The organism is Rhodococcus sp. P4_F3_2 (genome assembly GCF_056401335.1).
In genome coordinates this window covers 57,357-114,762 of sequence record NZ_JBFUJN010000008.1, presented here as the reverse complement: position 1 = coordinate 114,762, position 57,406 = coordinate 57,357, and the positions used below count along the sequence as shown (strand labels likewise).

At 62.1% G+C, this 57,406-nt stretch carries 52 protein-coding genes and 1 pseudogene (2 of these 53 only partly in view); 33 read left to right on the top strand and 20 right to left on the bottom strand.

Annotated features, from left to right (window positions below):
* Nucleotides 1-608, top strand: partial view of an HNH endonuclease signature motif containing protein gene (locus AC1DWA_RS10830; protein ID WP_477846020.1) — the final stretch only. Its footprint begins 631 nt before the window's first position; 608 of the gene's 1,239 nt are visible here — the last part of the coding sequence; its start codon lies off the left edge, out of view; the stop codon is at nt 606-608.
* A 96-nt stretch (nt 609-704) separates the two neighbouring features.
* Here the strand turns inward: AC1DWA_RS10830 and AC1DWA_RS10825 are convergent, their stop codons facing one another.
* On the bottom strand, nt 705-1,592 hold the full coding sequence (locus AC1DWA_RS10825) for an SDR family oxidoreductase (protein WP_019745837.1): 888 nt from the start codon (nt 1,590-1,592) through the stop codon (nt 705-707).
* 232 nt (nt 1,593-1,824) lie between these two features.
* Between AC1DWA_RS10825 and AC1DWA_RS10820 the strand changes: the two genes are divergently transcribed.
* The 4 genes from AC1DWA_RS10820 to AC1DWA_RS10805 all read left to right on the top strand — a co-directional run bounded on the left by AC1DWA_RS10820 (nt 1,825) and on the right by AC1DWA_RS10805 (nt 6,469).
* Nucleotides 1,825-2,832, top strand: a complete 1,008-nt coding sequence (locus AC1DWA_RS10820) for an AurF N-oxygenase family protein (RefSeq protein ID WP_003943163.1) — start codon at nt 1,825-1,827, stop codon at nt 2,830-2,832.
* Between the two features lie 33 nt (nt 2,833-2,865).
* Nucleotides 2,866-4,593: an FAD-dependent oxidoreductase gene (locus tag AC1DWA_RS10815; RefSeq protein WP_019745838.1), complete on the top strand. Its 1,728-nt coding sequence runs from the start codon at nt 2,866-2,868 to the stop codon at nt 4,591-4,593.
* 212 nt (nt 4,594-4,805) lie between these two features.
* A complete protein-coding gene (locus AC1DWA_RS10810; protein WP_477846019.1) occupies nt 4,806-5,282 on the top strand; it encodes a Zn-ribbon domain-containing OB-fold protein in 477 nt (158 codons plus the stop codon).
* Nucleotides 5,279-6,469 carry a lipid-transfer protein gene (locus tag AC1DWA_RS10805; protein WP_020909545.1) on the top strand — a complete coding sequence of 397 codons (1,191 nt, stop codon included), beginning with the start codon at nt 5,279-5,281 and terminating at the stop codon, nt 6,467-6,469. Before AC1DWA_RS10810 ends, AC1DWA_RS10805 begins: the two co-directional genes overlap by 4 nt.
* A gap of 31 nt (nt 6,470-6,500) precedes the next feature.
* Here AC1DWA_RS10805 and AC1DWA_RS10800 read toward each other — a convergent pair whose 3' ends face one another.
* Nucleotides 6,501-7,307 (bottom strand): alpha/beta hydrolase, encoded by an 807-nt coding sequence (locus AC1DWA_RS10800; RefSeq protein WP_070795494.1) that lies wholly within the window; start codon nt 7,305-7,307, stop codon nt 6,501-6,503.
* A 168-nt stretch (nt 7,308-7,475) separates the two neighbouring features.
* Here AC1DWA_RS10800 and AC1DWA_RS10795 point away from each other — a divergent pair, with 168 nt between their 5' ends.
* Complete coding sequence (locus AC1DWA_RS10795) at nt 7,476-8,447, top strand: helix-turn-helix domain-containing protein (protein ID WP_387403472.1); 972 nt, start codon at nt 7,476-7,478, stop codon at nt 8,445-8,447.
* Here AC1DWA_RS10795 and AC1DWA_RS10790 read toward each other — a convergent pair.
* Both AC1DWA_RS10790 and AC1DWA_RS10785 read right to left on the bottom strand, forming a co-directional pair.
* A complete protein-coding gene (locus AC1DWA_RS10790; protein ID WP_477846018.1) occupies nt 8,408-9,169 on the bottom strand; it encodes an ankyrin repeat domain-containing protein in 762 nt (253 codons plus the stop codon). The two genes, AC1DWA_RS10795 and AC1DWA_RS10790, sit on opposite strands and share 40 nt — an antisense overlap.
* Nucleotides 9,166-9,876 carry a FadR/GntR family transcriptional regulator gene (locus AC1DWA_RS10785; RefSeq protein ID WP_021333372.1) on the bottom strand — a complete coding sequence of 237 codons (711 nt, stop codon included), beginning with the start codon at nt 9,874-9,876 and terminating at the stop codon, nt 9,166-9,168. The genes AC1DWA_RS10790 and AC1DWA_RS10785 overlap by 4 nt, the downstream gene beginning before the upstream one ends.
* 216 nt (nt 9,877-10,092) lie before the next feature.
* Here AC1DWA_RS10785 and AC1DWA_RS10780 point away from each other — a divergent pair, with 216 nt between their 5' ends.
* From AC1DWA_RS10780 to AC1DWA_RS10760, 5 genes are all read left to right on the top strand, one after another.
* On the top strand, nt 10,093-11,532 hold the full coding sequence (locus tag AC1DWA_RS10780) for an aspartate ammonia-lyase (protein ID WP_021345919.1): 1,440 nt from the start codon (nt 10,093-10,095) through the stop codon (nt 11,530-11,532).
* A complete protein-coding gene (locus AC1DWA_RS10775; RefSeq protein ID WP_019745846.1) occupies nt 11,532-12,977 on the top strand; it encodes an amino acid permease in 1,446 nt (481 codons plus the stop codon). Before AC1DWA_RS10780 ends, AC1DWA_RS10775 begins: the two co-directional genes overlap by 1 nt.
* Nucleotides 12,978-12,992: 15 nt before the next feature.
* The gene (locus tag AC1DWA_RS10770; protein ID WP_477846017.1) at nt 12,993-13,955 is read left to right on the top strand and encodes an asparaginase; all 963 of its coding nucleotides are present in this window, start codon (nt 12,993-12,995) and stop codon (nt 13,953-13,955) included.
* Between the two features lie 177 nt (nt 13,956-14,132).
* Nucleotides 14,133-16,847: a winged helix-turn-helix domain-containing protein gene (locus AC1DWA_RS10765; RefSeq protein WP_477846016.1), complete on the top strand. Its 2,715-nt coding sequence runs from the start codon at nt 14,133-14,135 to the stop codon at nt 16,845-16,847.
* A gap of 14 nt (nt 16,848-16,861) precedes the next feature.
* A complete protein-coding gene (locus AC1DWA_RS10760) occupies nt 16,862-17,683 on the top strand; it encodes a hypothetical protein (protein ID WP_020909552.1) in 822 nt (273 codons plus the stop codon).
* Here the strand turns inward: AC1DWA_RS10760 and AC1DWA_RS10755 are convergent.
* From AC1DWA_RS10755 to AC1DWA_RS10745, 3 genes are read right to left on the bottom strand one after another with little or no spacing between them, the layout of a single operon-like run.
* Nucleotides 17,675-19,375, bottom strand: coding sequence for a SulP family inorganic anion transporter (locus AC1DWA_RS10755; RefSeq protein ID WP_019745850.1), 1,701 nt, complete (start codon nt 19,373-19,375; stop codon nt 17,675-17,677). The two genes, AC1DWA_RS10760 and AC1DWA_RS10755, sit on opposite strands and share 9 nt — an antisense overlap.
* Nucleotides 19,372-20,085: a GAP family protein gene (locus AC1DWA_RS10750; RefSeq protein WP_019745851.1), complete on the bottom strand. Its 714-nt coding sequence runs from the start codon at nt 20,083-20,085 to the stop codon at nt 19,372-19,374. The genes AC1DWA_RS10755 and AC1DWA_RS10750 overlap by 4 nt, the downstream gene beginning before the upstream one ends.
* A gap of 15 nt (nt 20,086-20,100) precedes the next feature.
* On the bottom strand, nt 20,101-20,760 hold the full coding sequence (locus AC1DWA_RS10745) for a GAP family protein (protein ID WP_020971194.1): 660 nt from the start codon (nt 20,758-20,760) through the stop codon (nt 20,101-20,103).
* Nucleotides 20,761-21,017: 257 nt separating this feature from the next.
* On the opposite strand from AC1DWA_RS10745, the gene AC1DWA_RS10740 reads away from it, so the two are divergent.
* Nucleotides 21,018-21,230 carry a hypothetical protein gene (locus AC1DWA_RS10740; RefSeq protein ID WP_078377385.1) on the top strand — a complete coding sequence of 71 codons (213 nt, stop codon included), beginning with the start codon at nt 21,018-21,020 and terminating at the stop codon, nt 21,228-21,230.
* Nucleotides 21,231-21,356: 126 nt separating this feature from the next.
* On the opposite strand, the gene AC1DWA_RS10735 is transcribed toward AC1DWA_RS10740, so the two are convergent.
* A complete protein-coding gene (locus tag AC1DWA_RS10735; RefSeq protein ID WP_020909554.1) occupies nt 21,357-21,773 on the bottom strand; it encodes a DUF7144 family membrane protein in 417 nt (138 codons plus the stop codon).
* A gap of 145 nt (nt 21,774-21,918) precedes the next feature.
* Here AC1DWA_RS10735 and AC1DWA_RS10730 point away from each other — a divergent pair, with 145 nt between their 5' ends.
* Nucleotides 21,919-22,392, top strand: a complete 474-nt coding sequence (locus AC1DWA_RS10730; RefSeq protein ID WP_279163433.1) for an SRPBCC family protein — start codon at nt 21,919-21,921, stop codon at nt 22,390-22,392.
* Nucleotides 22,393-22,446: 54 nt separating this feature from the next.
* Here AC1DWA_RS10730 and AC1DWA_RS10725 read toward each other — a convergent pair whose 3' ends face one another.
* On the bottom strand, nt 22,447-23,127 hold the full coding sequence (locus tag AC1DWA_RS10725; protein WP_477846015.1) for a cation efflux transmembrane domain-containing protein: 681 nt from the start codon (nt 23,125-23,127) through the stop codon (nt 22,447-22,449).
* A complete protein-coding gene (locus AC1DWA_RS10720; RefSeq protein ID WP_020971196.1) occupies nt 23,118-23,462 on the bottom strand; it encodes an ArsR/SmtB family transcription factor in 345 nt (114 codons plus the stop codon). The genes AC1DWA_RS10725 and AC1DWA_RS10720 overlap by 10 nt, the downstream gene beginning before the upstream one ends.
* 128 nt (nt 23,463-23,590) lie before the next feature.
* On the opposite strand from AC1DWA_RS10720, the gene AC1DWA_RS10715 reads away from it, so the two are divergent.
* Entirely contained in the window at nt 23,591-24,355 is a 765-nt protein-coding gene (locus AC1DWA_RS10715) for an acyl-[acyl-carrier-protein] thioesterase (protein ID WP_042953235.1), read from the top strand.
* Here the strand turns inward: AC1DWA_RS10715 and AC1DWA_RS10710 are convergent.
* On the bottom strand, nt 24,346-24,942 hold the full coding sequence (locus AC1DWA_RS10710) for a CHAP domain-containing protein (protein WP_021345932.1): 597 nt from the start codon (nt 24,940-24,942) through the stop codon (nt 24,346-24,348). The two genes, AC1DWA_RS10715 and AC1DWA_RS10710, sit on opposite strands and share 10 nt — an antisense overlap.
* A 131-nt stretch (nt 24,943-25,073) precedes the next feature.
* On the opposite strand from AC1DWA_RS10710, the gene AC1DWA_RS10705 reads away from it, so the two are divergent.
* From AC1DWA_RS10705 to AC1DWA_RS10690, 4 genes are all read left to right on the top strand, one after another.
* Nucleotides 25,074-25,589 carry a toxin-antitoxin system HicB family antitoxin gene (locus AC1DWA_RS10705; protein WP_020971199.1) on the top strand — a complete coding sequence of 172 codons (516 nt, stop codon included), beginning with the start codon at nt 25,074-25,076 and terminating at the stop codon, nt 25,587-25,589.
* Between the two features lie 65 nt (nt 25,590-25,654).
* The gene (locus AC1DWA_RS10700) at nt 25,655-26,530 is read left to right on the top strand and encodes a DUF4097 family beta strand repeat-containing protein (protein ID WP_477846014.1); all 876 of its coding nucleotides are present in this window, start codon (nt 25,655-25,657) and stop codon (nt 26,528-26,530) included.
* Nucleotides 26,531-26,544: 14 nt separating this feature from the next.
* On the top strand, nt 26,545-27,486 hold the full coding sequence (locus AC1DWA_RS10695; RefSeq protein ID WP_021333361.1) for a daunorubicin resistance protein DrrA family ABC transporter ATP-binding protein: 942 nt from the start codon (nt 26,545-26,547) through the stop codon (nt 27,484-27,486).
* Nucleotides 27,483-28,274, top strand: coding sequence for an ABC transporter permease (locus tag AC1DWA_RS10690; protein WP_080910301.1), 792 nt, complete (start codon nt 27,483-27,485; stop codon nt 28,272-28,274). Before AC1DWA_RS10695 ends, AC1DWA_RS10690 begins: the two co-directional genes overlap by 4 nt.
* Here AC1DWA_RS10690 and AC1DWA_RS10685 read toward each other — a convergent pair.
* Together AC1DWA_RS10685 and AC1DWA_RS10680 are read right to left on the bottom strand one after the other, a co-directional pair.
* A complete protein-coding gene (locus tag AC1DWA_RS10685) occupies nt 28,229-29,023 on the bottom strand; it encodes a 2-phosphosulfolactate phosphatase (protein WP_477846013.1) in 795 nt (264 codons plus the stop codon). The two genes, AC1DWA_RS10690 and AC1DWA_RS10685, sit on opposite strands and share 46 nt — an antisense overlap.
* A gap of 12 nt (nt 29,024-29,035) precedes the next feature.
* A complete protein-coding gene (locus AC1DWA_RS10680; protein ID WP_047888266.1) occupies nt 29,036-29,863 on the bottom strand; it encodes a transglutaminase-like domain-containing protein in 828 nt (275 codons plus the stop codon).
* An 88-nt stretch (nt 29,864-29,951) separates the two neighbouring features.
* Between AC1DWA_RS10680 and AC1DWA_RS10675 the strand changes: the two genes are divergently transcribed.
* On the top strand, nt 29,952-30,965 hold the full coding sequence (locus tag AC1DWA_RS10675) for an ABC transporter substrate-binding protein (RefSeq protein ID WP_225989364.1): 1,014 nt from the start codon (nt 29,952-29,954) through the stop codon (nt 30,963-30,965).
* On the opposite strand, the gene AC1DWA_RS10670 is transcribed toward AC1DWA_RS10675, so the two are convergent.
* Nucleotides 30,940-32,232, bottom strand: a complete 1,293-nt coding sequence (locus tag AC1DWA_RS10670; RefSeq protein ID WP_477846012.1) for an MFS transporter — start codon at nt 32,230-32,232, stop codon at nt 30,940-30,942. The two genes, AC1DWA_RS10675 and AC1DWA_RS10670, sit on opposite strands and share 26 nt — an antisense overlap.
* Nucleotides 32,233-32,364: 132 nt before the next feature.
* On the opposite strand from AC1DWA_RS10670, the gene AC1DWA_RS10665 reads away from it, so the two are divergent.
* Nucleotides 32,365-33,486 carry an endonuclease/exonuclease/phosphatase family protein gene (locus AC1DWA_RS10665; protein WP_113682753.1) on the top strand — a complete coding sequence of 374 codons (1,122 nt, stop codon included), beginning with the start codon at nt 32,365-32,367 and terminating at the stop codon, nt 33,484-33,486.
* On the opposite strand, the gene AC1DWA_RS10660 is transcribed toward AC1DWA_RS10665, so the two are convergent.
* Nucleotides 33,457-34,536 (bottom strand): alpha/beta fold hydrolase, encoded by a 1,080-nt coding sequence (locus tag AC1DWA_RS10660; RefSeq protein ID WP_047888270.1) that lies wholly within the window; start codon nt 34,534-34,536, stop codon nt 33,457-33,459. The genes AC1DWA_RS10665 and AC1DWA_RS10660 overlap by 30 nt on opposite strands.
* A 106-nt stretch (nt 34,537-34,642) precedes the next feature.
* Here AC1DWA_RS10660 and AC1DWA_RS10655 point away from each other — a divergent pair, with 106 nt between their 5' ends.
* On the top strand, nt 34,643-35,245 hold the full coding sequence (locus tag AC1DWA_RS10655) for a TetR/AcrR family transcriptional regulator (RefSeq protein WP_051253138.1): 603 nt from the start codon (nt 34,643-34,645) through the stop codon (nt 35,243-35,245).
* On the opposite strand, the gene pip is transcribed toward AC1DWA_RS10655, so the two are convergent.
* The gene (pip, locus tag AC1DWA_RS10650; RefSeq protein ID WP_477846011.1) at nt 35,233-36,192 is read right to left on the bottom strand and encodes a prolyl aminopeptidase; all 960 of its coding nucleotides are present in this window, start codon (nt 36,190-36,192) and stop codon (nt 35,233-35,235) included. The two genes, AC1DWA_RS10655 and pip, sit on opposite strands and share 13 nt — an antisense overlap.
* A 100-nt stretch (nt 36,193-36,292) precedes the next feature.
* On the opposite strand from pip, the gene AC1DWA_RS10645 reads away from it, so the two are divergent.
* The 10 genes and pseudogenes from AC1DWA_RS10645 (at nt 36,293) to AC1DWA_RS10600 (ending at nt 51,758) form a co-directional block, all read left to right on the top strand.
* Nucleotides 36,293-36,751, top strand: a complete 459-nt coding sequence (locus AC1DWA_RS10645) for a hypothetical protein (RefSeq protein ID WP_019745870.1) — start codon at nt 36,293-36,295, stop codon at nt 36,749-36,751.
* A 4-nt stretch (nt 36,752-36,755) separates the two neighbouring features.
* Nucleotides 36,756-37,352 (top strand): hypothetical protein, encoded by a 597-nt coding sequence (locus AC1DWA_RS10640; protein ID WP_020909569.1) that lies wholly within the window; start codon nt 36,756-36,758, stop codon nt 37,350-37,352.
* Between the two features lie 84 nt (nt 37,353-37,436).
* Nucleotides 37,437-38,057, top strand: a complete 621-nt coding sequence (locus AC1DWA_RS10635) for a TetR/AcrR family transcriptional regulator (RefSeq protein ID WP_021333352.1) — start codon at nt 37,437-37,439, stop codon at nt 38,055-38,057.
* A 9-nt stretch (nt 38,058-38,066) separates the two neighbouring features.
* A pseudogene (locus tag AC1DWA_RS10630) lies at nt 38,067-38,900 on the top strand (3-hydroxyacyl-CoA dehydrogenase); the annotation flags it as partial.
* 108 nt (nt 38,901-39,008) lie between these two features.
* Nucleotides 39,009-40,052, top strand: coding sequence for a ParB-like protein (locus AC1DWA_RS10625; protein ID WP_477846040.1), 1,044 nt, complete (start codon nt 39,009-39,011; stop codon nt 40,050-40,052).
* Nucleotides 40,053-40,234: 182 nt separating this feature from the next.
* Nucleotides 40,235-45,703, top strand: coding sequence for a glutamate synthase-related protein (locus AC1DWA_RS10620; RefSeq protein WP_477846010.1), 5,469 nt, complete (start codon nt 40,235-40,237; stop codon nt 45,701-45,703).
* Between the two features lie 31 nt (nt 45,704-45,734).
* Nucleotides 45,735-47,507: a sulfite reductase subunit alpha gene (locus AC1DWA_RS10615; RefSeq protein ID WP_438472592.1), complete on the top strand. Its 1,773-nt coding sequence runs from the start codon at nt 45,735-45,737 to the stop codon at nt 47,505-47,507.
* 46 nt (nt 47,508-47,553) lie between these two features.
* Nucleotides 47,554-48,447: a ChuX/HutX family heme-like substrate-binding protein gene (locus AC1DWA_RS10610; RefSeq protein WP_264613519.1), complete on the top strand. Its 894-nt coding sequence runs from the start codon at nt 47,554-47,556 to the stop codon at nt 48,445-48,447.
* 132 nt (nt 48,448-48,579) lie between these two features.
* The gene (locus AC1DWA_RS10605) at nt 48,580-50,211 is read left to right on the top strand and encodes an ATP-binding cassette domain-containing protein (RefSeq protein WP_477846009.1); all 1,632 of its coding nucleotides are present in this window, start codon (nt 48,580-48,582) and stop codon (nt 50,209-50,211) included.
* Nucleotides 50,211-51,758 (top strand): ATP-binding cassette domain-containing protein, encoded by a 1,548-nt coding sequence (locus AC1DWA_RS10600; protein WP_021333345.1) that lies wholly within the window; start codon nt 50,211-50,213, stop codon nt 51,756-51,758. Before AC1DWA_RS10605 ends, AC1DWA_RS10600 begins: the two co-directional genes overlap by 1 nt.
* A gap of 11 nt (nt 51,759-51,769) precedes the next feature.
* Here AC1DWA_RS10600 and AC1DWA_RS10595 read toward each other — a convergent pair whose 3' ends face one another.
* From AC1DWA_RS10595 to AC1DWA_RS10585, 3 genes are all read right to left on the bottom strand, one after another.
* On the bottom strand, nt 51,770-52,357 hold the full coding sequence (locus AC1DWA_RS10595) for a sugar O-acetyltransferase (RefSeq protein WP_037137108.1): 588 nt from the start codon (nt 52,355-52,357) through the stop codon (nt 51,770-51,772).
* A gap of 258 nt (nt 52,358-52,615) precedes the next feature.
* Nucleotides 52,616-53,701: an ABC transporter substrate-binding protein gene (locus tag AC1DWA_RS10590; RefSeq protein WP_020971218.1), complete on the bottom strand. Its 1,086-nt coding sequence runs from the start codon at nt 53,699-53,701 to the stop codon at nt 52,616-52,618.
* A 74-nt stretch (nt 53,702-53,775) separates the two neighbouring features.
* Entirely contained in the window at nt 53,776-54,606 is an 831-nt protein-coding gene (locus AC1DWA_RS10585) for a siderophore-interacting protein (RefSeq protein WP_020971219.1), read from the bottom strand.
* Between the two features lie 171 nt (nt 54,607-54,777).
* Here AC1DWA_RS10585 and AC1DWA_RS10580 point away from each other — a divergent pair, with 171 nt between their 5' ends.
* Nucleotides 54,778-56,364, top strand: a complete 1,587-nt coding sequence (locus AC1DWA_RS10580) for a helix-turn-helix domain-containing protein (protein ID WP_477846008.1) — start codon at nt 54,778-54,780, stop codon at nt 56,362-56,364.
* 30 nt (nt 56,365-56,394) lie between these two features.
* Here AC1DWA_RS10580 and AC1DWA_RS10575 read toward each other — a convergent pair whose 3' ends face one another.
* The gene (locus AC1DWA_RS10575; protein WP_042953267.1) at nt 56,395-56,709 is read right to left on the bottom strand and encodes a hypothetical protein; all 315 of its coding nucleotides are present in this window, start codon (nt 56,707-56,709) and stop codon (nt 56,395-56,397) included.
* A 174-nt stretch (nt 56,710-56,883) separates the two neighbouring features.
* On the opposite strand from AC1DWA_RS10575, the gene AC1DWA_RS10570 reads away from it, so the two are divergent.
* Nucleotides 56,884-57,406: the 5' portion of an agmatine deiminase family protein gene (locus AC1DWA_RS10570; protein ID WP_182261577.1), read on the top strand. Its footprint extends 593 nt past the window's final position; only the first 523 of its 1,116 coding nucleotides appear in the window; the start codon lies at nt 56,884-56,886; the stop codon falls past the right edge of the window.

Below are 57,406 nucleotides of genomic sequence, written 5' to 3'. Positions count from 1 at the left end.
CGCGTACTCCGGCATTACGGCGTGCGGACGGGTTTTGCGAGTTGTTGCGCCGGTACGAGCGGGCGGGGTTGGGTCCGATCGAAGGCGGCGTGAAACCACACATCACGGTGACCGCGTCCGCGAAAGACATGACGGACCTGCAGGCGTTGAAAGACCTCCTGCCGTCCACGGAGGAACTCGGGTTCGCGTGGACGGATTGGGAGGGCCCGATCAGTATCGACACTGCGCGGATGTTGGCGTGCGACTGCACCGTCACCCGGATCTTGTTGGATGAGAACGGTGTTCCGCTCGACTGCGGTAAGGAAGCGAGAACGGCGACGGTGCCGCAGCGGCGGGCGTTGGCGGTTCGGGATGGTGGGTGTGCGTTCCCGGGGTGTGGGACGCCGTCGGGGTGGTGCGATGCTCATCATATTGTTCACTGGAACGATGGTGGCCCAACAGATCTCGACAATCTGATCTTGTTGTGCGGTCATCATCATCGGACGATGCACCACACGGAATGGCGGGTGGAGATCGGCCCGGATCGGAAGACGGTGTTCTATCCGCCGATGTCGATCGATCCGTATCAACAGCCGATCGGCGGGAACAGCCCACCCACAGCGGCGTGAATCGCGACAATCGAATACATCAGCACCGGGGACGAACCATGCCCCGGTGCTGGTGCACGTTTCTGGTCAGATCCCAACCCCTCAGATCCCAACCCCTCAGATCCCTGCCCTTCGCACGAGAGCGTCAGTGGCAGAAGGGGATACAACGTCAATCGCTCGTAACAGCCCCGCGTACCGCGGATACAGCTCGACGGGACGCGTATTGATCGCCCGCAAGATCCACGATGCAGCTTGATCGGCCGTCAGCGCCGGCTGGCTCACGTAATCCGCCGTCGGCGCGATCATCGGTGTTCGTATGAGTGGGAATTGCACTGTGGTGACATCGACACCGGTGCCGTGACATTCCGCGCCGAGGCTTCGGCCGAAGGCACTGAGAGCAGACTTCGACGCGTGGTAGGCACTGAACCTCGGCATCACGCCGGCAGTGACTCCCCAGGTTCCGACGTTGATGATGTGTCCGGACTTCGCCTCGAGCATCGCGGGCAGCAGACGCAACGTCAGTCGTGTAGGTCCGAAGTAGTTGAGTGCCATGGTGCGCTCGTAGTCGTGGAATCGGTCGACCGAATCCAACGCGGTACGCCGGATCGAGCGACCCGCATTGTTGACGAGGATGTCGACCGACCCGAATCGATCCGCGATCGTCTCCGCGAGTTCGTCGACGGCTTCACCGCGGGAGAGGTCCGCCGGCACGATGTGCGCCCACCCTCCCCTGCGGTGGATCTCGTCCCGTACGTGTTCGAGGTTTTCCTCACCGCGCGCGACCAGGATCATCTCGGCTCCCCGACGAGCCAAGAGATGAGCAGTGGCCTCGCCGATCCCCGAGGAAGCTCCTGTCAGAACGATCGTCTTGTCGGAGAGCGTGACGCCGCGTGACGGAACAAGGGAGCGCAGACGCGTCGGCGGACTCAAGGCAATATTGCTGAGCAGCGTTCTGATCACATCGGCCTCGGTTCGATCTTCGCGTGCGTTTCGGTGCGAACCCATCCCTGAACAGCCAACTTCGAGCGCACCGCGGAAATTACTCAAAAGTAAGTTATGGCGCCGTTTCGACCGTGTCAAGAATTCGTCGAGATCCAGGAGTATCTGCCACTAGCTTTTCCTGATACCTCGGGTTACATTAAACCCAGACCGAGTGCCAGCGATCACACAACCGGCCCTCGATTCCACCGAACACCGCGAGAAATACCAGCGGTGACCGAAACGAAGAGGAGACGCCATGACGCTCACATCGCCGCTCGACAAGCGCGGAGAAGCATCCGACGACTCGTACAACGAGACGCTTCGACTCCTGTCCGAGGGCTCGGTGCACAAGCACTTCGACCCGTACCTCGACATCGACTGGGACTCCCCCGAGTTTGCCGTCGTCCCGAACGATCGCCGCTGGATCCTCCCGGCCGAGACAGACCCGCTGGGTGCTCACCCCTGGTACCAGTCGCAGTCCGAGGCCAGGCAGATCGAAATCGGCATGTGGCGCCAGGCCAATGTCGCGAAGGTCGGTCTCCAGTTCGAGAACATTCTGATCCGCGGCATGATGCAGTACGTCTTCTCGCTGCCCAACGATTCGGCCGAGGCGCGCTACTGCACGCACGAGTCGGTCGAAGAGTGCAACCACACGATGATGTTCCAGGAGATGGTCAACCGCATCGGTGCCGACGCTCCCGGCATGAGCCGTCCGATGAAGATGCTTGCACCCTTCATCCCCCTCGCTGCGGGTCCGTTCCCCGAACTGTTCTTCGTCGGTGTCCTCGCCGGTGAAGAGCCGATCGACCACATTCAGAAGAGCATCCTGCGCGCCGGCGGCCAGATCCACCCGATCATGCAGTCGGTCATGGCCATCCACGTAGCCGAGGAAGCGCGTCACATCTCGTTCGCGCACAAGCTTCTGAGCCGTCGCATCCCGCTGATGTCACGCCCGAACCGGTTCGTCCTCTCGCTGCTGTTCCCGATCGTCATGCGCATTCTCTGTGACGCCATCGTCATCCCGCCGAAGTCCTTCTGGAAGCAGTTCGACATCCCGAAGTCCGTGAAGAAGGACCTGTTCTGGGATCTGCCCGAGTCGCGCCAGACCCTGCGCAACTACTTCGGTGACGTCCGCATGCTGGCCACCGACACCGGCCTGATGAACCGTGCCTCGCGCCTGGTGTGGAAGGCCTGCAAGATGGACGGCCGCGCATCACGTTTCCGTAGCGAACCTCACCGCAGCTCGCACAACGCCGCCGCGTAGCTCCCGGACAGTCGAGATCGGACTCATAGCGCCATGCCACACGTAGTCACGCAGTCCTGTTGCAGCGACGCCTCGTGCGTCTACGCCTGCCCGGTCAACTGCATCCATCCGACGCCGGACGAGCCGGACTTCCTCACCGCCGAGATGCTGCACATCGATCCGCAGGCCTGCGTCGACTGCGGCGCATGCGTCTCGGCCTGCCCGGTCGACGCCATCGTCCCCGAGTCGAAGCTGACCGACCCGCAGCGAGTCTTCCTGTCCATCAACGCGGACTTCTACAAGGAAGAGCGGCCCAGGCCGCTTCTCGCCAAGGTCATCCCGGCAGCCCACGTCGACAAGGGCCGACCGCCGTTGCGCGTTGCGATCGTCGGTTCCGGACCGTCGGCGATGTACGCCGCGGACGAGTTACTGACCCAGCCTGACGTGCAGGTCAACGTCTTCGATCGCCTTCCTGTGCCTTACGGCTTGGTTCGCGCCGGCGTTGCTCCGGACCATCAGAAGACCAAGCAGGTCACTCGCTTGTTCGACAAGATCGCCGCACAAAAGGGTTTCGAGTTCTACCTCAACGTCGAGATCGGCAAGCACATCTCGCACAGCGAACTGCTCGAAAATCACCATGCGGTGCTCTACGCAGTCGGCGCTTCGTCCGACCGTGGTCTCGGCATTCCGGGTGCTGATCTGCCTGGCACGGCATCGGCCACCGACTTCGTGGCCTGGTACAACGGCCACCCCGATCACGCCGACGACGTCTTCGATCTCTCGCATCGCCGCGCGGTCATCATCGGAAACGGAAACGTCGCGCTCGACGTCGCTCGCATTCTGACGGCCGATCCCGAGAAGTTGGCGGGCACTGACATCTCCGCTCACGCACTCGCCGCTCTGCGGAAGAGTCGCGTCGAAGAAGTTGTCATCGTGGGTCGACGCGGAATCGCGCAGTCCGCGTTCACAGTCCCCGAGTTCACCGGCCTGATGGCACTGCCGGACATCGAACTCTCTGTCGGACCCGACGACATGGTTCTCGACTCGGCCACCGAAGAACTGGCAAAACGCGGCGAGCTTCCGCATGCCGTCGAGCAGAAGTTGCGTCTACTCGAAGCACTGAAGAACCGCGATCACGTCGACGTCGGCAACAAGCGCATCACGTTGCGCTACCTGCTCACGCCGACGTCGATCACCGGCGACGATCAGGTCAGTGGAATCGAGTTCGCTCGCAACGCCCTGGTCGACGCCAACGGAACCGTGCAGATCGAGGCGACCGGCGATACCGAGACCATCGATGCCGGCTTGGTCCTCACCTCGATCGGCTACCGCGGAGTGCCCATCACCGGCGTCCCGTTCGACGAGCGTGCTTCGGTCATTCCGAATGAGAACGGCCGCGTCCTCGAAGCTCCGAACGGCGATCCCGCAACCGGCGTCTACGCGACCGGTTGGATCAAGCGCGGACCGAGTGGGTTCATCGGCACCAACAAGTCCTGCGCGCAGGAAACGATCAGGATGCTCGTCGACGACTTCAACGACGGACGCCTGACCAACCCGGTCGCCGACGACTCCGCAGTCGATCGTCTGGTCCGGGCGCGACAGTCCGACGTAGTCGACCGCGAGGGCTGGCACGCCATCGACAAGGCGGAACTGGAACGCGGCGCTGCGCACGACCGTGTCCGCGAAAAGGTTCTGGATCAGGTCGAGATCACCTCCATCCTCGACGCTGCGGCCCGGGTGAAACCGGCGCGTCGATTCGGTCGACCCGTTCGCGCTCGCTGATCCGCTACAGGTAAACAGCTACTTTCACGCACACGGCCCCGCCTGCAGACTCGTCTGCCCGGCGGGGCCGTCTGCGTTCCGGCAGCGTCCCACTCAGCGAAAATTTTTGCCCGTCAGCGGCCGAAATCGTGTAATACTGCAACCTGTTCCAGTAAGCGGCACAGCGGGCCCACGATCCCCCGGATCAGGCTCGCCAACCAGATGAGGATTGCATGAGCGAGACTGCAACGCCGGCGCCGAACGGGAGTGTGACACCTGCAGTAGAGGGTTGGTTCACCACCGGCGACGAACCTGCTCTGATCGGCACGAAGTGCCAATCCTGCGGCACCATTTCCTTCCCTCGTGAGGCGACGTTCTGCAAGAGCCCGAGCTGCTTCAGCGAGGAGTTCGACGACGTGGAACTCTCCCGCCGCGGCACTGTCTGGTCGTACACCGACGCGCAGTACCAGCCCCCGCCGCCGTACATCCCGCGCTCGGATCCGTACGAGCCTTTTGCTCTCGCAGCAGTCGAGTTGCCCGAGGGGATCGTCATCCTCGGCCAGGTGGCCGACGGATTCGGCGTCGACGATCTCAAGGTCGGCAATACCGTCGAATTGGTTGTCGAGCCGCTGTACACCGACGAAACCGGAGTACGTACGACGTGGCGCTGGAAGCCTGTCGCCGCAGCTGATCAGGAGTCGCAGTCATGAGCAAGGACGTCGCAGTACTCGGTGTCGGAATGCACCCCTGGGGCAAGTGGGGGCAGTCGTTCGTGAAATACGGCGTTGCCGCCGCTCGCGCCGCGCTCGCCGATTCGGGTGTGAATTGGCAGGACGTCGACTTCATCGTCGGCGGCGAAACTGTCCGCAACGGTTACGGCGGATACGTCGCCGGAGCCACGTTCGCTCAGGCCCTCGGCTGGAACGGCGCTCGCGTCGCCACGTCGTACGCAGCGTGCGCGACGGGAGCCCAGGCACTCGACACCGCTCGCGCACGAATCCTGGCCGGCCTCAGCGAAGTTGCCCTGGTCGTCGGCGCGGACACCACCCCCAAGGGTTTCCTCGCTCCCGTCGCCGGTGAGCGTTGGGACGACCCGGACTGGCTGCGCTTCCGCCTCATGGGTATGACCAACCCGGCGTACTTCGCGCTCAACGCGCGTCGTCGCATCGACCTCTACGGCGCCACCGCGGAGGACTTCGCCAACGTGAAGGTCAAGAACGCCAAGCACGGGCTCAATAATCCGAATGCGCGCTACCGCAAGGAAGTCACCGTCGAGAACGTGTTGGCATCCCCCGTGGTGTCCAATCCCCTGCATTTGCTCGACATCTGCGCGACGTCCGACGGCGGCGCCGCAATCTTGCTGACGTCGATGGAATACGCCCGCAAGATGGGCATCGCGGAACCTGTTCGCATCAAGGCTATTTCGACGGTCACGCCGACGTTCCCGCAGACGATCATGGATATGCCGAACTTCTCCACCGATTCCAGCTCCGCCGTCCCGGCTCCGGAGCGCACGTTCAAGGAATCCATCGGCTACGCCGCGTACGAGGAAGCCGGAATCTCTCCCGAAGACGTCGACGTCGCCGAGGTCTACGACCTCGCTACCTCGGTGGAACTGGACTGGATCGAAGACCTCGCGCTGTGCAAGCGGGGCGAGGCCGAGCACCTTCTACGTGCGGGTGACACCAGTATCGGAGGCCGCATCCCGGTCAATCCGTCCGGCGGTCTCGCGTGCTTCGGCGAAGCCGTTCCCGCACAGGCACTTGCGCAGGTGTGCGAGCTCACCTGGCAGCTGCGCGGACAAGCCGAAGGCCGTCAGGTCGAAGGCGCCCGCATCGGTATCACCGCCAACCAAGGCCTGTTCGGACACGGCTCCTCGGTGATCGTTTCCGCCTGACCCTGTTTCTACTTTCGTGGCGGTCGCACACTCACCCGTGAGCGGCCGCCACGATCACGTCTGCCACTGCCCCTGGCTGTGAGACCAGCGAGGCATGGGAGGTCGGGAGTTCGCTGGTGTTCGCGCCCATCCGGTTTGCCATGAACCGCTGCGCCGAAGCTGGGATCACGCGATCCTCACCGGCGACCAGATACCAGCTCGGTGTGTTCGCCCACGACGGTGGCCCGCCGAGTTCGAGGTTCGCCCACAAAGCGGCGGACTTCTGGTGAGCCAACATCGTTGCCGCCGTCTCGTCGGAAACGTCTTGAGCGAAGACGGAATGGAAATACTCGTCCGTGACGTAGCCGTCGACGTTCTTCCCGCCGATCGCGTGAGGATCGTCGACGATCCTCAATCCCAGAGCGGGAGGAAGCAATTGGCTGCCAGGGAATCGAATCGGGTCGATCGTGATCTGTACCGGCTCACCCTCCACCGGACCGAACGCCGCGATGTAGACCAGCGACTGGACCTTCGGATCGTGGACATTGGTGATCACCGCGCCGCCGTACGAGTGCCCGACGAGAACGACGGGGCCGTCGATGTCCGCAACCGTCTTCTCGATCACGGACGCGTCGTAAGCCGGCCCGCGCAGAGGATTGTCCGGCGTCACGACGCGATAGCCACGCGAGCGTAGGTCGGCGGCAACTCCGTCCCAACTGGTGGCGTCGGCAAAGGCTCCGTGAACCAGAACGACAGTTGGCTTGGGGCCTGCCACCGCAGCACCGGAACCGAAGATCAGTCCGGCCGCGACTGTCATGAGCATTGCCAGAACTGCTGTGAATACACGTGAGATCTTCATGCGTTTCCTTCACTCTCGTAGGCAAGCGAGAAACTGCGGTAGGCCGGGACACGCCCGTTTCGATCCTAGAAATACCTGCTGCGACGGACGTGACTGTCCGTGCAGACTTCTGGGCTCACGGTGCACAAATTCTGGTTGAGCGTCCACATCCCGGGGTATCAAGGCTGCATGGCTTTGCTCCTGGATACTTCCGTGCTGGAGCCTGACCAACGCACGGACGCCTTCGTCGACGCGATGGGACGCGCATCGGTTCCCTGTGCGATCCACTTGGAGGATCCGGCGGGCGTGAGCGCCCGGATGAACGTGTGGAATCTGGGCGCAGCATCACTGTTCCGCTCCGAGTCGACGGGGATGCGATTGACCAGAACACCGCGGCACGTGCGATCAGCGTCGATGCCGGTTCTCGCGATTGCCCTGCAGGAGAGCGGAATCGGCCATCTAGATCAGCACGATGAGCAACGCAGAGTCCCGGCCGGTGAACTACTCATGACGGACCTGACGTCGACCTACGATTTCTCCTGGACGGGAACGGGCGCTTCCCAGTGCCTCTACGTTCCGATGGATCGGCTGGGACTACCGATCGACACCGTGCGAGACGCTGCCACGCGACCTCACCACAGCAACCTGTACCCCTTGATGATCGCGCACGTTCGTGAATTGTTCCGCAGCGCCGATCAGTTGGAGACCGATCCTGCCGCCGAACAATTGGGCGAGGCCTCGATCGAACTGGCGCGCGCTTTGGTCGCATCGATCACGCATGCAAATCCCGACGCCTCCGCTCCGAGATCGGCACTCACGTTGACATCGGTCCGCGGATACATCCGCGAACACCTTCACGATCCGGCGCTGCATCCTGCACGAATTGCCCATGCCCACAGCATCTCACTGCGTCAGCTGTACAAGATCTGTTCGGACAACGAATTCCGGCTCGAGCAGTGGATCATCACCCAGCGCTTGCAGAAAGCTCGGGCCGAACTCGCTCGACCCGCTACCGTCGACCTGCCGATCGCCACCATTGCGCGCCGTGCGGGATTTGTCGACGCCGGACACTTCAGCCGACGGTTTCGGCAGGCCTACGGAGTCAGCCCGACTCGTTGGCGTCAGCTCCGCGATTGCAGCAGCGCCACAACGTCTGACTGACCACGGCTTTCGGCATTGTCCAATGCGGTCTTTCCCGACGCATCCCGGATAGAGGGATCTGCCCCGGCGTCGAGAAGCTGAGTGATCACGTCGACGTAGCGCGCCGAGCCGTCGCCGTACACAACGGCCTCGAGAAGCGCCGTCCACCCCGGATCATTGACGTGATTGACCGGTACCCCGGCAGCAATCAGCATCCGGACGGTCTCGACATGCGCGTGTTCACTCGCGGGAATCAGAGCCGTACCGCCGTAACGGTTCACGCTGTCGACATCCGCGCCATGGCTGAGCGTCAGTGCCAGAATCTCGTTCAATCCCTCGGCTCCGGAATACAGGAAGGCCGAATCCTGCATGGAATCCTTCGCGTTCACGTCAGCTCCGGCAAGAATCAACGTAGAAGCCGCAGCGACGGCGTTGTTCTTGGTGGCCTGGACGAGTGGAGTCCGTTCGCCCTCGCCGCGCGCTTCGATGTTCGCGCCGGCAGTCAGGGCAGCGGTAACAGCTGCGGGATCATTGCGGTCCACAGCATCGAAGAGCGCGCGTTCGGATTCCGGCGTCGATGCTGGCTTTACACCCGTAGGCGGTACAGCTGCCGTTGTTGTCGCTGACGCCGCGGTTGTCGGCGTCAGCGCGGTGTCGGACGAACTGCAACCCGCCAACGCTCCGGTCACTGATACCGCGAAGATTGCCCAGGCGAGGACAGACCTGCGCGGCCGCGCCGTCACAGCGAATCACTTTCTTGGACAAGTGTTTCGAGCGTCATCCTGACGGCGTCCAGGTGTTCGGCCATCGCCCTGGAGGCGTGGTCGTAACTCCCGGATGCAATTCCTTCGACTATTCGTTCGTGTTCCTCGTTCGACTTTTCCTGGCGACCGGCAACAAGATTGAGTGTCTCGGATTGCCTTGTCAGCGCTTCACGGATATCGACGATTACCGACTCGAAGACACGATTCCTACTGGCTTTTGCAATCAGTCCGTGAAATTGGGCGTCGAGTGCAACCCATACGAGCGGATCGTCCTCGTCACGCATCTGCTGTACCAGTCCGCGGAGGGCTGCCAGTTCCTCCGCTGTGTGCCGTTGCGCAGCCCATCCTGCGGCCGGAATTTCGACATGAGGCCGTGCTTCGACCAATTCGTTGGCCGCGTAACTGCCGAAATCGAGGTCTCGCGCTATCGAATCACTGACGACGAAGGTGCCGAGCCCGGATTTTGTCTCGGTGAGCCCGAGTGCGTGGCACGAGCGCAGGGCTTCACGGATGACCGATCGACTGACCCCGTGCCTTTCGGCCAGGGACGCTTCGGACGGGAGACGCTCTCCGACTGCCAGATCGCCGGAGGCTATTGCGGCACGAAGGTCTGCGAGGACTGCCTCGGCAGCACTCACCCGCGCGGCGACTGGTCGCCTGGTGGCCCAGCTGTCTGACAGGTTCATGCCGTCATTGTTGCGACTGCCGAAGTCCCGCGTCAAACATCGCACCTGGTGACGGGTTGACGTGCAGGAGTGAGCGAGGTAACAATTAGACCTGTCAGACAGCCTGATAGCCCGATAGCTGGGCGGGTCTACTACTTGTCCGTCAGCGCTGCGATCCCGAAATACACCCACCGCGCAGAGTGATGCTCGCGCGAAGAGACACGAGGAATTGATCAAGTGCTCGAAACGCGAACAGAACACGATCTGCTCGGCGATCGCGAAGTTCCAGCCGATTCGTACTGGGGAATCCACACCTTGCGCGCGATGGAGAACTTCCCGATCACTGGTCGAACAATTTCCACGAACCCGCATCTGATCCGCGGCATCGCTTACGTCAAATGGGCCGCAGCCAGCGCAAACGAGAAGCTGGGCATCCTCGACGGCCCGCGAGCCGAGGCCATCTCACAGGCATGCAAGGAAATCGTGGACGGCCGGTGGCACGAACAGTTCGTGGTGGACGTCATCCAGGGTGGTGCCGGAACGTCGACGAACATGAATGCCAACGAGGTAATCGCCAATCGCGCATTGGAAATCCTCGGCCACCAGCGCGGCGACTACGAACGACTTCACCCCAATGAGCACGTGAACCTGAGCCAATCGACCAACGACGTCTACCCCACGGCCGTCAACATCTCGACGATCTTCGCGATCGAGGACCTGCTGGATGCACTTCGTGTACTCCAGAATGCGTTCACGACCAAATCTCTCGAGTTCGCCGACACAGTGAAGATGGGACGCACCCAACTGCAGGACGCCGTGCCGATGACTCTGGGTCAGGAGTTCGGCACCTACGCGGTCATGATCGAGGAGGATCGAGCGCGCCTGGCTGAGGCTGCTCTTCTCGTTCACGAGATCAACCTCGGCGCCACTGCTATCGGCACCGGTCTCAACGCACCTGCCGGCTACGCCGAGGTGGCCTGTTCCGACCTGGGCGCACTAACCGGGCTGCCGCTGGTGTTGGCAACGGATCTGGTCGAAGCGACCCAAGACGTGGGCCAGTTCGTCCACCTCTCCGGCGTACTCAAGCGGGTCGCTGTGAAGTTGTCCAAGGTGTGCAACGATCTTCGGCTGCTCTCTTCTGGTCCGCGAGCCGGATTGAACGAGATCAATCTGCCTCCGGTGCAGGCAGGTTCGTCGATCATGCCGGGCAAGGTCAATCCGGTAATTCCCGAGGTACTCAATCAGGTCGCGTACGAAGTCATCGGCAATGACGTGACGATTACGATGGCTGCGGAATCCGGGCAACTCCAACTCAACGCTTTCGAGCCGATCATCGTGCACTCACTGTCCGAAGGAATGCGACACCTCGGTGCGGCTTGCCGCATTCTGGCGGACCGGTGCGTACTCGGTATCACGGCCAACACCGAACTGTTGCGCGCGCGAGTCGAAGACTCCATCGGCCTCGTCACTGCGCTCAATCCCTACATCGGATATACCGCGTCCACACGGATTGCCCAGGAGGCGTTGATTTCCGGGCGTCGCGTCGCCGATCTCGTGATCGAAGCGGGCCTGCTCGACCGCGAGGAACTCGATCGGTTGCTCAGCCCCGAACATCTCGCCAATCTCCGCGTTGCGGGCGAGAAGCCTCATGCTACCGCCGTCGCGGAGGAGGTTTGATGACCGTCGAACGGGAAGAGACACCCCACGCCGAGGTTGCCGCTGAAGAGGATCTCGGATATCAGAAGGCGCTCGGCCCCAGACAGATTCAGATGATCGCGATCGGTGGTGCGATCGGAACAGGCCTTTTCATGGGTGCGGGAGGGCGACTCCAACAGGCGGGCCCGGCCTTGGTTCTCGTGTACGCGTTGTGCGGGTTCTTCGCGTTCCTGATCCTGAGGGCACTCGGCGAACTGGTGATGCACCGCCCGACTTCGGGATCCTTCGTTTCCTACGCACGCGAATTCTTCGGCGAGAAGATGGCTTTCGCCGCGGGTTGGCTGTACTGGATGAACTGGGCAATGACTGCCGTGGTCGATGTCACGGCTGTGGCGTTGTACATGAACTTCTTCAAAAAGTACTGGGCGCCACTGGGGCACATCGATCAGTGGATGTTCGCTCTGATCGCGGTGGTGTTGGTTCTCGGACTGAATCTGGTGTCCGTGAAAGTCTTCGGAGAGCTGGAGTTCTGGTTCGCGTTGATCAAGGTCGTTGCGTTGACCGCGTTCCTCGGGTTCGGTGTCTATTTCGTACTCTTCGGCACGCCCATCGAAGGGCATTCCTCCGGATTCAGCCTGATCACCGACAATGGTGGGCTGTTCCCCAACGGAATACTTCCGGCAGTCGTGGTGATTCAGGGCGTCGTGTTCGCTTACGCCTCAATTGAACTCGTGGGAACCACGGCCGGAGAGACCGAAAATCCCCGGAAGGTGATACCCAAGGCAATCAACACAGTGATCATTCGGATCCTCGTCTTCTACGTGGGATCGGTACTACTGCTCTCGCTGTTGCTCCCGTACACGGAGTACCACGCCGGTGAAAGTCCATTCGTCACATTCTTCGGTTCGATCAACATCCAAGGCGCGGATGCGATCATGAATCTGGTCGTTCTCACTGCAGCCTTGTCTTCCCTCAATGCCGGATTGTATTCGACCGGACGAATACTCCATTCGATGGCGATGGCAGGCTCGGCGCCTGCCTTCGCTGCCAAAATGAACAAAGCCGGAGTGCCGTACGGGGGAATCGCACTCACCGGCGTGGTCATTCTGTTCGGCGTCGGGCTCAATGCTGTTGTCCCAGCGCAAGCCTTCGAAATAGTCCTCAATCTTGCAGCCCTCGGCATCATCAGTGCGTGGGCAGTCATAGTGTTGTGCCAGTTGAAGCTCTGGCAACTTGCGAAACAAGGCAAAGTCACCCGCCCTCCCTTCCGCATATTCGGCGCACCGTACACCGGGATCGCGACACTGGTCTTTCTTGCGGTCGTTATCGTATTGATGGCATTCGACAACCCTGTTGGAACATGGACCGTCGGCTCCATCGCGATCATCGCACCGCTGTTGATGATTGGTTGGTACGGCGCCAGGAATCGCATTCGCGAGTTGGCCATCCATCGCCCCACAGCTTGACGTGAAAGGACCTCAGTGTCGAAAGTCGCAGTCGTCACCACTGGTGGCACCATCGCCAGCACCCGAGATGCGCACGGAATCAGTCGGCCCGCAATCACCGGTGCAGATCTGCTCGGCAATGAGCAGACCGACATCGATCTTCGAGTCGTGGACGTGATGTCGAAGGACAGCTCGAGCATGACCTTCGCGGACATGGATCGTGTTCGCGACGCCGTAGCCGACGAATTGAAGGATCCTGGACTCGACGCGGTGGTCGTGCTTCACGGCACCGACACGATGGAGGAAACTGCGTTCTTGTTGGACCTGCACCACGACGACCGACGTCCGGTGGTCTTCACCGGGGCGCAGCGCACTTTCGACCATCCCGAGTCCGACGCTCGTTCGAATCTGGCCGCGGCGATCGCGGCCGGACTCGACATCTCGTCGCAGGGACGTGGTGTCCTCATCGCCTTCGGCGGTTCGGTCCATCCGGCCGCAGGTACGCGAAAGGCCGACACCACGGCACTTGATGCCTTCCGCTCCTTGCGCATCGATCCGGCCCTGCTGCACACTCCCGAACCATTGCCGTGGCATCCGATTTCGAACACCCGCGTCGACATCATCGCCGTGTATCCCGGGGCAGACCGCGTACAGATCGACGCTTGCGTGAGCGCCGGGGCAAATGGACTCGTTCTCGACGGACTCGGTTCGGGAAATGCCAATCCGACGATCGTCGAGGCCGTCCGAGACTGCATAGGCGCTCACATTCCGGTGGTCGTGACAACTCGTGTGCCCTCGGGGCCAATCTCCCCGGTTTACGGTGGTGGTGGCGGCGGCCACGACTTGATCGCCGCAGGCGCTGTATTTTCCACCGATCTTCGGGCCGGTCAGGCACGTGTACTTCTGGCGGCCTTGTTGTCAGATCCGGATCTCGTGGGCCTGGAAAAGGCATTCGACCGATATTCGAGGTTTGCTCGCACCCCGCCGTTCAGGCGGTAGCACTGGCGACGCCGTTCGTAGTTCGAACGCACCCCTCGCTAAATCAGGGACTTTGGTCCGAATCTTTTGATTTGGACGCTTAACAAGTGTCCGAATTGGGTAGTTTCACATCATCTAACTCGTTACGTATGTCGATCCAGCGGTCACGTCCAGTGCAGCCAGTCGAACAGGAGTCGGATGAGCAGCCCATTTCGTGATGCCGCTGCAGTGACGCTCGACGCGTCTCACCGCGTCGGGCACACTCACGCGTCGGACGTGCCTGTCAGCGGGCGCTTTCACCCGCCCTCTGCAATCAAGGGACTGGTTCCACGTCCCCGGTTGCACCAGAAACTCACCGCGTCCACCACTACCGAGGGCTCGGGACCCGGGTCCGTCGGGCTGCTTTCTGCACCGGCCGGAGCGGGAAAGACCCTGCTGCTGGCGAATTGGGCTCGTGAGTATTCGCGGGCGTCCCCTGACGTGGACCTGGCCTGGCTGACGTTGGCCGAGCGCGACAACAACGTGTCGGTGCTGTGCGAATCCCTCGCCGAGGCCATCTCGACGCCTCTCGACCCGGCCGGTCGCGCGCCCACCGGCCAAGGGTTCCCGGCACAGGCGGGATCGAGACGACCCGTCGAACAGTGGCTCGCGCACTTCGCGGAAACCGTCGAAGCTCACGATCGCCGAACGACGCTGATCCTCGACGACGTTCACACACTTCACGATCCGATGTCGATCGGTCTTCTCGACCAGATACTCACGCACACCCCGGACAATCTGTCGATCATCGTCGCTGCTCGATACGAACCTCCGCTCACCTGGCATCGTCTCGCGCTCGATGGCCGACTCACTCGCTTCGCATCCACCGATCTCGCCTTCGACCGCACCGAGATCACTGCGATGTTCGGCGAATACGACATCACCCTCGGCGACGACGAGCTCGCAATCGTCGAGAACTTCACCAAGGGGTGGGGCGCTGTTGTTCGCCTGACCGCAGCGTTCCTGGCAGGCCGGAGCGACATCGGTGATGCATTGAACGAGTTCACCCATACGCCGCGCCCGATCGCCGACTTCCTCGTCGACGAGGTCCTGACATCCTTGCCCGAGCATGTCACGACATTCATGTTGCGGACATCCGTCGTCGATTCGTTCTCTGCTCAACTCGCAGAAACGTTGACCGATTCGAATGCGCGGTCCGAGATCGACGCTCTGATTCAATACAACTTCCCCGTGACGCGGACCGACTCCGCTGACCACACCACGTGGTTCAGCTACCACCCCCTTCTCCTCGAACACCTCCGCGCAGAGTTCCGTCGGGTCGATCACGAGGAGAGAAATCGCGCGCACCTTCGAGCAGCAACCTGGTTCGAGAGTCATCATTTCGAACTCGAGGCGCTCGAACTCGAGGTGTCGATCGGCGACCCGTGCCGCATCCTCGCTTTTCTCGAGCGCTGCGGACTGGGCCTCGTACTCGACGGGCACAGCGGAGACGTCGTCCGAGTGCTCGAATCCGCACCGACGCAGGTCTCCGAATCTCCGATCACCCGCCTGGTCCTGGCTGCGGCCGCCCTCCATTCCGGTGACATGACCTCTGCGACAACGTGCCTCGATCTCCTCGAGGCAACTCATCCGCCTATTGCGGACGAGCCACTGTTCCTGGCGATGAGTCTGGAAATCTCCTGTGCTTCGCCAACTTCCGACAACAAACCATTGGTTTCGCGCCTGGTGCGGCGCCAGAACAGCACTCACTCGGACGTCGAAGCCTACGCTCACCTCGAGGTAGCGACGGCCCTCCTACTCAAACGCGAGTTCGACAGGGCAACTGTCGAATACACCCAGGCGGTCGCGCTCGGAACACTACGAGGCAGGTCGCGATTCGTACTGAAGGCATTGACCGGGCTAGGATTTGTCGCCTCACTCAGCGGGGACATCGAGGCGATGAGGGCACACTCCACCTACGCCATCGACTACGCGGTCGAACACCGAATCACAACGACGGCGGAGTACGAGTTGTCCGCGTCCGTGGTGGCCTTCGCTGCATATCTCTGCGCCACCAGCGAACTTCCGTACCGCATACCGACTATCGGAAACTACCGGAGCACAGATGTTCTCGGCGCCAGCGTCCCGGCATTCGGGTGGCACACCGTCGTCACATTCGGGCTCCATAGTCTCGGCGACGCGGCCGATCGACGGTCGACCGCTGCCGACGTCCGCGATGCGATGCTCAGCGCGATCGCACTGCGCACCTTCTCATTGGCGACTCTTGCCCTACTCCCACCGGTCGTGAACGCATGCCTGTCGGTCGGCGAAGTGGAATGGGCCGGCCGACTCGTGCGCGATGCGGCTGATCAGTTCGGCGAGACTTCCGAGATACACCTGGCGCGAGCTGCCGTGGCTTTCTCGTCCAACAAGTTCGCAGAAGCACTCGTCGAGGTTTCCGAAGCCCTCGGATCCACCGAAGAGCCTGTGCTCGCCCACACCGTCTACGCCTGGACACTCGAGGCTGGGATCCACGCTGCCACCGGTCACGAGCGCAAGTCGTTTCGTTCGCTGCACAAAGCCCTGCGAGCCGCAGAAACCGGTGGGCTGTTGCGACCTTTCCTCGACTACGGCGCGTCACTGCGTCCGATCTTCGACGAGTTCAGTGGGCACTTCGGCGATCAGGAGGCTTTTGCCGAGCAGGTACGCAACCGCATTCGTCCACAAGAGCTGGTGAGTGCACCGATCCTCACACCGGGCGAATACACCGTGCTGCGCGAACTGGCCTCGGGAGACACCACCGAGTCGATCGCCGACACGCTGTTCCTCTCCGTCAACACGATCAAGACGCATCTACGCGGGATCTATCGGAAGTTGGAAGTAAGTAACCGACGCGACGCACTCAAGGCTGCGCGCCGCGGCGGACTCATCTGAGCAAGACTGCTTCCATGCCCCCGAAGCTGTACTCCGATACGCGCGATCGAATGACCGTCTGGGCGAGACGCACACCAAGCCGACGGTTGGCTACCGACGCGACGATCGACGTCTTCGAAGTCGGACTCGTCGACAGCGCCATGACTTTGGCAGCCCAGGCGTTCACGTCCTTGCTGCCGGTGATGATCGCAGCGTCCACCCTGGAAAAGCTGAAGCCCTTGGCCGATGTCGCCAGAGACGACCTCGGGGTGCAGCTTCCCGACGCCGTGATGACCGACACCTCCACTGCGGCCGCATTCGGCATTGTCGGCTTGCTCATGCTGTTGATCAGTTCCACGTCCTACGCTCGCGCCCTTGGCCGGATGTACGGACGAATCTGGAGTGTGCCGACAGCGACACTTCGCCAGGCATGGCGGTGGATCGCGGTCGTGTTCGTCGTCGCCGCGTCAGTGGTCGGTGCTGCGCTGTGCCGCGAACTGAATGCCGTTCCGAGAGTGGGCAGTCTCCTGGAATTTGTTGCGGTCTACGCAGTGTGGGCACTGGTCTGGACTGCTGTGCCCATGCTGTTGACCGCCAATCGCATGACCACTCGTATGTGTGTCGGGTCCGGCTTGCTCACCGCGACGGGTCTGACCGGACTGCACGTGGCCGGCACTCTTTTCCTGCCGCGGATGACCAAGACGTCTCAGGACGAGTTCGGCCTTCTCGGCGTGATGTTCACCGTGATCGGGTGGCTGTTCATCTTCTCTGCCATCGTGGTGGTCGCGTCGTCGATCGTCGGATCGGTCGCAAAAGATGCGGGGCCACTGGGAATCTGGCTGCGGACGTCACGCTGAAGTGTTGTCCCGGCCCTCGAGTGCCTGCGAGACGGTCGGATAGACGTCGACCTTCAGCGCACCCTCGTCGGCCCCGGACAAGACATCGCGGAACTGACCGATGTCGCGGGCCACCCGGAAGCTCACATTCTTGCGAGCCAACGAATCTCGAAGCTGAGCCAACATCTGGGCCGCGCTGACGTCGATGAACGGTGAAGTCTCGGCGTCGAGGATGACCGTCGTGGTCCCGGTGGTCACCATGCCGGTGATCTGATCACGCACGTGATCGGCATTCGCGAAGAAGAGTCCGGATTCGACCCTGACCACCACGACGCCGTCGAGTGTCCTCAGATCAGGATGGCTGCTCGTGTCGACCCAACGCGTGCCGTCCTTGGCCAGAGCGGCCACGTGCGGTTTGGAGACTCGATACAGGAGCAGCAGCATCGAGACGACGATCCCGATGATCAGACCGGGCAAGGTATCGAACAGGAGAACTCCGAACATCGCCGCGACAGCGGCGGCGAAATCGGCCCGAGCGGCGTGCCCGTAGATGCTGCCCAATCGCTTCGTCCAGACCCGGTACAGCGCTGCGAGAGAAGAGAAATCCACTAGTTCGATCACTGCGGCGATCACCACCGCCGATAGCGTCGCTTCCGGTAGTTTCTCGAACAACCCAGTCAGGAACAGCAGTGTCAGCAGCGTCAATGCGGCGACCACCAACCCGCTGACCTGTGATTTGGCACCCGCTCCCCCGTTGACAGCCGTCTTCGAGAGGCTGCCGTTGACCACCATTCCCGAGCAGATGCCCGATCCGAGATTGGCGGCCCCCAGTCCTACCAGTTCCCGGTTGGCGTCGATCGTGTATCCGGCCTTCGCCGCGTATGTCTTTGCAGCGCCGAGACCTTCGGCGAAACCGATGAGTAGAACACCGACGGCCGGCCCCACGAGGTCGAGGTAGTCCTCGGCTCCTACTCCACTCGGCAGGCCCATAGTCGGCAAGCCCGAATCGATGTGTCCGACGATGTCGATGCCACGGTCGTCGAGTCCGAACAGCGCCACTGCGGTAATCCCCAGTAACACAACCAGAAGCGAACCTGGCACGAGCGGGAGCCATCGCTTGACTCCCAGAACCATTGCCAAGCTGAGTAATCCGATGACCACCGTCGGACCGTCGACCTCGCCAAGTTCCTTGATCACCGTCCACGCCTGGACGAAGAAGTTCCCCTCGCCCTTGTCCACGCCCAGGAGTTTGGGTACTTGACCGATGATGATCGTGAGCGCCAAACCGACTATGAATCCCTTGAGAACCGGCTCGGAGATGAAGGATGCGATGAATCCGAGGCGCATGAATCCTGCGAGCAATCCGACGAGTCCGGTCACGATCGCGAGCCCGACCGACAACGCGACAAATCTGGTGTCGTCTCCCGACGCCAGTGGCGCGATCATCGCCGCGGACAACGCGGCAGTGGCCGACATCGGTCCGACGATCAGATGCCGCGAACTACCAGCTGCTGCATACAGAATCAGTGACGGAACTGCAGCATAGAGCCCGACCACCGGCGGAACTCCGGCGATGGTGGCGTACGCGAGCGCTTCCGGGACAAGGACAGCCCACACCGTGAGGCCGGCGATGATGTCTGGGCGAAGCCAGCCTCGCTGATAGTCGGACAGTGATCCGAAGACCCACCAGGTCCGTGTGTGCGGAGCACTCATAGCCCTTGCACCCCTTTACTGATCTGCATCGCCGCGATCAGGACGAGGAGCCCGACGTTCAGCAAGTGCGTGTTGGTGGCTATCCAGGTGCGGATCTTCTGCAGCGGTTCGGTGGCCTCCTCCTTCTTGATCAGGAGAAGGGCGACCGGCACGGCGACCGAGGTCACGGACACCAGAGAAAAGATCACGGCCGAGACGATCTGCGACGTCGGCGCCACGGTGCTGAGGCGAAAGTTCATGGCAGCGGCAATCGCACAGGACATGTCGATGGGATTGAGAACGAACAGCGCGAACCCGAGCACACCCGATCGCATCGGCTGGAAGTGTTCTACCGACTGGAGCATTTTCGGCAGTTGAGGGGCCGCCGCGACAACATCTCCCGGAGCCACTGCAGCCGCCATCGCCTGTACTCCGCGCCGACTACGCGTGTAGACGAACCAGGCACCCGCGAGCAACGTCACGCCGAGGACGAGGTGGAGGATGGGCACCCACAGGGGTGGGTGTGTTCTCTGATGAACTTGGAGTGCGGTCAAGATGATGTACGACCCGGCCAGGGCGACAACTATTCCGAGATACCACCCGATCAGATACGCGATGCTGTTGAGACGCGCTCGTTCGGAAAAGAGCACGGCGACAACGGCGACAACCGCCAGCGGGCTCATGATGATACCGAGTGCCAGCGGGATCTGTTGCAGTAGCAGCGATCCCATAACTACCTCCCGTTGTCAGAGACCGCCGATGCCCTTACCGATGAGAACAACACCGATAACCAGGATCAACACACTCATCACAGTGGCGTTGTTGTCCTGCAACCACACCTTCAGCTTGGCCAGCGGACCGCGCAGTCGCTCCGCCGCAACGAGGTAACCGATCACGGGCACGCACACTGTCGAGGCAGCGATGACGGTGAAAACCAGGACCGCGACGACTACTTCGCCGGAGCCCAATGACGCAGAGCCGATCGAGATTCCAGCCGCGATACACATCATCAGATTCTTCGGATTGATCGCTGCCAGCGCGAAGCCCAAGCCGATGCCCTTGGCAGCGGTCATGTCGTCGATGGCTTGCATCCACTTCGGGGTTTCATGCTCGCCACCGCGGCCACGCCATTGCTTCACTCCGAACGCAAGCAGCAACACACCCAACGCCAGCTTGATCCACGACACCGTCGCAGAGGGATCACCTTCGGAGTCGCCGAGCTTGCTGGACAGGAGCACGAAGATCACAGTGGCGACAACTATTCCGAGTATCCAGCCCAGGGCGAAGCCGACGCTGGTGCTACCGGCTCGCTTGGACAACAACATCAAGATTGCCGCGATGATCGGGATGGGCGATACCGCAACACCGACTGCTAAGGGTAGAAGATCCCCGATGACAGATCCCATGCCGACCTCTTCTCTCTCCCGGTCGACACTAGGGCTGACGTTCCTTCGCAGCCTCACACAAAAGGGATGAACGTAGCCGCGATGACATTCACCCGTTGGGGATGACGCCTCGGGAGCGTCTGGGAGCAAGACTGGATCTCACGGATACGGAGTCCTGGATCGAGCGGCGACGCCGATTGCCCCTGACGACACGTGATTTCGAGGCTCGACGCGGTACTGACCGAACCTCATGGCCCTACGAAATGGAGCGGACACTGATGAATGCTCCCACTCGGTATCAATTCCTCATCGACGGCGAAGTGTCGGACCGCGTCAAAGCGGCGTTTCCCGAACTCAGCGTTGCCAGTGCCGCCGGCGGATTCACCAGTTTGTACGGGCCCGTCGCGGATCACACTGCTATGCGAAGCATCATGGCTCGCCTCGACTCCCTCGGCTTGACCGTTGCCGAACTGCGAAGGCTCCCAGACTGATCCGAACAGAATGATCCGAACCGACTGATCCGAGCCGGCCATCCGTCGGGTCGTCCCCCGCGCACGAGCGATGGTCCCGACCGAGTCGATTCGGTCGGGACCAACTGCCCTCGAGTTGTTCGGCGCCTAGACTCTGTCTGTGTCCCAGGTCGCGACGGCCCAGATCACAACGACGTCGAGCGCGATGACCAGGATCGACCACAGCGGGTAGTACGGCATCCACAAGAAGTTGGCGATGATCGAGAGCGACGCAATGACTATCGCCGCCGCCCTGGCCCACACTGCACCGGTGAAGAGGCCGAGAGCCACCACGATTCCGATGATGCCCAAGATGATGTGAATCCAGCCCCACGTCGTGATGTCGAACTTGTACGTGTAGTTGATACCCACGACAAACAGATTGTTGTCGGCGACCGCCGCAATGCCCTGAAGCAGAGCGACAATGCCTGCGGTGAGCAGCAGAATTGCTGCTGCAAACGTCGTACCTACCGCGAAACCCTGCCGGACAGGGTGATTCGCGGGTTCCCGCGGTGGAGCAGTCATCAGCGTTCCTTTCGACAGAATGCACTTCCCATACTCAGTCTCGAGGGCCTGGGAAGCGAAAACATCACCCGTCGCGGATGAACCGCAGGTCACCGACCCGTACCCGCTTGCCGGCATCGCAAACCAACATTGGCAGACTGGCACTGTGCAACACACCGTGGTCGTGATCACCGATATCTACGCTCCACCGGCAGTGATCTTCGATCTCGAACTCGACATGGACGAACACTCCGCCTCGCTCCACGCAACAGATGAGGTGGCAGTCACGAGTACGGGTAGATCGACGCTGGGAGAGGGCGACGAGGTGTCGTTCACTGCTCGGCATTTCGGGTGGAGATTCTCGATGACAAGCCGAATCACGCAGTACAACCGTCCGTACTCGTTCACAGACGAGCAGGTCCGCGGCCCGTTTGCCGCAATGCAACACGAGCACGTCTTCGACGATCAGCCGGGTGGGTGGACGCGGATGCATGACCGCTTCACGGTTACGGCCCCTTTCGGCGTGCTCGGACACCTGGCACTGAGGTTGGCTGTCGGCCCGTATCTGCGCCGTCTTCTCGAGCAACGCGCCGCGCACATCAAGACCCGCGCAGAAGGTGGCACCCCTTTCACCGAGTGAGCACCCTCTCCGACGCGCTGCAGACGGTGTTCACTCAGCTGAACCTGTGCTCACTCAGCAGCAGTCGCACTCGTCACCGCGCTCGGGCACCGCCACAACCGGGCAGCACGGATCACCCTTCCACGCGTTGATGCCTTCCTTCACGGCGATGACGGCGATCACCAGTGCCGCAATCGGGTCCGCCCACGACCAGCCGAGCACCGAGTTGAGCAACAAACCGACCAGCAAGACCGCAGAAAGGTAGGTGCAGAGCAGCGTCTGCTTCGAATCCGCGACCGCCGAAAGCGAACCCAACTCCCGACCTGCTCGGCGTTGCGCATAGGACAGAGCCGGCATGATCGCCAAACTCACTGCAGCCAATACTATTCCGACGCTCGTGTGCTGCGCTTCACCCAGACCGAACAGCGACCGAATCGCGTCGAACGAGACGTACGCAGCGAGCCCGAAGAACGAGAATGCGATCACTCGCAGTGCCGTCTTCTCACGGCTCGTCGGATCCGGGGCCGAGAACTGCCAGGCAACCGCTGCCGCCGAGGACACTTCGATCACGGAATCGAGGCCGAAACCGAACAGTGCTGCGGACGACACCCGCGTGCCCTCCGCCAGCGCGATGATCGCTTCGACGACGTTGTAGCTGATGGTGATCGCCACGAAGATGCGAATTCGTCTCGACAAGAGCGCACGCCGGGCAGTCGAGAGGCCGCCACCGTCAACGGGCGCGACCATCAGCAGCATCCTTCTGATTCACTGTCCGGGCAGTACGACGGATCCACCGCGAGTACGACCCCGAGCAGGTCGTCGAGGGCCTGACCGATATGTGCGTCGGCGAGTTCGTATCTGGTCCGGCGCCCTTCCGGGACGGCCACTACCAAGCCACAACCGCGCAGACAAGCCAGATGATTGGACAGCTTCTGCCTGGTCACAGCCAGTGCTTCAGCGAGGTCGGACGGATACCGAGGGGCGGTTTTCAGTTCGAGCAGTATCCGTGTCCGAGTCTCGTCGGACAAGGCATGCCCGAACCTCGCAAGCACCGCCACGTTGGTCACCACATCTACGCCCTCGACATCCATACGTACGATAGTACATCGAAATCTGTATTCAGAAAACAGTGAACTCAGATGGTTCAAGATCTCTCCATCGGGTAACGCAAGCGTGAAGCCACCCGACCGGATAAGCGAACACCGGGAGTCCACATCCGATGAACCGTACAAAAGTCGACGATCACGTAGCGATGGCCGAACTACCGACAACCGGCAGCATCTTCCAGGCCTCCTGGCCGGTGCGTACGGGCGACATCCACACCGACAAGCAACTGCGCCTCGACGCGATCGCGCGCTACCTCCAAGACGCGGGCTTCGACAATCTCGTCGACCGCGGCGCCATGGATACACACCCGCTGTGGATGGTGCGAAGGACGGTGATCGACGTACTCGAACCCGTCATCTGGCCGGATCGAGTTCATCTGCAGCGCTGGTGTTCCGGACTCTCCAGCAAGTGGTGTTCGATGCGGGTTCGGATCAGGTCCGACAGCGGTGGATTGATCGAGACCGAGGCATTCTGGATCAACATCGACCCGAAAACCGGAATGCCGGCAACCATCAGTGAAAAGTTCACCGCTGCCCTGGCATCGACGGCCGTGGACGAGCATCTTCACTGGCGTCGGTGGATCGACCCCGACACCGACAATCAGGCGGATTCTCCATTCCCGTTGCGCTCGAGCGATTTCGACCCTTTCGATCACGTGAACAACGCGATCTATTGGCAACCCGTGGAAGATGCACTGCCCGAAAAACTACGAAGCGAACCCTTTCGCGCGATCCTCGAGTACACCCAGCCCGTCAAGAGAGGTGAGCAGGTGAGCGTGCGAACCGGCACGAACACGCTGCACATCGACGCCGGCGGCGAGGCACGTGCATCCGCTCGATGGTTTGCCCTGACCTCGAACCACAGCGATCAGGGGTGAAGTTTTCCGAACCCCACGACGGCGGAGTCGGATTGCCAGTGAAGATCATGGACCCGCACCTTGCCGAACTCGTTGCCGCCGACCGTGATCGCCGAGTCACCGTCCACTGCCACAACGATGTTGGTGTGCTGACCTACCCATCTCGAACTGTCGTAGATCACCACATCACCCACGCTCGGGGTGTACCCGCTGCCGTTCTCGGCGTACGCGCCGATCCCCTGGTAGTACTCCTGCAAGGTGTACACCCCCGGGATACGCCAGCTTCCGGAGTTCGGGTTCGACAACGGTCTACCCGCTTCCCTCATGATCCAGCTGACAAAATCGGCGCACCATTCTTCGTCGATACCGTCGGAATAGAAAGTGCCCGGACGGTCCCGCTCGTGCTCGGATTGCAGCAGTTCGAGCACTCGAGCCTGGTCCGCAGTCACCGAACTGGCGTCGACCGTCGGGAACTCGGCAGTGTCCCAGGGCAGATACCGCGAAGGCGCGACCGCGACGACAACCGCCCCGACCACGATCACGACGCCGAGCACCCCGGCAATCCAGAGCAAGATACGGCGGCGACGGTTGGGTTCGGCAGGACTCACCCTTACGAGTGTGCCAGCCTGCCGAGAATCGAAGCGCCAACCACCCCGATGACCTGGCACTTCTCATCAAACTCACACGAATGTGCCACCAAACTATTGCTATGGCACCAAAGTGGTGCCATTGTGGTGCCATGGACTTGACACCGTACGTAGACAACCTTCGCCACGAACTCGCGGTGGCGGCCGAAGCAGGCGGAGAAGACGCAAAGGCCCTCGCCGATCGTTTGACCGCACCGCTGGAATCAGCAGTGCGACTCACCCTTCTCGACGCATTGTCTGCGGCAGTCGCCGAGATCACGCGTGACCTCGCCCCGGGCTCGGTGGACCTGCGCCTACGGGGACGCGAACCCGAATTCGTGGTGGCACCAGCCATCAGCGAACCGGCTCCGGCCCCCGCCGAAGAGGAACCGACTCCGGCTCCGCGCCCCGTCACGGAGTCCGACGACGCCTCGATGACTCGAATCAACCTGAGGCTGGGGCAAGACCTCAAAGACCGGATCGAGGCGGCGGCCAAGGAAGCCGGGATCTCCGTGAACGCGTGGCTGGTTCGCGCGGCTGCAACTGCACTGGAAGGCGGCATGAGCAGAAGCACTCCGAGACAGCGCACGTCCCAAGGCTCCGAAAGCTTCAGCGGCTGGGTGCACTGACACCGGCTTCACCTTTCGCACGACCCTCTATCACCAACCGAGACAACCTCATCGGGAGTATCACCATGCCTACATTCAGCACACCTGACCCCATCACCTTGAACTTCGACGTGGCAGTCGGACACATCCGGATCGCTGCGAGCAGCCGCAACGACACTGTCGTGGAAGTGTTGCCCAGCAACTCGTCTCGCGAGGTAGACGTTCGAGTCGCCGAACAAACGCGCGTCGAATTCGCAGGTGGCCGGCTACAGATCAAGACTCCGAAACAACGTGGCCTCGGCATTTTCGGGAAGACAGGATCTGTCGACATTGCCGTTCAGCTTCCTTCCGGCTCGGAACTCGAAGGCACTGCAGCAGTTGCCAGCCTTCGCGCCGAAGGCACTCTCGGACGCTCACGCGTGAAGGTCTCGGCCGGAGATTGCACACTGGACACCACCGGACCGCTCAACCTCAGCACCGGCGCCGGAGCGATCATCGTCGAGCATGTGGCCGGTGACATCGACACGAGCACCGGGTCCGGAAGCATCCGCATCGGCCGCGTCGACGGCAACGCGGAGGTCAAGAATTCCAACGGCGACATCAACATCGGCACGATCACCGGCGCGCTGAAGGCGAAGACCGCCAACGGAAGCGTCGCCGTCGAACACGCCGAATCCGACGCGAGCGCCGCAACCGCCAACGGCGACATCCGTTTCGAGACCATCGAGAGTGGAGTCGTATCCGCCAAGACGGCCGCCGGACGAATCCATATCGGCGTTCGATCCGGAACCGCCGCACGATTCGACGCTCATACGTCCTTCGGCCGTGTCGACAACCAGATGAATGCCACGCACGGTCCGGCTTCCACCGAACGCCGGGTAGACGTCCGGGCGCAAACCAGCTACGGCGACATCGTCATTCGACGTTCGGAGCCCCGAGAAGAATCCAACAAGAAGATCTAGCGAAAGGAACGCTGATGTCCCGTAAACCAGCCATCACCGCGACGGGTCTGAAGAAGGCCTACGACGACAAGACGGTACTGGACGGAATCGACATCTCCGTCGACCGCGGAACCGTCTTTGCACTGCTCGGCCCCAACGGCGCCGGCAAGACCACCATCGTGGAAATCCTCTCGACCCTCGTTCCCGCAGACGGCGGCGACATCCGCATCGCCGGGTACAACCCTTCCGACGATCCTGACGCGGTACGGTCGCGCATCGGTGTCACCGGACAATTCTCGGCGGTAGACGACTACCTGTCCGGCGAGGAAAACCTTCTCCTCATGGCCGATCTTCACCACCTCGGCAAGGACGAACGCCGCACTCGCACTGACGAACTCCTGGAGAAGTTCGATCTGCAGGGCTCCGCGGACAAACTCGCGTCGACGTACTCGGGCGGAATGCGCCGACGGCTCGACCTGGCAATGACGTTGATCGGACGACCGGAGATCATCTTCCTGGACGAGCCCACCACCGGCCTCGATCCCCGGAGTCGACGCACCATGTGGCAGATCATCCGGGAGTTGGTCAAGGGCGGTGTCACCATCTTCCTCACGACGCAGTACCTCGAGGAAGCCGATCAACTGGCCGACCACATCGCCGTCCTCGATCAGGGACGGATAGTCGCCCAAGGTACGGCAGCGGAACTCAAACGACGCATCCCCGGCGGCCACATTCGTCTTCACTTCATCGATCGAGACCAACTCGACTCTGCTGCTGCTGTTTTCGACGAGTCTACCCGTGACGATGCCGCGTATGTTCTGCAGGTTCCCAGCGACGGCGGTGTCCGCTCGCTGCGCTCTCTTCTCGACCAACTCGACGCTCACTCGATCGACGTCAAGGAACTCTCCGTGCACACACCGGACCTGGACGACGTGTTCCTGACTTTGACCGCCACCGAAAGGACCGACGCGCGATGACCACCATGACGCTTGCCTATCAGGACTCGAAAACCATGCTGCGTCGCAGCATTCGACACATCCTTCGATATCCGTCGATGACGGTGATGCTTGTCGGGATGCCAGTCGTCTTCCTACTGCTGTTCGTCTACGTGCTCGGCGGAACGCTCGGGAACGGCCTCGGCCCAGGCGGTGGCGGCCGAGCCGAGTATGTCAATTACGTTGCACCGGCGATTATTCTGATGACTGTGGCATCAGCGGCACAAGGTACTGCCATCTCCGTCGCAACCGATATGACCGCGGGGATCATTGCACGATTCCGCACGATGGCGATCACGCGCACGTCCGTCCTGACCGGTCACGTTCTCGGCAGTCTCCTTCAGACGGTCGTGAGCCTCGTTGTAGTCATCGCCGTGGCGATAGCCGTCGGCTTCCGGCCTACTGCAGGCTTCGTGGAGTGGGTTGCCGCGTTTGCTCTCCTCATCCTGGTCTCCATCGCGATGATCTGGTTGTCCGTTGCCTTCGGCCTCGTCAGCAAGAGCGTCGAGACCGCCAGTAATCTTCCAATGGTGTTGATCCTCTTACCTTTCCTGGGAAGCGGATTTGTCCCCACCGACTCGATGCCGACCGTGTTGCGATGGTTTGCCGAGTATCAGCCGTTCACTCCGATCATCGAGACTCTTCGAGGACTTCTTCTCGGCGAAGCGATCGGGAACAACGCCATACTCGCGATCGGATGGTGCGTCGCAATCACCTTCCTCTCCTACCTCTGGGCGCGGAGTTTGTTCAATCGACGCCCGGTGCGCTGACCTCGAAACACACGATCTTCGAGAACAGGTACGGTGTCGCTGTCGTCGAGTTCCGAGGCGATGGCGACGTCGTGTGGAAACCCCATGACGATCAACTCGCGTCCTGAGGCACAGTCCCGCAGGCGGTCCTCGTACGAATCCGACACCGCTGTCCAGGCATCCGCCGCCATCTGCGCCTCGGGCGACAGGGAACCTTCCCAACCAGCCGCGGTCAACGCCGTGACAACCCCGCCGGCGCCCCACAGATCCTCCACTGCCGGGCGCAACTCTCCACCGGGCCACTTCTCCCCGGATGCGACTATCGCAACCCGCGATCCCGGACCATGTTCGTGCACAATCCAATCAGCGACGGCGGAAGCGTTCCTCCATGAAGCGCCGACACACACCGCAACCTCGGACGCCAACGCAAACGCGATGGTCGACCCGTTCGGCGACGGCAGTACCAGCCGACTCGGCACCTCGGCCTCGCGAATCGTCTTGGGAGACAGACTGATCTGTCCCTCCCTGGCCACACTTCGTCGTACTGCAAGAACCGCATCGGCATCACGCGCGTAATCGACCGCACTCTCGTCGTTCCAGGAATAGGGAAGTACGTCGATTCCCGCGTCGGCGGCGACGCTCAGCGTCGTCGTGAACGAGAGAACGTCTACCACCACTGCCACATCGACGCCGACAGCAATTGCTTCGGCGCCGCGCAGGCCCCAGTCGAATCGAAGTCCGTACTCGAGTTGGCGATGCTCCGGATTCATCGCACCAGCATCTCAGAAACGAATCAGCTTGTCCGGCACGCACAAATCCTCGTGCTCGTACAGCCCTCGCACGGCAACTGGATCGTCGCCGGCGCACACCTCGGCGATATCGTCGAGCAGTAGGTCGTAGTCGGCGCCGGTCTTTCCGTCGTAGGCGTCCGTCATACGACCCCACTCGTCCCACGGCAGGGTTTCGACCTTGTTCATCGCGGCAAGATCCTTCACTGCGTTGCCTCGGATCTCGGCAGGCCCCCAGTTCTGGGTGCCGTACACCCCGAACTGGGACCCGTCGATCTCGCCGCGTCGATACGCCAGCCACGCCTCACCACCACTGAGGAATTCTCCCGGCTGCAGGTTATGAGCGCGAGGAAGGACGTTCTGTCCGAGGATCTCCGAATCGATGCGGATCCACCGCTTGCCGGCGTCGTCCCAGTACTCGGTGATCCAGTGGTCCACGCCCTGTCCCGGTTGAAAGTAGGTGGCAAAACCACAACGGACGCGAGCGGCAATTCCACGGTGGCGCAGAAACGCACAACTCAAAACAGCAAAGTGCCGACAGGTTCCGACGAGCCGCTTGTCGGGTTCTCGGGCGGAGGTCACCGGTGCCGGATCGAGCGCAAGCAAGCGTTGGAGCAGAACGCTTGCCGGCCGGATCTGGTTTTCGTCGAATCGGTCGGTGGGCAGATTCAGCGACCGCGCATCGGTGGGTTGGACCACCAGGTACGGCACTACCCGGCATATTTGCACGGGGTCGGTGGGGAGCGACTCGAGGGCGAGCGGGTCCACTCCGTCGATGCGGGTGAACGGTCCTGCTGATGTGTAGTCGAGAACCGCCGTCATGGGCGGAGACTAACAAACACTGCCGACACTGCCGCTCCACTATGGTTAGGGTCCCATAACCATGAAACCCGAGGTTGCTGTGAACCCAATGTTGAGCCGCCGTGCCATGCTGTCCGTCACCTTCGCCACAGCAGCAGGTTTTGCCCTTGCTGCCTGCGGCGACAGCGCGAAGGACGAATCCACTCCCGGCACCGAAGGTGCTCACGCCGAGGCCAACGCCTTCCCGGTGACGATCGACCACAAGTTCGGCTCCACCACCATCGGGCAGGCGCCCAGCCGCATCGCAGCGGTCGGTATCGGCGACGCAGACGTTCTGCTTTCCCTCGGGCTGACGCCCGTCCTGGTCCCGGTGTGGAAGGGATCGACCGACGACGGAATCGGAGTCTGGGCCGACTCGGCAGTCCAGGGAGCCGAGCCGACACCATTGGCCAACGCCACCACCGATTTCGACATCGAAACGATCGTGGCAGCAGCGCCTGACCTGATCATCGCCGTCAACAACGCGATCGACGAGGATCTGTACAAGCAGCTCAGCGCCATCGCGCCGACTGTGCTTCACGCCGCCGATCAGACGGATTGGGTTCTGCCCTGGCAGGAAGTCACGACCCGCATCGGTACGGCTGTAGGCGTTCCCGCGCAGGCAAAGCAGGAGGTCCAGGAAGTCGAAGACCTCATTGTTCGCACCCGCGCGGAGAACCCCCAGTTCGAAGGCAAGACAGCAGCTCTCGTCATTCGCTGGAGCGACGGAAATCTGCGGGCGTTCAGCCCTGAGGCAGCGCGCGCTCAGTTGCTCACGCAATTGGGATTCACGGCTCCTGCCGCATTGAAGGATCGGTTCGCGGGCAAGCTGAATTACGAGATCTCCGCCGAGAACTACGACCTCCTCGAGTGCGACTACCTGCTCTTCGACAACTACGAAAAGGCTCGCCCCGAGATGGAGACGCAGCCGGCGTTCACCAATTTGAACGTGGTCAAGACCGGCGGCCTGATCAGCTTGGACCCCATCGTCAGTGACGCGGTGTCCATGCCGAACCCGCTCACCATTCCGTTTGTGCTGGAAGATTTTGTAGCAAAGATCAATCAGACGATCGCGGGTCGATAACCTTCGTCCGACCGGACCACACCCACAACACCACAGCCGACACGGCCACGCAGACCGAAACGATCACCCATGGTGACGCCGGCGCTGCGTGGCCGTTGTCGACTAGGTCGTACACGAATCCGACTCCCACGGTTCCCAGGAGCGCGAGCAGACCGCCGATCGTGTTGAGCATGCCGAAGTGCGCTCCGAGGTTGCTTTCACGACCGAGGATGGCAATGGTGTCTCGCATCGGCGGCACCATCAACATCTGTCCCAGGTGCAGCAGCCCGATCCACACCGCCAGACCGACTATCTGCGTCGACGCCGAAACTGCGGAGTCGACGCCGGTGACCAGCGGAACCAGGAACGACACCGAAATGAGCACAAGCCCGAAGGTGATCGCGCGTCGATGCCCGATGCGGTGGGCAACCGCGACCGTCGGTCCTTGCCCGACGATCACCAACACCGCTGCGCCCACGTAGAACCATCCCAGCGCCGACTGCGAACCGATACCGCGCTCGAGCTGTTCCGGAAGCATCAGGTACAGCTGGCTGTACGCAACCAGCTGAAAACTGCAGAGCGTCGCGAAGAGCAGAAAGTTGTTGTTGGTCAGCACGCTTCGCCAGACGTCGCGCAGCGTATAGGTCGACACCGGGCCGTCGTGGGCATCGCCCGGCCGCGGGAACCAGATGAAGAACCCGACCCACATGATCGCGAACAGCAACGCCGCGCTCGACGCCGTCCACGAGAACGGAAACATCAACAGAGCAGCACCCAATGCCGGACCGATCACGGTTCCCAGGCGGCTGCACATCTGTTCCACTGCAAACAGATCCGTACGACGCATGACTCCTGAGGTTTCGAGTTCGCGTCCGTATTCGGCGTTGGCCGACTCCACTGCGGGTGCGAACAGAGCCGCGGCGAACCCGACCAGAAGCACACCGACGATCACCGCTGCCATACTCTCGGCCAATCCGAGCATCAGGAAACCGACCACGCGAACTGCGATGCCCAGCAGAATGATCGGACGCTTGCCGAACCTGTCGGCGAGGCTTCCACCGATGAAGAACATGCCCTGCTGACTGAACATCCGGAGTCCGAGGACCAGGCCGACAATCCAGGCCGCGAATCCGAGGTTCTCCGAAAGGTGCACCGCGAGAAAGGGGACAACCAGATAGAACCCGATGTTGAACAGCACCATCGAAAGAAGGAGCAACTTCACCACCGGCGGCAGGACACGAACCTTCGCGAAGGTCTTGTTACCGGGGAAACGCTCACTGAGTACCACGACCAGAAGACTATTGCCCGCGCGGTGTTCTGTGGAAATCTGCCATTTTGCAATTGGTTAACTGTCCGTTTAGGTAGCGATGGTAATCATCTTCCGGGGGTTCGAGCACACGACAACGAGAGCCGGGATTTGATGAATGGATTGACGCGCCGTCAGATGGTCAAGGCGATGGCGGTAGCCGCAGGGACAGTCACCGCAAGCGCATTTACCTTGGGTGCCAATACCTCCGTCGCGGGGGCGAACCCCGCGCAGGAGATCAAAGTGCTCTCCCTCAATACCTGGCACGGCGGAACCAAGATCAACGGTGGCCTGCAGCTGATCGCCGATATGATCATCTCGACCCAGGCGTCGATAGTTCTCCTGTCGGAAGCCGGCACTGCGACAACTGTATTGGCCGACATGCTGACCAAATCAGGAACCACCTTCTACGGAGCAGCGTCCTCCGACGTGGGGATTCTCTCCAAGTTTCCGATCGAGGAAACAGCCGACCTGAACTCGATGATCAAGGCAGTCGTGACGGTCGACGGCAAACAAATCGCTGCTTACTCGGCACATCTGGCCTACACGTCCTACGCGACCTATCTACCGCGCGGATACGGCGCGGGTGTTCCCAAGCCTGGAGAGTTCTCCGAGTTCGGCTGGAACAAGATGCCGTCCGGTCCGGTCACGGACCCCGAGACGGTTCAGCGTGTGAACGTCAATTCGGGACGACCCCTGGCAATTTCGACGTTCATCGACGATGCGGCCGCAGAACGGGCGAAGGGCAGGTCCGTCATCCTCGGCGGCGATTTCAACGAACCGTCGGCCCTGGACTGGACCGACGGCACGCGAAATCTGTTCGACCACAACGGTGTCGTCATTCCGTGGGAATCCACCCGTCTGCTCGACCAAGCCGGATTTGTCGATGCATACCGCAGCAAGTACCCGAACCCGGCTACACACCCGGGCTTCACCTGGCCGTCCGACAATCCCGACGTCGACACCTCACAGCTCACCTGGGCACCCGAGGCAGACGAACGCGATCGGATCGACTACATCTTCGCCGACCGCGCTTCCGAGCTGAAGTTGGGATCTGTAGGAATCATCGGACCCCGAAAGACGATCGTGCACAACAAAAGAGTGGAGGAGAACTCCCAGGACAACTTCATCGCTTCACCGACGCCGTGGCCGACCGATCACAAGGCCGTTCTTGCGACGTATCGTTTTGCCAGCTTCGGCGGCGGATCATCTACCGGTTCGTGGAGCGGTTCCTGACAGGGCATCTCGTAGCCAGTCGATCATCATCGGCGTCAACTCGGGCAGCTTGGTCACTGCGCAGTGCCCCGCATCCGGGATGACGTGTACCTGCGTGTTCGGGCGCTCTTCGAAGAGTGTTGTGTCCGAGAGCGGGATGTGTACGTCGTCGGCCCCGTTGACCACAAGCATCGGGGTCCGGCCGTCGTCGGCGGTCATCAAGACACTGCGATCGAACGCACGGAGACCCTGTACCAGCGCCTCTTTGGTTGCCGGGGCATCGAAACCCAGTGCGTTTCCGACGATGTCGCCCATGCCGTAGACCAGGCGCTCGGCGTTCGCGGTCTCGAACGCACCCTTGACCGGGGCGCCGATGTTGATCACCGCATCGACGGCGCCGGTCAACCCCGAGCGCACGGCGAAGTTTCCACCGAAGGAGACTCCCAGGTGCGCCACCTGCCCGTTGCCGAGAGCGCGAGCCGTCGATACGAGCCCGTCGATCACCTCGTCACCGAAAGCATCGAGAGGAACGGGTGATTCACCAGTTCCCGGCTGATCGAAAGCAACAACCGTCACCCCGGCGTTCTTCGCGAACGCGCTGGCCAACGGATGCATGTCCATCTTCCAGCCGTCGACGCCGCCGCTGAGCAACAGGACGGGTGCGTCTTCGTACCGTCCGTCCGCCGAGAGGATGTGTACCGGTAGCTCGATCTCGCCGTTTCGGTAGGGCAGGGAGAGGATTCGACGCTCGAACTCGAGCCCGAATCCTGGTGCTGCCTTGACGTATTCGTCCACCTGATTGCGCAGAGCCCGTCGACGGGATTCGTTGGCCAGCACCGGGAACTTGGCGATTCCGTAGATCATCGCTGCCAGGGAATGATTGCCGGCCGCGGAGTACTTCGCCGCCAGCGCCGACCACTCGTACGACCAACCACCCGGCGCGTCGGCCCAGGTCGAGTCGATGGACGCGCGCAGTTCCTCGAGATCCGAGACGGGGAGCCCGAAGCTCAGAAACTGTCCTGTGCGCTCTTCGAAGAGGCCTCGGTGATCGACAGGAAATTCGTATGACATGGGAAAACACCCCTCAATTCATCTCTAATGCAACGATCAGTTGCATTAGCTCAGTGAACCACGTGTCTCCAGCTAACACAACACCTTGTTGCGATAAGGTTGACCCATGACCTCGACACCACAACGGCCCGGAGGGCGTAGCGCCAGGGTGCGCGAGGCCGTCCTGGCTGCCACCGCGGCCGAACTGTCCGAACGCGGATTTGCAGCGATGAGCATCGAGGACATAGCCGCCCGTTCCGGAGTCCACAAGACCACCATCTACCGGCGATGGAGCACGCTGTCCCAACTGGTGGCCGACGCGGCTGTCGAGGTGTCGGCAACTACCGTCCCCATCCCGGATACCGGTTCCATCGAATCCGACCTGCGCGAGATGGCCAGATCGATAGTCGCACTGGTGACAAGCGAGTCGGGCGGCGCGTTGGTGGCTGCACTGTTCTCTGACGCGGTTCGTACGCCAGAAGTGGCAAGACTCAAGCGCGAGTTCTATTCCGCACGTTACGAACTGGCCGACATCGTGGTCCGCCGAGCAGTCGAACGCGGGGAAATCTCCGAGAAGGTCTCAGCTGCTGATCTTCTGGCGGCCGTCGCCGCGCCCATCTACTATCGCCTGTTGGTCGCCGATCTACCTGTCGACCAGTCGGTTGCCGATCGCGCTGCTGCCGGCGCGCTCGCTGCGGCGCACGCCGGAGCACTCGATCAGACCGAATGAGCCAGTGAATTCAGCGCTTCCACGATTGCCTCGTTGAATCCACCCCCGCCATGCCCGGCGTCGTCGAGCACCACCAACTCACTGCCCGGCCAACGCTGGTGGATCGCCCAGGCAGTATCGAGTGGTCCGGAAATGTCATACCGGCCGTGCACGAGAATCGCGGGAATCTCGGCGAGACGGTCCATTCCGTCCAGGATCTGATTCGGCGCGAGGAAGCAATCGTTGGCCCAGTAGTGCGTGACCAGCCTGGTCATCACCCGACGGAAGTCCGGATTCTGGTATCGAACACTCGGAGTCCACCCCGGCATCAGCGAGACATGTACGTCTTCCCAGCGGCACCACTGCACCGCAGCATTTTCCCGCACAACCGGATCCGGATCGGCGAGCAGTCGCGCGTATGCCGCGGGGAGGTTCCCGTCACGCTCTTCCACCGGCAGCGGCGCGACGAACTCTTCCCATTCACGCGGAAATATCCTGCCCATGGCACGGGTGATCCATTCGATTTCCACTCTCGTCCCGCCGGTGATCGCGCCCAAAGCCATCGCGATCACCCGCTCGGGAAACGCTTGGGCGTACACCAGACCCAAACTGACGCCCCAAGAAAGGCCGGAAACGATCCATCGTTCGATACCGAGATGTTCACGAAGACGCTCGATGTCGTCGAGGATGTGCGCCGTCGTGTTCACGGTGAGATCGACGTCCGGGCTACTCGCGAGAGGAAGGCTGCGCCCACAGCCTCGTTGATCGAACAGAACTGCGCGAAAGGTTTCGGGATCGAAAAAACGCCTGGCACCGACAGTGCACCCGGAACCGGGGCCACCGTGGAGATAGAGAACCGGGACACCGGCCGGTTTACCGACGGTCTCCCAGTAGAGGCTCTGACCATCGGGCACTTCCAACAGTCCCGACTCGTACGGTTCGACGGGCGGGTACAGGACAGCGCTCATAGGCGGTAATTCTTCCATCAACCGACGTGTCCGGTAAGCAGCACGCGTCCGGGCTATGGCCTAGCGTGGACAGGACACCTCTGCGACGGGAGTAAACCAGATGCGTGATGGGTTCAGGTTGCCGGGGTACGGCGGCGCCGCGGTATTCCTTCGCAGTCATGCGGTACCCGCCGCTGTCTTCGAATCCGACGTACCCACACTCGTTTTCGACGTAGGCCTGCTCAGCCCCGATCGGTTCAATCAGTATCTCAGCAGACACACCGACGAAGGATTTGTCGAACGGCTGGCGGCGTTCTTCTTTCACGCGGCCGCAGACTTTCATCCCGAGAAATCGCTTCCGGCGTTCACCGACGAACGACTCGGGCTGATGATCTCGGTCTGTTCCAGCACCGATCGAGAGGTGGAACTCGACTTCTCACTCGCCGAGGATCCCGAATCGGAGGACACCGAACGCGACGAGATGACCTTCGAGACAAGCCGAGTCGTCCTCGCGACCTCGGCTCAAACGGTTTCTCGACTCACCGGTGGAGTAACCACCCACTTCGACGGAGAGTGGTGACGACATGGGTTTCCTCTTCGAGGTTCTCGATTTTCCCGACGGCAGTCGGATGACCGACCTGTGGAACAACACATGGGCCGAGCCGGCAACCGGAGAGGAGATCGCGTCCGGCCACTTCATTCACCTCGGAGACGATCAGCACGTCGACGTGGAGACAGATTTTCTCAGTAGCCACCTCCCCTTCAACGTGGCAGGCTTCGGCGGAGTCTTTCCCGACGGCAAACCCTGGATGTTCGTCATGCAGAAGGCACCGGCCGACCTCGCGACCAGGCTGCGCGGTGAGGACGATCCACATTCGCTTCTGCGCGGATCACTCGACCGCGCCATGTCTTTCAACCCCGATGCACTGGTGGCCGAGGAATTGTCCTGGAGGCATGACGATCTGGTGAAGGTGTACGAGGAAGAGGGGATCCCAGCAGCATCCATCGCCGGCTGGTCGGCCGCGGACCTCCTGCGCGGCCTTTTGGCGCAGTGTTGCAATGCCGAACTTGCCGCCGTCGTCGCCGGATACCCCGAATGTGCCTACCCCGAATCGGCGCATGCGTGCGAAGCAGACGTGTTCTCCGACGTGTTCGCCGGTTGGGTCAGCGGACTGCGGTGATGTGACGGAGGAGACCCCACCCTCTCCATATTTCGGAGTAGACTCATTTATGAGCGTGATCCGAAATGAGACGAGGTGAGCGGGATGACGAAATCGGACCAAGAGTTGGGTCGTCGTGAACGCAACAAACTCGAGAAGCAGACACGCATCTTCGACGCCGCGGCCGAACTGTTCGCGGAAAAGGGCTACAGCGCAGTCACAACTCAAGAAATTGCCGATCGCGCCGATGTAGCCGGTGGCACCCTCTTTCGTTACGCCGCAAGCAAAGCCGAGCTACTGCTCATGGTGTACAACGCGGAGTACCGCAAGCAGATCGAACTGGGAGAAGAGCGTGAGGCCAAATCGACGGGCACAGAAGATCGTGTGCTCGAGCTGGTTTCACCCCTGCTGATCGCGAGTCGCCGAAACGACGAGAACACCGGTATCTACCAACGCGAAGTGTTGTTCGGCGAGCCCAGCGAATGTTTCCGGGCCGAAGGTCTGGAACTCTCGCAGCGCCTGCAAACGCGGATTGCGCAAATCTTGCTCGAGGGGCACCCCAACCACACCACCCGAACCATCACTGCAGCGCGAACGATTTCCAATGTGCTGCACTTCGAAATAGCCCGCGCGGCATTGGACCGGATCACGGCTGACGAACTCACGAACATCGTTGCCGCACAAGTTCGATTGACGCTTGCCGGACTACCCACCGAAAAGGATTGAGGATCGAAAATGACTGAACTGAAGCAGATCACCGTTCTGGGTACCGGAGTTCTCGGCTCGCAGATCGCCTATCAGACCGCCTATCACGGATTCGACGTCGTCGCGTACGACATCAACGCCGAGGTCATCGAGAAGGCCAAGGCTCGGTTCGACTCGTTGGCCGCGGCCTACAAGGCCGAAAACGTCGAGGGCGCCAAGGAAGGCAAGGCCGACGAAGCGCTACAACGTATTTCGTACTCGTACGATCTCGCCGAAGCCGTGACCAAGGCCGATCTTGTCATCGAGGCAATTCCCGAGGACATCGCCATCAAGCGCGACACCTACGAGAAGCTCGCCGCAGTAGCTCCGGAGCACACGGTGTTCGCAACCAACTCCTCGACGCTTCTGCCGAGCGACCTCAAGGAGTTCACCGGCCGCCCCGAGAAGTTCCTCGCACTGCACTTCGCAAATCACGTGTGGGTCAACAACACTGCCGAGGTCATGGGCACCGAGTCCACCGACCCCGCCGTGTACCGCGAGGTCGTCGAATTCGCGAAGAACATCGGCATGGTGCCGATCGAACTCAAGAAGGAGAAGGCGGGTTACGTACTCAACTCACTCCTGGTCCCGCTCCTCAATGCAGCATCCGACCTGCTGATCGACGGCATCGCCGATTCCGACATGGTCGACAAGACGTGGCGTATCGGCACCGGAGCCCCGTTCGGCCCCTTCCAGATCATGGATGTCGTCGGGTTGACCACCGTCTACAACATCTCCTCCCAGGGCGGCGAGAAGCAGCGCGCGTTCGCCGACTACATCAAGAAGAACTACATCGACGAAGGCAAGCTCGGCGTCGCTGTCGGCGTGGTAGCCACCGCGCGGACGTCTGTTGTCAGTAAGTCCGAAACCACCCTGAGCGATTGTGACGCAAGCTTCTTCACGTGCGAACCCATCCTCAGGAGAGATCCCCACATGCGTCGTTCCGCCATCTCGGCACTCACAACACTGGTACTGCTCGGCGCCGGAACACTGGTCAGCACACCCGCTGTCGCCGCTCCCCTCGCGTGTGGCGGAATCTCCACCGGTTCGTTCTCAGGCTCCGCCGGCGGCTCGGAGTACCTGTGCGCCAAAGAAGGTGACCTTCTGGACGTGCGCATCGGCGACGTTCATGCGACGCAGCCTTCCCTCGGCTACGACGAGGTGTACTACAAGCTCGGGCGATACACGCTCGGAAAAGACACGATCAACAAGAAGTTCGACGACTGGTGCGAGGCGAACGGCCAGATCCAGGCTGCGACCGCTACTCCTGCCTCGACGCTGAAGGACCCGTCGTCCTTCACCTGCCAGCTTCCAGTGGGTCAGGAAACCGCCGAGAGCATCGCGCCCATGAAGACCGTGGTCGTCGGACCCCGCGGCGATCTCTACCTGACCGACGGTCACCACACCCTCACGTCCTTCATCGAGACGGCCGACGGAGGCCCCGACCTGCACGTGCGACTGCGGGTTCTCGGCAACCTCAGCGGCCTGAGTGAAGGCGCCTTCTGGACCGAGATGGAAAAGAACAAGTGGGTCTGGTCGGGTGACGTGGACGGAAACCAGGTACCGGTCCAGTCCCTGCCGAAGAGCGTCGGCCTGGCCAACTTCGCCGACGACAAGTACCGCAGCCTGATGTACTTCTCCCGCGACATCGGATTCGCCGCCGGCACGATTCCGTTCCAGGAGTTCTACTGGGGTGCGTGGGTCCGCGACGCCGCGCCCGTCGACCTCACCAACTGGAATCGCGACGACCTCTCCAGCTACCTGGCCACCGTGAAGTCGGTGACCAAAGCACAGACCGCGTTGGCGGGTGATGCCGTCGTCGACAGCGGGTTCACGGCCGCCGATCTCGGAGTCCTGCCGGCCTGGAACGACGGCAAAGCGGAGTCCAAGGGCGAGTTCGCAAAGCTGTCGAAGCCGTACACAGACGACAAGCCGGGCAAGATCGCCTACGCACTTGCCTACAAAGCAACCCTCTGACCTGCTCAGATCCAAGTCACACCCAACAAACTTGACTAAGGTAAGCCTCTACTCAGTAGTCTGATCCCATTCGGGTGCCGCTTCATCGAAGCAGCGACGCCCTGCCCTGACGGAAACCATGCCGTCGTATCTGCCCGGTCGATCAATCTCCGGGCAACCAGGACAGGGAGAAGGTTGCTGCAGTGAGCACGTCCATCGTCGGTTTGTACGACCCCGCAGATGACAAGAGCAGTTGCGGGGTCGGGTTCATCACGCGCAAGGACGGCGTGCAGACCCACGATGTCCTGATCAAGGGCAGCGAAGCGCTCTGCTCGGTTCCGCACCGCGGCGGTATGTCCTCCGAGGGCGTCGGCGACGGCGGCGGCGTCTCGGTGGACCTCTCCCTCCGGTTCTTCCGCAAGGTAACCGGGCGCTCCGACCTTCGCGCCGGACGCTTCTGCGTCGGCAACTTCTTCCTTCCGGACGACGACGCCCAGCACGCTCGCGCTGCCGCCCTGGTCGAACGTGAACTTCTCGATCGCGGTTTCACCACTCTCGCAGTGCGCGACGTCCCGGTCGACAACTCGGCGATTCGGCCGGCCGCGATCGCGCATCAACTTCCGGTCAGGCAGTGGATTTTCGAGGTCCCCACTCCGCGTCCCGAGCCTGCGGTAGTCGATCGCCTCGTGCACGAGGCCCTGCTCGCCATCGAGGCAATCGCGTACAACACGCCTGCACTACGCGGGTTGTACCCACTGTCCCTCAGCGCGAGGACTCAGGTTCTCAAGGGCCGCTTGAACTCCGACGAAGTGATCCCGTACTTCCGCGACCTGGTCGACCCCGATCACGCTGTCCACACGATGTACTTCCACACGCGGTTCTCGACCAACACGGACCCGCATCCCACGATGGCGCAGCCGTTCCGGTTCATGGCTCACAACGGAGAACTGAACACGGACAAGAAGAATCGGCTCTCCGAAGCTGCGGTGGCCAGTGCAAAACGACGTGCGATCGTCCGTCCGCCCGGTCAGTCCGACAGCTGCCGACTCGATCAGACTCTGGAAGCACGCGTCATCGAGGACAGCGTCGATTTGGTGACAGCTGTGGTCTCGATGATGCCCCCTGCCTGGGAAAACGACACCACTCTCTCCCCCGCAGTGCGTGCGATGTTCGAGTACTTCTCGCTGTACGAGGAGAAGAACGACGGACCGGCAGCGCTCGTGTTCGGCGACGGCACCATCATCGGCGCCCGCCTGGACCGCCTCGGCCTGCGTCCACTTCGCACGATCGAGACACACGACTACGTGTGCGCATTCTCCGAAGCCGGACAGATCGCGTTCGCACCCGAGACGGTGATCCACCGTGGCCGCGTCGAGGCCGGCGGAATGCTGTACTTCGATCATCGAGATCGCCATACCTATACCGCCCGCGAAGCCCTGGAAAAGATTGCCGCACAGCGTGACTACCGGTCTCTGCTGGAGCAGTCACGAATCCTGATCGAAGACATCCCCGCTGTACCTGCGGAGAAGGTCAGCTCACCGACGCGCTACAACGGAACGTTCGAGGTTCATCAGCGCTACATGGCGTACTCCCTGGATCAGGAGAGTTTCAAATTCCTGATGGATCCGATGCTCACGCACGGAGCCGAGAAGGTATCGGCCATGGGTTACGGCAACGCCATCAACGCGTTTTCCGATCGTGAAGGCGGTGTGGCACGCTACTTCTCGCAGCGATTCGCGCAGGTCACCAACCCTCCGCTGGACAGCATCCGGGAAGCGGACGGCATGACCCTCCGGGTCGCGTTGGGCGCGAAGATGACAGCCGGACAGGGCAAGCAGATCGTCATTTCGTCGCCGATCCTCGGGCATCTGGACATGCTCAAGATCCGCGAACAGAAGCACACCCCGCATCGCCGATTCGAAATGCTCTACCCCGCCGCGGGTGACGCGCAGGCGATGGTTGACGCGATGACCGCGCTCGGCGACGCCGTTGTCGCCTTCGCAGCAGAACAGGGCGGGATCGCAGTCCTGACCGACCGGCACGTATCTCATGAGCGCGCAACGCTTCCCGCGATCATGGTCGTCGGAGCACTGAACCAACGCCTCATCGACGCAGGCCTGCGATTGCGTGTCTCTCTCATCGTGGAGAGTGGCCAGATCGAGTCCTCCCACCACGTTGCGGCTGCACTCGGATTCGGCGCTTCCGCCGTCTACCCGCTCTCCGTTCAGTTACGAGCCGAGGAGAAGTTCGCCGCTGATCCGGATGCCGCCTTCCGACGCTTCGCGAAGGCTGCCGAGAAGTCCCTCATGAAGACGATGGGACGCGTCGGCCTGTGCACTGTCGAGAGCTACATCGGCGGAGAATTCTTCGAACCCAACTTCCTCGATACGTCCGACCCTGTTCTGCGCCAGTGGTTCCCCAACATGAAGTCACCGGTGGGTGGCGTCGGTTTCGACACCGTCGCGGTGACCTCGAAGCAGTGGCACGAGCGTGCAAGTGAAGTCGAGGGTGAAAAGGACCTGCCACTGCTCGGCCTGTTCAAGGAGCGCGCAGACGGCGCGGGGCATTCGTTCGGTACCACCGCAGTCCGCAAGTACGTCGAACTCACCGAAGAGAAGATCGCGTTCGACAGTCCCTCAGGTACCGAACAATTCGATGCTCTACGCCTGCTTCCGCTCGGGCGACTCGACGATGCATTCCGCCTCGATGCCGGGGCCTACCGGGCAACGAGTTTCGACCGGTTGACCACCGAACAGATCGACGACTTCGACATCACTGCCGGGTACCGTGATTTTTCGACTGTGATGGCCGCGGAACGATCGCGTCGACCCGCAGCGTTGCGCGACGTCATCTCTGTTCCCGGCGACGTCACGTTTGCGGTCACGACAGCCGAGTTCACCGAGCAGATCAGCCGATTCTCGGTGCACGGCAACACAACGATCGTGATGCGCGGAGTCCAGTGTGAATCCGCCGCAGACGACCGGTACACGCTTAGCCTGGACGGTCCACTGGCCGGTGACAGCGCGCGAGCAAAAGCGCTCGGCGACGCTCTCTGCGCCACCTTTGCCGCCGATATCACCATTGAAGCCATCACACCGGATCTTGCGCTGAGGGCAACCGGCATCGGGGCAGAGTTCCTGTCCAAGCTGAGGGTCGCACCGGCAGGTGTTCCTCTCTCCGAGGTACAGAGCGCCAGCGACATCACCCCGAAGTTGGCGTCGGGTGCCATGAGTCATGGCGCACTGAACGCTCCGGCGCACGAAGCCGTCGCACACGGCACGAACATGGTCGGCGCGATGTCCAACAGCGGCGAAGGCGGCGAACACCTTTCGCGCTACAACACGATTCGTGCGTCGCGCATCAAGCAGTTTGCATCCGGACGCTTCGGAATCTGGGCGGGATACCTCGCCGACCCGATGCTCGAAGAGATCGAGATCAAACTCGGCCAGGGCGCAAAACCCGGTGAGGGCGGGCAGCTTCCGGCCGCCAAGGTCACCGTCGACATTGCTGCTGCCCGCGGCGGAACGCCCGGCGTCGAACTGGTATCGCCTCCGCCGCACCACGACACCTACTCCATCGAGGACCTCGCTCAGCTCATCCACGACTGCAAGGCAGCGCGTATTCGGGTGATCGTGAAGTTGGTGTCCTCGGAAGGAATCGGCACCATCGCCGTCGGTGTCGCCAAGGCCGGCGCCGACGTCATCAACGTCGCCGGAAACACCGGTGGCACCGGCGCCGCTTCGGTGACCAGCCTCAAGTACGCGGGTCGTGCGGCAGAGGTCGGTATCGCGGAGGTCCATCAAGCTTTGTGTGCCAACGGGCTTCGCCAGAAAGTCGTTCTGCGATGCTCGGGCGCGCATCAGACCGGCAGCGACATCATCACTTCCGCGCTACTGGGCGCAGACAGCTTCGAGTTCGGTACGTCTGCCCTGATGATGATGGGCTGCGTCATGGCCAAGAACTGCAACATCAAGTGTCCGGCCGGTCTGACCACCAACCCGGAACTGTTCGACGGCGATCCCCGCGCCATGGCGCAGTACCTTCTCAACATCGCTCACGAAACTCGGGAACTGCTCGCGAATCTGGGAATGCGATCCCTTCAGGAAGCGCGGGGTCGAACTGATCTCCTGCATCTGCTCGATCACCCGTCCATCGTCGGCAATCTGAAACTGGACGCGATGTTCGAGTCCGCCCCGAACATCACCGTCGACAATCCCGTGTACCTCGAGCGTGAGTACGCGCTCGACGAGAAGATCATGGACGAGGTTCGCACGGTGCTCTTCAACCGTGGCGAGGCCTCGGTCGCCGTGTCCGGACCTGAATTCGCCGAAGGTGCACTGCACCTGGGTAACCGGAACAAGAGCGTCGGTGGGCAGTTGGCGATCGACCTCGAACGCGAACTCAACTACGGAGCGGCCGGCCTTCTCGCTCCGGGGGTACTGACTGACGAGCGTGGGCGACGATATCTGGCTCCGGGCAGCGTGCGCGTCCTGACGACCGGATCTGCTGGCCTGTCGTTCGGCGCATTCTGCAACGACGGCATGCACCTGGAACACACCGGGACATGTAACGACGGTGTGGGAAAGAGCATGAGCGGCGGCGTGATTGCCGTGCGCAGCCCAGGCGGCGGCTCCAGTGACGCCGGCGGAAACGTGTTGATCGGCAACTTCGCGCTCTTCGGCGCCACCGGCGGACGAGTGTTCGTCGAAGGTGAAGCAGGCGATCGCTTTGCAGTTCGCAACTCCGGCGCCAGTGCTGTCGTCGAAGGTGTCGGCGACTTCGCCGGCGAGTACATGACCAACGGTGCTGTCGTGAATCTCGGCGAGTTCGGCAAGGGTGTCGGCAACGGCATGAGCGGCGGGTTCTTCTACCAGTACGACCCTCGCGGCGAACTGGCACTGCGAGCAAGTACCGATTCCGTACTGCTCGGTTCGATCACCGCTGCGACCGATCCTCTAGCCGCCGTCCACAACCACGCGGTACAACTCCTACTCGAACTGCATGTGGAAGCAACGGGATCCGCACTCGGAACCCGACTGCTCGAGAACTGGGAAGTCGAACAGCACTCGTTCGTCTACGCCATGCCCAAGGCATTGATGCTTTACCAGGACAGCGATGCAATCCTGGCTGCGAAGTCGCACAAAGAGCTTCTCGAAGAATTGGCGTCCGCCATCGCAGCACGTCAGGTCCGCACGTTCAAACTCGCAGTGCGCGATGGGCGCCCCGCACTGAACGGAGCAGTCCCCGCCTATGGCGAGACCGATACCGCGACAATGTATGCGCTGCTCAGTGCGTACACCGTGCTTCACTTCGCACAACAACTCGCCGCCGCCCGCACGCCGGGTGCGTCCGGGCCCGACGATCCAGCAGTGCAGAAGGCGGCCCGAAACCTGGTGCTGACCGAGGACTTCGCCCTCGTCCAGCACTTGGTCAAGTACTCGAAAGAGATTCTCGCCGGCTACGACGACGAACAGTTGGCTGCGTTGATTGCAGCCAAGCGCGTCGACGACTACAAACAGGCGCTGAGCCTGCGCAACGTGTTGGCCATGGACAGCCCGGCGACGTACGGCTGGATTCTGTTTCAAGACAACAAGAATCGGGACAAGCTCGGATCACTGCCGAACTTCGACGAACTGTTCGCTTCGCGCACGATCCCCGACCTGGTGTCCTGACCTCCTCCCCCGAACGTAGGTGAGCTTCAAAATGGAAATCCCGTACATCCCCGAATACGCACCGTTCAACGGCGACCAACGCGCGTGGCTTTCCGGATTCCTGGCCGGTCTACACTCACGAACTGTCATGCCCGGTCAAACCGGTGCTGCAACAGCGACAGTGGAGAGAACTGCCGGCGCAGCAGTGCACATCCTCTACGGAAGCCAGACCGGCAACGCGGAGTCCGTGGCCGAAGACGCGGCCGCAGCTGCTCGTGCCCACGGTCTCGAACCACTTGTCGCGGGTCTGGACACCGTGGATATCAATGCACTTTCCGCCATGCGCCGGGTGCTCGTCATCACCTCCACCTACGGCGAGGGCGAGATGCCTGACAACGCGCAGCTGTTCTGGGATGCAGTCGAATCCGAGAGTGCGCCCAGGCTGGAGGGTCTCTACTTCGGAGTACTCGCACTCGGTGACACCAGCTACGACGGGTTCTGCCAGTCGGGAAAGAACATCGACGCCCGATTCGAAGCACTCGGCGGGTCCCGGGTTGTCGACCGCACCGATTGCGACGTCGACTACGAGGATCCGGCGGCCGAGTGGATCGTTCGGGCGGTCGCTGCGGTAGCCGGTGTCGACGGTGATGCGGGGGCCGCTGCCTCGCCGGTTGCGTCCACTCCGACGAAGACCAAGTCCCAGTGGACTCGCAAGAACCCTTATCCTGCAACCGTCCTCGCCAACCGACTGTTGTCCGGCGAGGACTCCGCCAAGGAAGTCCGCCACTTCACCTTTGCGCTCGGCGAGGACGGTCTGGACTACGAGGCCGGAGATGGATTGGGCATCCGCCCGATCAACGACCCCGCTCTCGTCGAGGCGATCATCCTTCAGATCGGTGCGAGCAGTGACTACGTCGTCACCGCGAAGGACGGCTCGTCCGCACCGTTGGACCAGGTGTTGACCAGCGACTACGAGATCTCGATTCCCTCGCGCGATTTGATCGAAGACATCGCCCGACGCAGTGGCGACGCCGAACTGCAGCACATTCTCGACACGGAAGATCGGGAAGCGCTCGATGCGTGGCTGTGGGGCAAGGACGTTCTCGATCTCCTGCAGTTGGACAACAGCATTCGCTTGAATCCCGAAGATCTGCTTGCACTTCTGCGCCCGCTGCAACATCGGGTCTATTCGATCTCCTCCAGCCCGCTGGCCCACGACGGCACCGTGCATCTGACGGTAGCGAGTGTGCGCTACCGCTCGGGCGAGCGGGACCGCGGCGGCGTCTGCTCGACGTACCTGGCGGACCGCGTCGGCGAGGGAGATCGGGTCGGAGTTTTTGTCTCCAAGAACAATTCGTTCCGCCTACCTGCCGATGACACTGCTCCCGTCGTGATGATCGGACCCGGCACCGGTATCGCACCCTTCCGCGCTTTCCTGCACGAGCGTCGCGCACGCAACGTGTCGGGGCAGAATTGGCTTTTCTTCGGCGATCAGCATCAGTCGAGTGACTTCATCTACGAGGACGAGTTGAACGGTCTGACCCGTGACGGTGTCCTGACGCGTCTCGATCTGGCATTCTCGCGTGATCAGTCCGAGAAGATCTACGTCCAGACTCGTATGCGCGAGCAGGGCCGAGACTTGTTCGACTGGCTCGAAAACGGTGCGCACGTGTACGTCTGCGGCGACGCGACCCGGATGGCAAAGGACGTCGACGACGCGTTGCACGAGGTGGTCGCCGAGCACGGTGGGTTGGATGCGGACGCCGCCGAGGATTACGTCAACAACCTCAAACGATCGAAGCGGTATCTACGGGATGTCTACTGAGATGTGCCCGCACCGTGGCGAATGCCGTTGCGCAGCTTTGGCGCGTATGTCGGACCTGGACGCACTACTTGCGCGTCCAGGATTCCGCGGCGGACTGATCGACACCGCACCTGAGGTAGTCGGCAAAATGTTGCCGCTCTTGGACGACGCCGTAGCGATCACCGTTGCAGGTCCGGTGGCTGTCAACGACTCGGGCAAGTACGCCGTTCCAACAGTTCCCGGCGATCCGCTGGTCTGCACGCCGGGACTTGTCTCCCTACGTTTGAAGCCTTCCGCCCTCGGTTCGGTGGTGACCACTGACGCAGAACAGCACCTGCCCCCGACGCTTCGGATGTTCGATACCCACGGATCGAGTTCACACACTACGTATTTGACCCCGACCTCGGATCGTCTCGCCTTCGAAGCGATGCGAACTGCACCGAGCACTGTGAGGGAAACAAGCCCTCCCGCCCAGACATCGAATACTCCCGCCTTTTGGGCCGAGGCCGATCAGCTGACACAGCTCGACTTCATCCTCGCGGACAGCGGCAGCGAACGTCGTAGCGGCTTGGTCGCTCTGGGTGCCCTCGGCTACCGGAGAATCGATCCTCACCTCATGGCTGCCGGGATGGAGCACCTGTCCTACCATCAACTACCCGTCACGACAGTCGTCGCCGGCAACGGCTGCCTGCAGATTCACCGCGGTCACCTCGACGCCGCAGCCATGTTCGGCGGGACATTGACTCTAGCCTCGGACACCTGCCGAACGATGATCGATCTGAACGGCGTCTCGGAGTGTTGGCTGACCCGCACCCACGGAGTGCACGGTTTGACGACGTCTGTCGAGGTGTACGACTTCCGCCGCAAGTGCGTAGCCGTGTTCACTCAGACTGGCCCAACCGAATCCGCGGTCATGGCCGTATGGGAAGACGTCATGAGTTCCATTTCGGCCGCATCCTGAAGACCGAAGTACGACCCATTCGGGTGTAAGAAATCGGCGCATCGCGATAACTGGACGTGACGACCGAAGCCTAGCCTTGGGTTTCGGTCATTTGTCGTGTCTGCACCCGGACGCTGATTCAAGGAGTTATCCATGCCCCGCCCTCTCGTCGAACCGTCGCTGGTCCCGGCTTTGCGCCCGGCGTTGCCTGCATTGGCCGCCGGGGTGCTCGCGGCGGCAGCGTCAGGGGTCGCGATGCTCGGTGCGCTCTGGAGCGTCGTGCAACTCATCGGTGAACCGTCGATGACTTGGGCCGGGTGGGCATGTGGGCTGTGGCTCACCGGGGTAACGCTCGCGGCCACGTCGTCGTGGCTCTCGCATCACGCCGAGTCGCTCTTCGAGGCCAGGCTTCGACGCCAGCTCGCAGCTCATCTCGTTCGACTGCCCGCAAGCACGCTGTCCCGCTACAGCGGAGACGCACTGAGGAGGCTCGTTTCGGACGACATCTCGGCGCTGCACCATATGACTGCGCACCTACCGGCCGAGTTCGCGACACTGATCGTGGTCCCGGCGGTCACGATCGCGGTACTGGTTGCCTCAGCCGGCCCCGTAGCGCTTCTCGCTCTCGCTCCCGGCATCGTGGCAGCACTGTTCTACGTGTTCGTAATCCCCAGAATGGCCGCTCGGCACAGCGCCGAAAGTGCGGATGTCATGGGCGGCATCGTGACCGCCGTGGACGACTATGCCCGCGGTATCCACGTCTGCCGGATCTACGGCGCGCAGACCGGCGCTGCCGCCGACTATGCAGAATCGACAGCACGGTTCACCCGGGGAATGCAGGAGCGCGTTCGACTCGTGGCTACCCCCGCGGCCGTCGCGGTTGCCCTCATGCAGGCGACGGCGACGTTCGCGATCGCCTATGCCGTCGGATATCGCTGGGATGCAACGACATTGGCCGCCACTATTCTCTTCAGCCTCGCAATCGTGACACCGGCCCTGCGGCTCGGGCACGGCCTCGACTACGTCGCGGCTGGACGCGCTGCTGCAGTCCGGCTCGCCGCTGCCCTGGACGAACCCACCCTCCCTGCCGGTGAAGCACTCACCGTTCCGGCGTCGAGTCCCTCCGACCGCCTGGAGATCGTCGACCTGACTGTCATGATCGCGGACCGCAGAGTCGTCGACGGCGTCACGCATGCATTCCGCCCAGCCGCGATCACTGCGATCACGGGACCGAGTGGAGCGGGCAAGTCGACGCTCCTGAAAGCACTGGCCGGCTTCGAGATCCCGGAACTCGGTACCGTCCGCTACGCGGGCCAGAGCGTCCTCACGATCGACGAGAACCTGCGGCCACAGTCCATTCTGCTCACACCCCAGGGCGCAGACGTGTTGCCGGCCACGGTGCGCGAGAACATCGCGCTGGCCGCCCCCGATGCAACGGACGCGGAATACAACGCCGCACTACGCCGGGCACAGATCGACATCAGCCTCGACACCGACGCCACTTCACTCTCCGGCGGAGAACGTCAGCGAGTCGGGCTCGCTCGGGTATTCCTCTCGCCCGCAGCAGTACTGCTGCTCGACGAGCCGACCAGTGCGCTCGACGATCGGACAGCGGCCGAACTGCTGAAGGAACTGCGCGACTTCGCGCACGCTGAAGGGAAGACGATCGTGATCGTCACCCACGACCCTGCTCTTGCAGACGACGCCGACGATCGACTCGACCTCGACAGTCCCAACTCGCACAACGCCGCCTCGCGTAATGCCGCCCTGACTGGAGCCGAATAATGAACAGCGCCAATGCAGCCCGTCGCCGCTTGATCACCATCGGATTCGGTTGGGTGTCCGTTGCTGTCCTCGAGGCGATCGCGTACACCACCCTCGCCCTCTCGATCGCTGATCACCGGTCGCCGGTTCTCGTGCTGGCCACGGCCGCAATCGCTCTCTTCGTGACCGTCCTGGTCTCGCGGGGTGGTTACTTCACCGGGGCTCGACTCGTCGGCGATCTCTACGATGCGCTCGGCGACGCCTTCGCCCGCACCAAGCTGTCGTGGTTCACCGACGACAACCGGGCGCTGCTCGCCACCGTCGCCGGGCGCGGAATCCCGTCACTGATGAGCGTTCCCGCGCACCAACTTCAGACCTTCCTCGTTACGCCGCTGATTCCGCTGCTCCTGCTTCCTGGGATCGCGGTCGTCGCGGGGCTAGGCGTCATGCTGCTGGTCGGCGGACTGCTCGCAGTGTCGCTCGCGGCTCAGACGCTCGCCCAACGCGCTCTCAGCCAAGCGGACGCGCGCCGGCACGAGGCCGAACTCGCAGCAACGCAGTCGACTCTCGAGCTCACCGATCATCTCGAATTACTGCGCACGGCAGCCGGTCCCACACGTTCCGTCGAACGTATCGAGAGAAGTTGGCGGGATCAGGAAACCGCGCTTGCACGGACCAATCTCGCCGCGGCACCAGCGACATTCATCTCGGCGATCGCCACTATTGTGCCGCTGGCAGGCGCAGTGATCTTCCTCGCCGCCACCGGATTCGACGATCCCGCAGCCGCTCTAGCGCTCGTCATCCTCACCGCCCGCGCCGCTGCCCCGCTCGACGAACTCGCTCTGGCCGGAATCGGAGTCAATGAACTGCGTGCAACGGTTCGCGATTATCGGGCCGCGACTTCGGCTCCCGCACTACCCGAGCCCGCGTCCCAGGACGCCGCGCTCCTTGTTGGAACTGACATCAAGGTCGTAGGAGTGGACCACGCTCCGGTTCTGCGCGGCATCAACGCGGAGATCCCCGCCGGGGAGCGTGTTCTCGTCGCAGGGCGCTCGGGTACGGGGAAGAGCACCCTTCTCGGGCTGCTCATGCGCTTCGACGACCCGGACGAAGGCAGCGTCACTCTCGGCGGAGTTTCATTGCGCGACTTGCCATACGACGACCTGGCTGCTCACATCGGCTACGTGCCACAAGATCCACTCGTGTTCTCGGGCACGCTCGGCGAGAACATCGGACTGGGAAGACCGGGCGCTACCGAAACCCAGATCGAGGAAGCCGCCAGGCGCGCTGCCCTCGGCGCCGTTCTCGACCGCTCGACGCTCGGCATTCATCAGGACATCGGTCACCAAGGATCCGCTCTCTCCGGTGGCGAACGTCAGCGGGTGGCGATCGCTCGTGCCTTCCTCAAAGACGCTCCCGTCCTGGTGCTCGACGAGGCTACTTCGGCTCTCGACGAGGGCACCGAGCGCCGCATCGCCGGCGCCGTGCGGGAAGTGGCGGCTACCGTCTTCGTCGTCACCCACCGCGACCCCGCCATCTGGGAGCCCACCCGCACGATCACGCTCTGACATCGCAAGCCCTAGTGCTCGCGTTGCAGTCCTTCTACTTCGGCAGGTGTACGACGGACAACCCTTGCAGGCGATCCAGCAGCAACGACGTGATCGGGAATGTCATGCAAAACGACACTTCCGGCACCGATCACGGCGTTATGACCGATCGAAACTCCTGCACCGACGGTGACGGAGGCACCGAGCCACGTGTTCTCGCCGATGACGATCGGAGCGGCTCGCTCCCATCCCTCGCGGCGCCGTCGATGATCATCGACAGGGTGCAACGCTGTCATCAGCTGGGCTCCAGGCCCGATCCTCACGTCCGCACCGATCGTGATCAGCGCATCATCCATGAAGAACCCGTTCGCGTTGACGAATGCGTTGGCTCCAAGCCGAATGTTGTGTCCGTAGCTGCATTGGAACCGCGGCACCACCAAAGCTCCGTCACCTACCTCACCAAAAAGGCTGGCGAGAGCCCGTGAGCGGACAGCATCGTCGTCCGCCGCAGCCCCATTGAACGAGTCGAGTCGACGCCAACACTCAAGCCGCCGTTCCCGCAGTTCGTCATCATCGAGATACCACTCGCCACGAGCAAGACGATCCGCCTGTTCTCCCACCCGCGGATCGTCGCACACCGCGCCACCGCACTCCGACTGGGCACACCGCACCCCACCGAGCGCTATAACAGGGCGGCTCCAATGCAGCCCGGACGGCGAACGAGATCGCACACCTTTACCGCCGGACCGATCACCCCGGGTTGCGCGACTTTTTGTTCCATCGGTGACCCCAACCCGGGACACCTGCTGTACGAACAACCCGTCGCCACACAATCATGTGGCGACGGGTGAGTGCTTTCCCGTTCTCCAGTTGTACGCCTACAGCTTCGCGCTGATGAGCGGCACGATATGTTCAGCCGCCCACGTCGTTCCGATCGGGCCACCGCTCGTGATTGCCCACAGAACATCCCCGCCGTCGGCGGTGCGAGGAGGCAGGCCAACCCAATGACCGGAGGACACAGCGCCGAGAGCTTGGAAGAGCTTCCCGCCGGTCAGCTTGTCGAAATCCTCTTCGCTGCCGGCGGCACTGCGACCGATCAGCAGGAAATCCGCATCGATGTTCTCGAGAAGTTCCTCTCCGACCGTGCTCTGGGTGACGAACTCCTTCGCACGCGGATTCTCGGCGAAACCAAGCTCACCCAGGAATGTTGCCGGCGCCGAACCTGGCGCTGAAAGATACTGCAACCCATTGCCCGTGCCGTAGAAGATCGCCCAAGTCGCAGTCAGACCCGCGAGTTGCGGGTTTTCCTCACGCACTTTGGCGAAGTACTGATCATGCTCTGCCACAACCTTTTCAGCCGCATTCGAGAGATCGAGGGTCTCGCCCAGAACACGGATCGACTCCTTCCACGGCACGAGCATCCGCGACTTCGTGTCGGGGCTCGTCACCACCGGCGCGATGGAGGACAAACGCTCGTAGTAATCACCCATGGACAAACCACCCAGGCCGTCAGCCCAGCCGACGGCGACGATGAGGTCCGGTTCGCTCGCGGCGATCGCTTCGACGGGAAGTGTTCCGCCCATCGCGAACTCGAAGGTGTCGAGATTCTCTGCGTCGTAAGGCAACAAGTACGACTGGGAAGCCGATTCCTTCACCATCGACGAGGAGAGGACAGGTTTGACGCCGAGCGCGAGGAGCATTTCCGTGTCGACGGCGTTGGGCACGATGGCGGCGATCCGCTCCGGTCGCTTCTCGAGAATACTTGTACCGTATGGCGATTCCAGGGTCAGCGGGTAGGTGGTCGTTCCTTCCGCAGCGGGCAGGGCGTTCCCCTCCGAACCGGGAGAGGATGCCGTTTTCGAGTCTTCGGCCGAGGCCGAGCACCCGGCTACGAGGAGCGCTGCGGCGAGCGCGGCCCCGATCAGTCCGGTGATCCGTGATCGTCTGGTGCGCAGGACTGTCATTTCTGCCTTTCGGTGTTATCGAGCACTTTCGGTGTTGCTGAGGTGAAGGGTGTTGGGTGAGCGATGGAGCCAGGTCAGGAATCTGCCCGAACGGCCCCGCCGCGTTTCCAGTAGCCGGTGAAATCGATGTGGGTCTTCGCAATTCCTCGATCACGAATCAAATGACGCCGAAGCGAGCGAACCGTCGCCTGTTCGCCTGCAAGCCAAGCGAATACGCGTCCGTCAGGCCATTCGGCAGCACTGACCGCGTCGAGCAACAAAGTAGTAGCGCCGGGCTCGACCCCCTCGCGCGGCAACCACGTGACACTCACCCCGGACAACTCGCGCACCGATTGGATGTGAGCCGAGTCCGCAATTTCGACGAACACATGCCCCCTGGCATCGGCGGGCAATTCCTCGAGCAGACGTGCGATCGCCGGCAACGCGGTCTCGTCACCGACGGCCAGCAGATACTCGTAATCTTCCGGGAGTCCCTGCGATACAGAGGGGCCCGCGATGTGCATTCGGTCGCCCGGGCTGGCGTCCCGCGCCCAGGTGGTAGCCACTCCGTCGCCGTGAACAACGAAATCGACGTCGAGTTCCCTTGTTTGCGGATCGTAGCGGCGCACGGTGTATGCGCGGGCAAGCGGACGGCGCCCCGCAGCGAAAGTCACACTGCCGTCGACCATTACCGGCAGGACCGGGTCGGTTTCGCCGGGGTAGGTGAACAGCAACCGGATGTCGTCGTCGAAGCCCGTACTCGCGAAGGCGGGTTCGGCAATTCCGTCGGCGTTGGTGAAGGTGTCGAGTTGGGCTCCGGTGAGCGTCACTCTCCGCATGCCCGGCGTCACCTCTGTCACCCGATGTACCTCGAGTTCACGCAAGGTAACGGGGTACGCCGTTGTCGGACGGGTGTTTCGGGGCACGGAAAGTCTCCTCGGAAGCGCACGGACGGGGGTCCGGCCCACGTTCGATCACGACGGGAGGGCCAATAAATAAAGCTAGCCTGCCCTAATCAGTTAGTGTTATCCGTGCGTGCCGACTTCTTACACTCATCGGTCGGCTGGAAGAGAATGCATCGACGTCGGGAGGGCATCGTGGGACCACGGTTGGTGTTCCCCGCAGGCGAAGTCCCCGAGATCCCCGCTGCTCGGCTCGCCTCGACCGCGAATGAACGCGAGCCACTGCTGTTCTGGGTACATACCGGGCGCGCAGAATTGCAGATCAGCGGCCGTACCCGCAGTGTGACTGCGGGGGCGGCAATCTGGGTACCGGCGGGAATCGCGTACAGCATCCGGGTCGATCCGGGCGCGGTCGCATTTCCCATCCCACTGCCCGCGGCCGACCTGCCGCCCGCGTTGAACCGGGTCATCGACTTCGAGATCCCAGCAGACTGGCAGGACTGGCTCGTCCACCAATTCGCGCACAACTTGGGATTTCTTCGGGGTGAGACGGCAGCGGGAGCCGGACTGATCGAGCTTGTCGCGGGTGTTCACTCCGACGCGGACGACAACTCCCCGTCATACTCGCCACCGCGCTTGCCACGCTCGGCCGAAACCCTCGAGATCGCACGCACGCTGCTGCGGACGCCATCCGACGACACCGAACTTTCCCGGTTCGCCCAGCAACTCAAGATCGGTGTCCGCACCCTGCAGCGCCGATTCACCGAGGAAACGGGATTGTCATTCGTGCGCTGGCGTACTTCGGCCCGGATCGCGGCAGCGACCTCATATCTGGCCGCCGGCCGCGAAATCGGCTGGACGGGTAGCCAGGTCGGATTCGCGACACCCGCGGGCTTCACCCGCGCCTTCCGAGAACACACCGGCATGACACCCACCGACTACGCACGCGCCAACCGGCGCCCGACGCCGCCCCGTGAAGACGAGACCCTGGCACAGGGCGTTGCATTGTTGTCCGAAGAAGGCGCCCGGTCAGGATCGGCACCAGCACCCCCGACGATCCCCGCAAGTGGAACGTGGGCACGGGTCAACGACTTTCACGTCGTTGTCTGGATCTACCGAGGCTCCGCCCGGGTCACTTTCGGCGACCGAACCTGGAATCTGAGACGGGGTGACGCGATGTGGCTTCCCGCTGGAGTGCGCAACAGCGTCGAGATCGCCGAAGGCTCTTTGTTACTTCCCCTCGGATCCCAGCCGGGTGCCTCTCCCGTCACCGCACCGCCCCCACGTGTGCTGCACTTCGCGCGCGAAGCGCAGGCGTATCTGCTGCACACGGTGGTCGCGAATTACACCCACCTGCGCCCCGAGATCCACGACCCCGCCCGGATCGCGAGGCTGATTCGAAGTGCCGCGGCAGCACCCCTACCCAGCGGCGATCAAGCCGATCCAGTCGAAACGATCCTTGCCGCACTCCGGAAGAACCCCGCCGATTCGCGCACGCTGCCGGATTGGAGCGCTCGGCTCGGCGTCGACGAGGACTTGCTCCTCAAAGACTTCGTAGCGGCCACCGGCCAGAGCTTCCCGCGCTGGCGCGGTCAGTTGCGGATGACCCTCGCCCGCGCTTATCTCGAGGAGGGCCTCGCGGCCGGAGAGACTGCCCGTCGACTCGGATACGCGCACGCGTCCGGATTCACCAAGGTCTTCATCGCGGCTCACGGCATGTCGCCCCGGGACTACCAGCGCCGCGGATGGCGAGGAACGGTCGAAGGACTCATCGACTCGTGACCTTCCGTCGGATAATTCCTTCAGTTCCCACTACACGAACAGTGCGGCAGCCATTCCGGCAAAAACCAGCGAGATGGCAAACAAGTAGAGACGCAGAATACTGCGGTACCTCTTGCGAGCATGCTCCACTTCATACGAGCTACTCAGCGTTCGGAAGAGAACTATGAGCATCAGAGCGACGGCTGTGAACAGTGTGACCACGATGACCCAGTCCGTCGTGGTTTCCACTGGCGCTTTGCCGTCGTCGCGAATTGCCCACTGAGCCAAAAAGTTCAGCAAGAACCCCAAGATGATGCCAAGCGAAGTCACCATCGGCTGGCGGGTATCCCGAATGTCATCGTTCATGATCACTACTTTCTTGACTAAATTTTCAGTCAGGAGCTAGTCTCTGTGCAAGCAAGTGAGCGCCAGACGCACCTGGTGTGATCGAACAGTAGCTGGATGTTGCCCCACTCGCGCGCGATGAACAGATTCCTCCAAGACCACGCGAGCCCGCGAGAAGCAGAAGGAGTCACCGCAATGCACAGACGTCGGTTCATACAGGCAGGCGCAGCCGCGCTCAGTGGCCTCTTCCTGGCAGGTTGCGGCGATTCCGACTCAGCCTCGGGCGGGAGCAATGGCAGCGACGATCTTCGCGAGTGGGTGATGCCGGAAGAGGGCGATCCGCACAAGCGCACCTGGATGGCGTTCGGCGCCAGTGAAGCGATCTGGGGAGCCGCCCTCCTGCCCGAGGTCCAGCGCAACCTCGCGACGATCGCGCAGACTATCGCGCAGTTCGAGCCCGTCTCGATGCTTGTCCGTTCCGAGGAACTGGACTTGGCACGAACCCTCGTCGGCCCATCGGTCGAACTGATCGCCGCCCCTCTCGACGACCTCTGGATGCGCGACACCGGCCCCGTATTCGTGAAAGGCAACGGGACCAAAGCGGGTATCGATTTCAACTTCAACGGTTGGGGCGAGAAGCAGGATTTTGATCAGGACGGCCAAGTCGCAGCGTTTGTCGCCGCCCGCGCGGGAGTCGAATCATTGCCTACCGACCTGA

Excerpts from the sequence above, each read along its gene's own strand:
- AC1DWA_RS10825 (WP_019745837.1), bottom strand. The coding sequence starts at position 1,592 with ATGGGTTCGCACCGAAACGCACGCGAAGATCGAACCGAGGCCGATGTG.
- AC1DWA_RS10820 (WP_003943163.1), top strand. The coding sequence starts at position 1,825 with ATGACGCTCACATCGCCGCTCGACAAGCGCGGAGAAGCATCCGACGAC.
- AC1DWA_RS10815 (WP_019745838.1), top strand. The coding sequence starts at position 2,866 with ATGCCACACGTAGTCACGCAGTCCTGTTGCAGCGACGCCTCGTGCGTC.
- AC1DWA_RS10810 (WP_477846019.1), top strand. The coding sequence starts at position 4,806 with ATGAGCGAGACTGCAACGCCGGCGCCGAACGGGAGTGTGACACCTGCA.
- AC1DWA_RS10805 (WP_020909545.1), top strand. The coding sequence starts at position 5,279 with ATGAGCAAGGACGTCGCAGTACTCGGTGTCGGAATGCACCCCTGGGGC.
- AC1DWA_RS10800 (WP_070795494.1), bottom strand. The coding sequence starts at position 7,307 with ATGAAGATCTCACGTGTATTCACAGCAGTTCTGGCAATGCTCATGACA.
- AC1DWA_RS10795 (WP_387403472.1), top strand. The coding sequence starts at position 7,476 with ATGGCTTTGCTCCTGGATACTTCCGTGCTGGAGCCTGACCAACGCACG.
- AC1DWA_RS10785 (WP_021333372.1), bottom strand. The coding sequence starts at position 9,876 with ATGAACCTGTCAGACAGCTGGGCCACCAGGCGACCAGTCGCCGCGCGG.
- AC1DWA_RS10775 (WP_019745846.1), top strand. The coding sequence starts at position 11,532 with ATGACCGTCGAACGGGAAGAGACACCCCACGCCGAGGTTGCCGCTGAA.
- AC1DWA_RS10765 (WP_477846016.1), top strand. The coding sequence starts at position 14,133 with ATGAGCAGCCCATTTCGTGATGCCGCTGCAGTGACGCTCGACGCGTCT.
- AC1DWA_RS10760 (WP_020909552.1), top strand. The coding sequence starts at position 16,862 with ATGCCCCCGAAGCTGTACTCCGATACGCGCGATCGAATGACCGTCTGG.
- AC1DWA_RS10755 (WP_019745850.1), bottom strand. The coding sequence starts at position 19,375 with ATGAGTGCTCCGCACACACGGACCTGGTGGGTCTTCGGATCACTGTCC.
- AC1DWA_RS10750 (WP_019745851.1), bottom strand. The coding sequence starts at position 20,085 with ATGGGATCGCTGCTACTGCAACAGATCCCGCTGGCACTCGGTATCATC.
- AC1DWA_RS10745 (WP_020971194.1), bottom strand. The coding sequence starts at position 20,760 with ATGGGATCTGTCATCGGGGATCTTCTACCCTTAGCAGTCGGTGTTGCG.
- AC1DWA_RS10740 (WP_078377385.1), top strand. The coding sequence starts at position 21,018 with ATGAATGCTCCCACTCGGTATCAATTCCTCATCGACGGCGAAGTGTCG.
- AC1DWA_RS10735 (WP_020909554.1), bottom strand. The coding sequence starts at position 21,773 with ATGACTGCTCCACCGCGGGAACCCGCGAATCACCCTGTCCGGCAGGGT.
- AC1DWA_RS10725 (WP_477846015.1), bottom strand. The coding sequence starts at position 23,127 with ATGCTGCTGATGGTCGCGCCCGTTGACGGTGGCGGCCTCTCGACTGCC.
- AC1DWA_RS10720 (WP_020971196.1), bottom strand. The coding sequence starts at position 23,462 with ATGGATGTCGAGGGCGTAGATGTGGTGACCAACGTGGCGGTGCTTGCG.
- AC1DWA_RS10715 (WP_042953235.1), top strand. The coding sequence starts at position 23,591 with ATGAACCGTACAAAAGTCGACGATCACGTAGCGATGGCCGAACTACCG.
- AC1DWA_RS10705 (WP_020971199.1), top strand. The coding sequence starts at position 25,074 with ATGGACTTGACACCGTACGTAGACAACCTTCGCCACGAACTCGCGGTG.
- AC1DWA_RS10700 (WP_477846014.1), top strand. The coding sequence starts at position 25,655 with ATGCCTACATTCAGCACACCTGACCCCATCACCTTGAACTTCGACGTG.
- AC1DWA_RS10695 (WP_021333361.1), top strand. The coding sequence starts at position 26,545 with ATGTCCCGTAAACCAGCCATCACCGCGACGGGTCTGAAGAAGGCCTAC.
- AC1DWA_RS10690 (WP_080910301.1), top strand. The coding sequence starts at position 27,483 with ATGACCACCATGACGCTTGCCTATCAGGACTCGAAAACCATGCTGCGT.
- AC1DWA_RS10685 (WP_477846013.1), bottom strand. The coding sequence starts at position 29,023 with ATGAATCCGGAGCATCGCCAACTCGAGTACGGACTTCGATTCGACTGG.
- AC1DWA_RS10680 (WP_047888266.1), bottom strand. The coding sequence starts at position 29,863 with ATGACGGCGGTTCTCGACTACACATCAGCAGGACCGTTCACCCGCATC.
- AC1DWA_RS10675 (WP_225989364.1), top strand. The coding sequence starts at position 29,952 with ATGTTGAGCCGCCGTGCCATGCTGTCCGTCACCTTCGCCACAGCAGCA.
- AC1DWA_RS10665 (WP_113682753.1), top strand. The coding sequence starts at position 32,365 with ATGAATGGATTGACGCGCCGTCAGATGGTCAAGGCGATGGCGGTAGCC.
- AC1DWA_RS10660 (WP_047888270.1), bottom strand. The coding sequence starts at position 34,536 with ATGTCATACGAATTTCCTGTCGATCACCGAGGCCTCTTCGAAGAGCGC.
- AC1DWA_RS10655 (WP_051253138.1), top strand. The coding sequence starts at position 34,643 with ATGACCTCGACACCACAACGGCCCGGAGGGCGTAGCGCCAGGGTGCGC.
- pip (WP_477846011.1), bottom strand. The coding sequence starts at position 36,192 with ATGAGCGCTGTCCTGTACCCGCCCGTCGAACCGTACGAGTCGGGACTG.
- AC1DWA_RS10645 (WP_019745870.1), top strand. The coding sequence starts at position 36,293 with ATGCGTGATGGGTTCAGGTTGCCGGGGTACGGCGGCGCCGCGGTATTC.
- AC1DWA_RS10640 (WP_020909569.1), top strand. The coding sequence starts at position 36,756 with ATGGGTTTCCTCTTCGAGGTTCTCGATTTTCCCGACGGCAGTCGGATG.
- AC1DWA_RS10635 (WP_021333352.1), top strand. The coding sequence starts at position 37,437 with ATGACGAAATCGGACCAAGAGTTGGGTCGTCGTGAACGCAACAAACTC.
- AC1DWA_RS10625 (WP_477846040.1), top strand. The coding sequence starts at position 39,009 with ATGCGTCGTTCCGCCATCTCGGCACTCACAACACTGGTACTGCTCGGC.
- AC1DWA_RS10615 (WP_438472592.1), top strand. The coding sequence starts at position 45,735 with ATGGAAATCCCGTACATCCCCGAATACGCACCGTTCAACGGCGACCAA.
- AC1DWA_RS10610 (WP_264613519.1), top strand. The coding sequence starts at position 47,554 with ATGTCGGACCTGGACGCACTACTTGCGCGTCCAGGATTCCGCGGCGGA.
- AC1DWA_RS10605 (WP_477846009.1), top strand. The coding sequence starts at position 48,580 with ATGCCCCGCCCTCTCGTCGAACCGTCGCTGGTCCCGGCTTTGCGCCCG.
- AC1DWA_RS10600 (WP_021333345.1), top strand. The coding sequence starts at position 50,211 with ATGAACAGCGCCAATGCAGCCCGTCGCCGCTTGATCACCATCGGATTC.
- AC1DWA_RS10590 (WP_020971218.1), bottom strand. The coding sequence starts at position 53,701 with ATGACAGTCCTGCGCACCAGACGATCACGGATCACCGGACTGATCGGG.
- AC1DWA_RS10575 (WP_042953267.1), bottom strand. The coding sequence starts at position 56,709 with ATGAACGATGACATTCGGGATACCCGCCAGCCGATGGTGACTTCGCTT.